This window comes from Ruminococcus sp. SR1/5 (assembly GCF_000209835.1).
Taxonomy (GTDB): domain Bacteria; phylum Bacillota; class Clostridia; order Lachnospirales; family Lachnospiraceae; genus Blautia_A; species Blautia_A fusiformis.
The window spans coordinates 881,634-938,658 of sequence record NC_021014.1 but is presented as its reverse complement, the minus strand read 5'-3'; the positions used below and the strand labels follow the sequence as shown (position 1 = coordinate 938,658).

The following is a 57,025-nucleotide window of genomic DNA, read 5'->3' as shown; positions in this document are numbered from 1 at the left end:
TATATGGGAATGCTGGGACAGACGGAAAACGGGGAAAAGATCAATGCAAAAAGCCTGTTTTACAGTGCATTGCGAACCCCTGCTTTTATAGGAACGGTTCTTGGAATTATTGTGGGACTGACACGAATGATCACCCGGCTTCTGGACAGTCCTTTTGGCAATTGTTATCTCAGTGTGGAGAATATTCTGACAGCGGCCATTACGCCGATTATTCTTATTGTAGTTGGGTACAGTATGGAATTTGCGCCGGAACTTATCAGCCCCTGCCTCAAAACCATATTGTTGAGAGTCCTTTTGCAGGCAGTGATGATTGCGGGAGTTCTCATGGCAGTAAAATATTTGGTAGGAAGTTCCAGGCTTCTGAACCTGGCGGTTATTACATATATGTCCTCGCCTGCTACATTCAGTATGCAGACTTTTCTGAGAAAGAAAGAGAGCAGTGCCTATGCACCCACAACAAATTCTCTGTATTGTGTGGTCTCAATCCTGGTTTATATCACACTGGCAGTGGCAGGATGATGGAACTGAAAGAAGGGATCAAATGACGACAACGACATTATGTTATATAGAAAACGATGATAAATTCCTGATGCTTCACAGAGTAAAAAACAGGATGATATGAATGAGGGCAAATGGATCGGCGTTGGCGGGCATGTGGAAAGTCAGGAAACTCCGGAAGAATGCCTTGTTCGTGAGGTGAAAGAGGAAACAGGGCTGACACTTACCTCCTATAAGTTCCGTGGCCTGGTGACATTTATAAACAGTGAATGCGAATCAGAACTTATGTGTGTGTTCACGGCCGATGAATATGCAGGAGAACTGATTGAATGTGATGAGGGAGAACTTTGCTGGGTTGACAAAGCCATGGTGCCGAATCTTCCGGCATGGGAGGGGGATCAGGTATTTCTTGATCTGCTCCTTTCAGGAGAAAAACGCTTTTTTTCTGTAAAATTGCGGTATGAAGGTGACAGACTTGTAGAGAAGAAAATTTATTTGTATTAATAGTAGATTGTTTCCATGTTTAATAAAATGATTGCACAGCAAACCGCAAGAAAAACTTCTTGATAATTTTCTGAAAAAACATGAAGCGGAATATCCGTTTCCGGAAGATGTGGAACTCATTTGTGACATTGACTATATGGGAGATGGAAAGCCCTGTCATTTCATGGATATTTACCGTCCCCGAAAAATTATGAAGGTTCTTCCCTCCTATATTTACGGGAAACACTGGAAAAAGAGTTCGTTTTATCCATATATAAATCCGGAAAACAAAGAAATTATCCGAAACCTGCCACCGTCATTTCTGGTCACAGCTTACGGAGATACTCTTCGAAATTACAGCAGACAGTATGCAAAAGCGATAAAAAAGCCGGTGTGATCTGTCATCTTGAAGATTATGAGGTGGACAAAAAACTTCCGCATGCTTTTAGTACAACTTTTCCTGAAATGGAGGAAAGTAAATGTGCAAATACGCAGATGGTGGAATTTCTTTTTAAATACTGATGAAATGCCAGGAAACCTTACTGGAGTCCGGATCCGGATTATTCTCCCTGCACAAGGATGCAATCGCCATATACAGTTAAGAACACAATTTTCTTGAAATCCTAACCATAGATGATTATAATAGGGAGAAGGTATGTCAATTTTGTGCTATTAGTGATATTTGGCATTGCATTGTATTTTAATATACAAAATGCCATTTTTCTTTACGATAAGTTCGCGAAAATCCGCAGGATATTAACTGTTTGAGGGTAATGATAACCGTTGTTGGCAAGTTGAAAAAATGTCCATTTTTGACCAAACGGGGTTTTGGGCATCATTTTATAGCAACTTTTTACACAAGAATTGGCTTACAAATATAAACATTTTTGATGTTTCACTGAATTTTATATCTTTAAATTCTTTGTGAAATATTACTAATTTTAGAAAGGGATAGAATGAGAAAATTAGCATTAAGTGATGAAATTTTGCTCAAAGTTGATAAAGCTGCCCGCTATATTGGCGGTGAAGTCAACTCCGTAATGAAAGATAAAAATGCGGTAGATATCCGTTTTGCAATGTGCTTCCCGGATGTCTACGAGATCGGCATGTCAAACCTGGGCATGATGATCCTCTATAACATGTTCAACCAGCGTGAGGATGTATGGTGTGAGCGTCTCTTTTCTCCATGGCCGGATCTGGATAAGGTGATGAGGGAGAAGAAGATTCCGTTGTTTGCACTGGAATCCCAGGAGCCCATCCGGGATTTTGATTTTCTCGGAATTACGATCGGGTACGAGATGTGCTACACCAATATCCTCCAGGTACTGGATCTCAGTGGTATTCCGCTGAAAAGCGCAGACCGTGGTGAGGATTTCCCTATTGTGATCGGTGGCGGTGCCTGTGCGTATAATCCGGAGCCGCTGGCACCTTTTTTGATATGTTTTATATCGGAGAAGGGGAAACGGTTTATGATGCACTTTTTGATGCATACAAGGCCAATAAAAAGGCTGGCGGCAGCAGGAAGGATTTCCTTCTGGCAGCAGCTAAGATTCCTGGAATTTATGTTCCGTCTCTCTATGAAGTTACCTATAAAGAAGATGGTACGATCGCATCCTTTGCACCGACGGCGGATGGTGTTCCTGAGAAGGTCCAGAAACAGCTGATCATTGATATGGAAAAGGAATATCGTGCTGTGGAGGCACCGGTCGTTCCTCACATTAAGGCAACACAGGATCGTGTAACTCTTGAGATCCAGAGAGGATGCATTCGAGGCTGTCGTTTCTGCCAGGCAGGTATGATCTATCGTCCGACCCGTGAACGTGATGTGGAGACTTTGAAGGAATCGGCGCGTATCATGCTGAAAAATACAGGACACGAAGAGATTTCCCTTAGTTCCTTAAGTTCCAGTGACTATTCCCAGTTGAAAGAACTGGTGAATTTCCTGATCGAGGAATTCCACGGAAAAGCAATCAACATTTCCCTGCCGTCTCTTCGAATTGATGCTTTTGCACTGGATGTTATGAGTAAAGTGCAGGATGTAAAGAAAAGCAGCCTGACTTTTGCTCCGGAGGCCGGTTCTCAGCGACTTCGTGACGTTATCAACAAAGGTCTGACAGAGGAAGTGATCCTCCATGGTGCGGGCGAAGCATTCAAGGGTGGCTGGAATCAGGTGAAGCTTTACTTTATGCTCGGTCTTCCCACAGAAACAGAAGACGATATGAAGGGGATTGCTCATCTGGCACAGAAGATCGCAGAGACCTATTATGAGGTGGTTCCGAAAGAACAGCGTAAAGGCAAGGTACAGATCAACGTCAGCACATCTTTCTTTGTGCCGAAGCCGTTTACCCCATTTCAGTGGGCACCAATGTATACAGAGCAGGATTTTGTGGAAAAAGCCAAGGTGGTTAAAAATGAAGTCCGCGCCCAGCTGAATCAGAGAAGTATCCGTTATAACTGGCATGAACCGGATGTAACAGCTCTGGAAGGATTTCTCGCACGCGGGGACAGACGATGCGCGGATGTGATCCTGAAGGCTTATGAAAAAGGTGCCCTTTACGATGCCTGGACAGAAAATTTTGATTATGATATCTGGAAGGAAGCTATGGCTGAATGCGGAGTGGATATGACATTCTACACACTTCGTGAAAGAAGCCTGGATGAGATCCTTCCATGGGATTTCATTGATACCGGTGTCAGCCGCAGATTCCTGGAGCGTGAATGGCAGCGTGCAAAAGAGGGTGTTGTGACGGAAAACTGCCGTCAGAAATGTTCCGCATGTGGAGCTATGAAATTTAAAGGAGGTGTCTGCCTTGAAGGTAAGAATTAAATTCAGCAAAGAGGGTCCTATGAAGTTTGTGGGACATCTGGATACCATGCGTTATTTCCAGAAAGCGCTTCGTCGTGCAGAGCTCCCGGTAGCGTTTTCCGGTGGATACAGCCCGCATATGATCATGTCTTTTGCGGTTCCGCTTGGAGTGGGGATGGAGAGTCTCGGAGATTATTTTGACCTGGAAATGGCAGAAGATATGCCTACTGCAGAGATCGCAGCCCGTCTGGAGGAACAGATGGCAGAGGGGATGCATATCGTTAGCGTCCGCAAGGTAGAGGATGGAAAAGCGGGTAAAGCGATGGCACTGGTGGCAGCAGCAGATTATCTTGTGGAATTCCGTCCGGGCAAAGAGCCTTCTATTGACTGGAAAAGCCGTGTGAAAGAATTTCTGGCACAGCCGGAGATCAAAGTGACCAAGCAGACCAAGCGCAGCGAAAAGGAAATCGATCTTCGTCCGAATATCTATAAAATGGAAGTAAGAGAGAATGGGTTCTTTTATATGCTGGCATCTGCAAGCTCTAATTATACGAAGCCGGAGATGGTAACAAACACCTTTTTCCACTGGATTGGAGAAGAACTTCCGGAATTTGCCTTCACAGTGAAACGTCTGGAAATGTATGCCGATAAAGGAGAAAATGCAAGCCCACGTTTTGTGACTCTGGAATCATTAGGTGAGGAAATTGAGTAAACTGATCATAACAAGAATGGATATCCATGGTGTGCCCTGTACAGTAGCGGCCCTTTCGGAGGAGGAACGGATCGTTGAGATCCGACTGGAATCCGATCAGGAAAAATCCATTCTTGGAAATATATATACCGGACAGGTCGAAAATATCGCATCCAATATCCAGGCGGCTTTTGTGCAGATCGAGCCTGGAAAGAGATGCTACTATTCTCTTGCAGAGGCACAGAGAGCTGTTTTTTCCGCAGGAAGAAAAGGAAACGGACCATTGCGGCCTGGAGATGAGCTCCTGGTACAGGTGAGCAGGGATGCCATGAAGGGAAAACTTCCGGCACTGACATCCAATCTGAATTTTACGGGAAGATATCTTGTTCTCACTACAGGAGATAAAAAGTTTGGTCTGTCTTCCAAGCTGGCACTGGAAGATCGCCATCGCCTCAGCGGATGGCTGAAAGAGGAAGCAGAGCGTCCGGATAAGGAATTCGGTATCATTGTCCGGACCAATGCCGCAGACGCTTCCAAAGAAGAGATCCTGAAGGAACTGGAGTGGCTGAAGGGCCGCTACCATAAAGCCGTAGTTCAGGGACGGAACCGTACCTGTTTCAGTCTTGTACTGGAGACAGAACCATTTTATGTGGCTGCTGTAAGAGATGCTTATGGCCGTGACCTGGATGAGATCATTACCGACGTGCCGGAAATCGGGGAAATGATCCGGGGATATCTGGAAGAGATCAGCCCGGAGCTTAAAGAAAAGCTTCGTTTTTATCAGGACAAACTTCTTCCGCTTTATAAGCTGTATCGTGTGGAAACTGCACTGGATGCGATCCAGAAAGAAAAAGTATGGCTGAACAGCGGCGGATTTCTGGTGATCCAGCAGACGGAGGCCTTTGTATCCATTGATGTAAATAGTGGAAAATACACCGGAAAGAAGAAAATGGAAGAAACCTTCCGCAAGATCAATCTGGAAGCGGCTGCGGAGATCGGCCGGCAGTTGCGGCTGCGTAATCTTTCAGGTATTATCCTGATCGATTTTATCAACATGGAAAATCCGGATCACAGAGATGAACTCTTTCATGTTTTACAGAAGCTTCTCAGAAAGGATCCGATAAAGAGCAGGGCCATTGATATCACACCATTGCATATCCTGGAAATGACCAGAAAGAAAGTAAGACGTCCGGTGATCGAGGACATTCGGGAGCTTACAAAAAATAATAAAAATATCAAAAAAACTATTGACATAACAGTATGTCACTGTTATGATAATCGAGTATGCCGCACAAAGAGGTTAAAGAGCTTCAGTTTCAGAACAGAAGCCACCGAATTTGGCGAGTAAATAATTAGGAGGTGCCACAGATGTACGCAATTATTGCAACAGGTGGTAAACAGTACAAGGTTGCCGAGGGTGACGTAATTAAAGTTGAAAAGCTCGGTGTAGAAGCTGGTGAAACCGTAACATTTGACAACGTGATCGCAGTCAGCAATGACGGATTAAAGGTTGGCGAGGATGTAAAAGATGCCAGTGTTACCGCTTCTGTAGTTGAAAACGGTAAGAATCGCAAGGTCATCGTTTACAAATACAAACGCAAAACTGGATATCACAAGAAAAACGGACATAGACAGCAGTACACCAAAGTTAAGATCGAAAAGATTAACGGTTAATCTGGTGTCATCATGATTACAATTAAAGTCAGAAAGAAAAACGGATCTTACGAAGAATTTATTTCGAAGGGACATGCCGGTTATGCAGAAGCCGGACAGGATATTGTCTGTGCTGCGGTATCTGCACTGATCATTACCACGGTGAATTCTCTTGAAAAATTCACAGATGATAAATTTGATGTGCAGGAAAAGGATGGATTTGTTTCCATTCATTTCAGAAATGATCTTTCTGAACGGGGGATGCTCCTTATGGATTCCTTACTTCTCGGTCTGACGGAAATTGCTGGTAGTTATAACAATCGATATTTGACAGTAAAAGTCAAGGAGGTGTAACAACAATGATGAAGATGAACCTTCAGTTATTCGCACATAAAAAGGGAGTTGGTTCTACAAAGAACGGTCGTGATTCCGAGTCTAAGAGATTAGGTGCGAAAAGAGCAGACGGACAGTTTGTAAAAGCCGGAAACATTCTTTACAGACAGCGCGGAACCAAGATTCACCCAGGTGAAAACGTAGGCTGCGGTAAAGACTATACTTTATTTGCACTTACAGACGGAGTCGTAAGATTCACAAGAAAAGGTCGCGATAAGAAACAGGTTTCTATCGTTCCTGTAGACGCAGAGTAATGAAATAGGTAAAAGGCTTCAAATCGATCCGGTTTGGAGCCTTTTTTGGAATAGAGGTGTAATATGTTTGCAGATAGAGCAAGGATCATTATCCGCTCCGGTAAAGGCGGCGACGGACATGTAAGCTTCCGACGTGAGCTGTATGTACCCAATGGCGGGCCGGATGGCGGCGATGGTGGCCGTGGCGGTGATGTGATTTTTGAGATCGACGAGGGCCAGAATACTCTCGGAGACTACAGACACAGAAGAAAATATAAAGCTGAGGATGGCCAGGAAGGCGGTAAAAAACGCTGCCATGGTGCAGACGGTAAGGATGTGGTCCTGAAGGTTCCGGAAGGTACGGTGATCATGGATGCGGAATCCGGCAAGGTCATCGCGGATATGTCCGGTGAGAATCGCAGACAGGTCGTATTAAAAGGCGGTCGTGGTGGAAAAGGCAATCAGCACTATGCAACAGCTACCATGCAGGTACCGAAATATGCCCAGCCTGGACAGCCGGCTCAGGAGCTTGAGGTTCTCCTTGAGCTTAAAGTGATCGCAGATGTCGGTCTGGTAGGATTTCCGAATGTTGGTAAATCTACTTTCCTTTCCCGTGTAACAAATGCACAGCCGAAGATCGCCAACTATCATTTTACAACATTGAGCCCTAATCTTGGAGTTGTAGATACTGATAACGGCGGCTTTGTTATCGCTGATATTCCGGGACTGATCGAGGGTGCATCAGAAGGTGTGGGACTTGGACATGAATTCCTCCGTCATATTGAGCGTACACGAGTTATCATCCACATTGTAGATGCCGCTTCCGTAGAAGGTCGTGATCCAGTGGAGGATATCCACAAGATCAATAAAGAACTGGAGGTCTACAATCCGGAAATTGCAGCAAGACCGCAGGTGATCGCAGCCAACAAGATTGACTGTATTTTTGATGATGGCGAAGAAAGCCCTATTGATCAACTGAAAGCAGAATTTGAGCCACAGGGTATTTCGGTTTATCCAATTTCAGCCGTTACCGGGCAGGGTGTCAGAGAACTCCTTTTCCATGTGAAAGAGCTTCTGGATAAGAGCCCGATGAAACCGGTAGTGTTTGAACAGGAATTCTTCCCGGAAGATGTTCTTGTAAATGAAAATCTTCCGTTTACTGTGGAGCGCAGCGAGGAAGATCCGGAAGTATTCCTTGTGGAAGGTCCTAAGATTGAAAAAATGCTTGGCTATACAAATCTGGATTCTGAGAAGGGATTTGCCTTCTTCCAGAAATTCCTGAAAGAGGGCGGTATCCTGGAGGAACTGGAAAAAGCCGGTATCCAGGAAGGCGATACGGTTCGTATGTATGGCTTTGATTTTGATTATTATAAATAAGAGGTATGACAATGACAAGTAAGCAGAGAGCATATTTAAAAGGCCTTGCCATGACAATGGATCCGATCCTTCAGCTTGGCAAGGGTGGTCTTACTCCTGAAAATACCGCTGCTGTTGAGGAAGCTCTTGCAGCAAGAGAGCTGATCAAGATCAGCGTTCTTCAGAACTGTCTGGAGGATCCACGTGAAATGGCACAGGTTCTTGCAGAGAGAACAAGATCTCAGGTAGTACAGGTGATCGGTAAAAAGATCGTTCTCTACAGAGAAGGTAAAAAGGACAAGAAAAAATCATTCTTCCGTAATCTCGGGAGGTTATAAATGAGCAAAGCAACAAAAAAATAGGAATCATGGGTGGTACTTTTGATCCCATTCATATGGGGCATTTGATCCTGGGAGAAAAAGCCTATGAACAGCTTGAGCTTGATAAAGTTTTGTTCATGCCCTGCGGAAATCCACCTCATAAACGGAACCGTAAGGGCAGAGCGACTGATGAACAGCGTGCGGAAATGGTCCGTCTTGCCATAGAGGATAATCCTCACTTTGAGCTGTCTCTGATCGAGATGCATGAGGAAGGCTATACGTATACTTACCGGACTCTGGAACAGCTGAATAAAGCGAATCCGGACACAGAGTATTATTTTATCATCGGTGCAGATTCGCTTTTTAATTTTGATACCTGGATGGAACCGGAACGCATTTGTCAGGAAGCAGTACTGGTAGTGGCAACCAGAGATCATACTCCATTGAAGGAACTTGATCAGCAGATGCAACTTCTGTCACAGAAGTATAACGGGAATTTTATTCGACTGGATACCATGAATATTGATGTTTCCAGTGAGCTGCTCCGTTCCTGGCATGAAAGCGGGCAGAGTCTCCGCTATTATGTTCCCAAGCCTGTGATTTCCTATATTGAGAAAAACGATATCTATAAAGGAAATGATTCAGATGGGAAAATATGATTTTATCAAGATAAAAAAGAAACTTTCCAAATATCTGGATGAGGCCAGATTTGAGCATACAATGGGGGTTATGTACACTTGTGCTGCGCTTGCCATGGTTTATGATTATGATCTGGAGGATGCACAGGCTGCAGGACTTCTTCATGACAGTGCAAAGTGTATTCCTAATAAAAAGAAACTGAAGCTGTGCAGCCAGCATGATATTCCGGTATCAGATTTTGAAAAGGATCATCCGTTTCTTCTTCATGCCAAACTGGGGGCTTATGTGGCCAGCAGTAAATATGATATTAAAGACGAAGAGATCCTGACAGCGATCACTTATCATACAACAGGAAGACCGGGAATGAGCCTTCTTGAGAAGATCGTATATATTTCAGACTATATTGAACCAATGCGTGACAAAGCTCCGAATCTTGCGAAGGTGCGAAAGATTGCTTTTGAAGATCTGGATGAGTGTATGTATGAGATTTTAAAGGATACACTGGAATATCTGGAGGAAAATCCCAAGGAAATCGACAGTACGACCAGGGATGCTTATGTTTATTATAAAGAACTCCATGACAGAAAAATGCAGGATGCAGCCAACAGACAGGAGGATTAAAATTCTATGAGTATCGAAAAAGAGATGGTCCGGATCGCCTGCAAGGCACTGGATGATAAAAAAGCAAAGGATATCAAGATCATTGATATCCATGAGGTTTCCGTGATCGCAGATTATTTTGTGATCGCAAGTGCTTCCAACCAGAATCAGGTACAGGCAATGGTTGACAATGCAGATGAAATGCTTGGCCGTGCCGGATATGAAGCAAAACAGATCGAGGGAACCAGAAACTCCAGCTGGGTCCTCATGGATTACGGTGATATGATCATCCATATCTTTGATGAGGAAAACAGACTTTTCTACGATCTTGAGAGGATCTGGAGAGACGGCAAGATTCTTGATGCGGAAGAATTTCTTGGTGAGAATGAGTAAAATTTGTTGTATTAGTTTACTGTAAAAATATTATGTGAACTAAATAAGAAGAAATCAAAAAGCAGAAGTTTTCTGTTGAAAAAGAAAAGAGAGATATCTTTGTGGGGCTGTACAGCTACCTTAAAGATATCTCTCTTTTTAGATCACATTACATTGGGTGGGATCTGTTGTTTATATTTTTATGAAAAGAAACGAAATACACCAAATACTTTGCCGAGGATCTGCAGATTACCGGTGATGATGATCGGTTCCATATTGTCGTTCTCCGGCTGAAGTCGATAATAACCATTTTCTTTGTAGAAAGTCTTAACTGTTGCAGAATCATCGATCAGAGCAACTACCATGTCGCCGTTTTCTGCTGTTGCCTGCTGCTTTACAAGAACCTGATCTCCATCAAAAATACCTGCATTGATCATACTGTCGCCTTTGACAGTCAGCATGAAACTTTGTTCATTGGGCATATATTCAGCCGGGATCGGAAAGTAAGCATCGATATTTTCCACTGCCAGGATCGGCTGTCCGGCAGCAACAGTGCCTACAAGAGGAACATTGACAACCTCGCGGCGGACCAGATTAAAATTATCATCAATGATCTCGATCGCACGGGGCTTGGTGGCATCTCTGCGGATATATCCGTTTTTTTCCAGAGCTTCCAGATGGGAGTGAACGGAAGATGTGGATTTCAGGTTTACTGCTTCACAGATTTCACGGACGGAGGGCGGAAAACCTCTGTTAAGGATCTCATTTTTCATATAATCCAGTATTTCCTGCTGCTTTTTACTGATTCTGCCATATGTCATGTGTACTTACCTCCCTGGGTTGATTTTATCTGCTGTCGACCATAATATGACAGCATCACGAAATTATATTTTGAATAGTATAACATACTTTTGAAAAAATGGCAAACGGATATTCGGAAAGTATGTTCGCACGTTTTAAAGCTTGTATTCATTTAAATAAAATGTTACAATAAAACGAACTTTAAGAGATGAACGATGTAAAGGAGGCATTCATTTGCCGGATAATAAAGTACATTCCGGAAAAACTCCGGGATTCTTAGCAAAGCTTCGTAAAATTTTTGGTCTGAACATTGGAACTGTAATGTTCGGAGCAATTTTTATCTATATGATCTTTAGTGTGATTCTTTATCTTACAGCTTCTCATATGGAATCTTATCAGGTTCCCTCCGGTCCGTTATCCATGAATGAGACATACACAGGGCTGGCGATCATGACAGAGAACGTAGTGCAGGCAGATGCGGGCGGTTACGTTACATATTACGCAAGGGAAGGTACCAAGATCAATGCCAACGGTGCTGTCTACAGCCTGAACAGTTCAAGATCTGCAGACAATGTAACCTCTCTGAGCAGAGAGGAGCTGGCGGATATACGCAGTAATATGCAAAGCTTTTCCAAAGGATTTGATCCCAGCAAATTCAACAGTGCCTATAGTTTTAAATATCAGCTCAATGGAAGCATCCTTCAGTATGCTTCAGACAGTTCGGGAGCTTCTTCTGCAAGCACGACGTCTGAAGATGGAGAGGAAGCCACAGTTACAACTATAGTTTCCAGTGATCCAAATATCCGCCGTGCGCAGACAGACGGGATCATCCTGTATTCTACAGATGGCTACGAAACCAAAACCGTTGATAATGTCACAGCTGCTGATTTTGATCAGAATTCCTATCAGGAAACGGATCTGAAAACAGATGGACAGATAAAGGCCGGAGATGATATTTATACGATCATTACAGATGAACGCTGGAGTCTTTTGATCCCTTTAAGTGAGAAGCAGGCTGCTAATCTGAAGGAGCGTACATCGATCCGCGTCAAGTTCCTGAAAGATGATCTGACGCAGACAGGAGACTTTTCAATCATGGAGATCGATGGGGCTAAATACGGTAAGATTGATTTTAATAAAGGACTGATCCGATATGCGTCAGACCGGTTTCTGGAAATAGAACTTGTCACGAACAATGTGACAGGTTTAAAGATCCCGTTATCTTCTATCGTAACGAAGGAGTTTTATGCAATACCTTCCAAATATCTTACGACGGATGATGAAACACAGCAATCCGGATTTATGCTTTCCGGCAGAAATAAAAAAGGCGACAGTACGACAACCTTTGTCAGTGCCGGTATCTATGGCCGTGATGAGATCACAGACAAAGAAACACAGGAAACAAGCTATATTTATTACGTAGACAAGAATAAATTTAAAGAAGGCGATGCTCTTGTTGAGCCGGATAGTGGAGAGAAGTTTATCATCGGAGATACAGAAGTTCTGGAGGGAGTTTTCTGTGTCAATCAGGGATATGCGGTATTCCGCCGGATCGAGATCCTGGATGAAAATGAGGAATATGCGGTTGTATCAAAGGAAACCTATAATGGGCTTGTCCGATATGACCGTATTGTGAAAAATGCAGATAAAGTAAGTGAACAGGATATACTTTACTGATTAAAGGAGGATTTATATCATGGTAGCGGAAAATTTGGCACAGGTGCAGAAAAATATTAATGAATCCTGCAATAAAATTAACAGAGATCCGAATGAAGTCACACTGATCGCAGTAAGCAAAACCAAACCGGTGGAGATGCTGAAGGAGGCTTATGATGCCGGAGCACGTGTCTTTGGAGAGAACAAAGTGCAGGAGATCGTGGATAAATATGATCAGATGCCTTCAGATGTCAAATGGCATATGATCGGACATCTTCAGCGTAATAAAGTAAAATATATTGTGGATAAAGTTGCAATGATCCATTCTGTAGATTCGCTTCGCCTGGCCGAGACGATTGAAAAAGAAGCAGCGAAAAAAGCGGTTATTGTTCCGATCCTTATAGAAGTAAATGTAGCGCAGGAAGAAAGTAAATTTGGTCTGAAACCGGAAGAAGTTTTACCGCTTATAGAACAGATCGCAGATTTTTCACACATTCGGATAAAGGGGCTCATGACAATTGCTCCCTATGTTGATAATGCAGAGGAAAATCGCGAAATTTTCCGTGAACTTAAGAAATTAAGTGTTGACATTGCTGCTAAAAACATTAATAATGTTACTATGAGTGTTCTGAGTATGGGAATGACCGGAGATTACATGGTTGCCGTGCAGGAGGGCGCTACGATGGTGCGTGTAGGCACTGGTATTTTTGGTGCAAGAAATTACGCATTATAAGACTAATAAGATTGGAGATTTAAAATGGGCGTTTTAGACAAGTTTTTAGATGCCATCAAACTGAACGACGATTATGACGATGACGAATTGTTAGATGATAGCCTTCTTGAGGATGAGGACGATTATGATGACGATTTCCTCGATGAAGATGATGATATGGAAGAGAAACCAAAGAAGAAATTTTTTGAGAAATTTTCCAAGAAAAAAAATGACGAGGAAGAGGATTTTCTGGATGATGAGCCGGAAGATGAAACGGTTAAGGCACCTGTTGCTAAGTCATCTGCAAAGACAGCTGCAGCCAAGGCCCCGGCAAGGCAGGAACGTATTTCCAGACCGGCACCTTCTTCCAAGATTACCCCAATGCGTACAAGCAAGCGTTCTTCCCAGGCTGCCAATATGGAAGTTTGTGTGATCAAGCCTACAACCATGGAGGAAGCAAGAGAAATTGCGGATACACTGGTCGATAATTCTACCGTGATCCTGAATCTTGAAGGAATCGATGTGGAGCTTGCACAGAGGATCATCGATTTTACTTCCGGTGCATGTTATTCACTTGGAGGAAGCCTTCAGCAGGTATCCAGCTATATTTTTGTACTTGGACCATATAATGTAGATATTACAGGTGATCTTCAGAATATCCTTGGCGGTTCTGTGCCGTCTGTTAGAGTGGGTTATTAACCTCATGGATAAAGAAGAACTTTTTGTTAAGAGAATCCGTGAACTGGCAAATCTGGCCTATCAGAGAGATATTACCACATTTACGGATTTTCTTAATTTAAATGAACGGAATATTTTAAACAGTCAGAATTTTCATAAGCTGGGTGTTACAGCGGAAGGTTTTGGCGGATATGAGAATGCAGAGCGTCAGATGGTAGCCTTTCACCCTGATGCTCTTGCTTTTACATGGGATTATCCCATTGATTGTATCCGGCTTGAGCCAAAAGCAGTGAAATTTTCAGAAGATCTGACACATCGGGATTATTTGGGAGCGATCCTGAATCTTGGGGTTGACAGGAGTGTTGTTGGGGATATTCTTATAGAAGATCATACTGCGAGCTTTTTCTGTCTGCGTCAGATGACAGATTTTTTCTGGAGAATCTGTGTCGTGTAAGACATACCACAGTTGTGGCGTCGAAGATAGAAGATCCGGGTGATCTTCCGAGGCCGGAACTGAAACCAGTTAGTGGAACCTGTGCGTCCGTACGCCTGGATTCTCTGATCGCACTGGCTTTTGGGACTTCCAGAAGCAGTATTGTGCATTGTATTGAAGAGGGGCTTGTTTTTGTAAATGGAAAACTGATCACATCCAATGGTTATGAGCCCAAAGAGGGAGACATCATATCCGTTCGGAAAAAGGGACGTTTTATTTATGATGGAGTATCCCGTCAGACAAAAAAAGGACGTCTTGGGGTACGGATTCTGCTTTATATCTGAACAGCTAGGAGGAAAACGCAATGACAGCATCAAAATTACTTGTAAAACGAGAAGGTGATTTTCATTATCCCATCTGTTTTGAAGAAGATTTTTCTAATCTGGCGCAGGTTATGAAGGAAGAAGGACTTGTTGACAGAAAAATCTGCATTGTAACAGATTCTAATGTGGGACCACTGTATGAAGAATCTGTAAAACAGGTTTTAAGTGAGGTAAGTTCCGATATTTCTGTGTTTACCTTTGAGGCAGGAGAAAAAACAAAAACCTTAATACCGTTTCGGCATTGTATCAGGCCCTGATCCAAAATGGTCTTGACCGAAAAAGTCTGCTTGTTGCATTAGGCGGTGGTGTGGTAGGCGACCTTACCGGATTTGGCGCGGCAACTTATCTCAGGGGGATTGACTTCATTCAGGTACCGACAACACTGCTTGCACAGGTAGACAGTAGCGTTGGCGGAAAAACCGGCGTAGATTTTCAGCAGTACAAAAACATGGTAGGAGCTTTTCACCAGCCACGTCTTGTATATATGAATCTAAGCACTCTTTCTTCGCTTCCGGCAGAACAGTTTGCCTGCGGAATGGGTGAGATTTTAAAAACAGGATTGATCTGTGATGGAGATTTTTTCCGTTATGTATGCTGTGAGCAGAAAGGAATCAAAAAGCTGGATATGGAACAGATTGCCAGAATGGTACGCAGATGCTGTGAGATCAAAGCAGGCGTTGTGGAGCGTGATCCTAAGGAACAGGGAGAGCGTGCGCTTCTTAACCTGGGACATACTGTGGGGCATGCAGTAGAAAAACTTAAGAATTTTACCCTGCTCCACGGACAGTGTGTGGGAGTCGGACTGGTAGCTGCGGCATATCTTTCCATGCAACGAGGACTTCTGACCAAAGAAGAATATCAGGAAATCTGCCAGGGATGTTCGGATTACGATCTTCCGGTGCATGTAGATGGTCTTATCCCGGAAGAAGTTCTTTCCGCAACAAAGAAAGACAAAAAAATGGAACAGGGACATATCAGGTTTATTCTGATGGATGGTATCGGAAAAAGCTTTATCGACAAAACAGTTACCGATGAAGAAATGCTTTCCTGTATTCAGGAGATAACTCTATGATCAGTCGTGTTAACCATCATCAGAAAATGTCTTTTAGTAAGTGTATGTCGGGGGACATTTTTTTGCTGATCTTACTCGTGGCTGCGGATCAGGGAGCAAAATGGCTGTCATATCTGTATCTGAAAGGACAACCATCGGTTTCGCTGATCCCCGGTGTACTTGAACTTCATTATCTCTATCCGGAAAACAGGGGAATTGCGTTTGGAATGTTTCAGGGAAGTGTACTCTTTTTTGCCATTGTGAGTGTACTGTTTCTGGGAGTGATCCTCTATGCATGGATCCGTATTCCGAAAGAGCGGTTTTATCTGCCGTTGCTCACCATTGCTACAGTACTTGCAGCTGGTGCACTGGGAAATTTTATTGATCGTTTTTTCAGAGGGTATGTGATCGATTTTATCTATTTCTCCCTGATCGATTTTCCGGTATTTAATCTTGCGGATGTTTATGTGGTTGTAAGTGGAATTTTTCTGATCCTGTTTGTATGCACGAAATACAGAGATGATGATTTTGCGTTTCTGAATATCAAACAGTGATCCGGGCAGAGATATAATGCATTTGTCTGTTCTTGTAGGAGATATAAATGGAAATATATGATTATACAGTAGAAAAAGAAGAATCAGGTATACGAATCGACCGCTATCTTGCTGAGAAAGACAGCGGTCTTTCCAGGTCTTTCCTTCAGAAACTTCTGAAAGAAGGACAGATTACCGTGGGAGAGAAGGCTGCCAAATCTAATTATAAGGTCCGTGAAAATGACAGGATCCATCTGGAGATCCCGGATTCCAGTGAGCCGGATATCGTTCCGGAGGATATTCCGTTGGATATTCTTTACGAGGATGAAGATGTACTGATCGTTAATAAGCCCAAAGGGATGGTTGTACATCCTGCAGCCGGGCATTATCAGGGAACACTGGTCAATGCAGTTATGGCACATTGTGGTGACAGCCTTTCCGGTATTAACGGAGTGATGCGGCCTGGAATTGTCCACAGAATTGATAAGGATACCACCGGGGCACTATTGGTATGCAAAAATGATATTGCTCACCGGGATCTGGCAGAACAGCTGAAATGTCACAGTATCCGTAGACGCTACCGGGCAGTTGTGCAGGGAAATCTGAAAGAGGATGAGGGAACAATAGAGGGACCTATTGGACGGCATCCGACAGATCGTAAAAAAATGGCCATCAATCATAAAAATGGTAAAGATGCAATAACACATTACAAAGTGCTGGAACGTTTTGGCGAGGCCACGTATGTGGAATGTCGTCTTGAAACAGGTCGTACCCACCAGATCCGTGTGCACATGGCCAGTATCGGACATCCGCTTCTTGGGGACACGGTGTATGGTTCATCCAGAAATCCCTATCATCTGGAGGGACAGGCACTTCATGCAATGATCCTTGGATTTGTTCATCCACGTACCGGGGAATATATGGAATTTACAGCCCCACTTCCGGAATATTTTGTTAAATTGCTGACAAAATTGCGAAAATAGCTGGAAAACTTGTGGAATATAGTGTATAATAACTATATTAAAGAGGAAGCGGAGTTAATATTTGCAAATTCGCTGAATCTGAGCAGAAAGGATGTGGCTGTTATGAGTAACAATACAACAAGTTCTATTATTACTATCGGTCGTAAATATGGCAGCGCCGGAAGACAGATTGGCCAGGAAGTTGCTAAATATTTTGGAATCAAATGTTATGATAAAGAGCTGCTGGAGCACGCAGCCAATGACAGTGGGATCTGCAAGGAGCTGTTTGAGCATCATGATGAGAAGCCAACAAACAGTTTTCTTTATTCTCTTGTAATGGATACTTATTCATTTGGGTATTCCTCAGCCGGATTTACAGACATGCCTATGAACCATAAGATTTTTCTTGCACAGTTTGAGGCAATCAAGAAGCTGGCTTCAGAAGGTCCCTGTGTAATGGTCGGCAGATGTGCGGATTATGCACTTGCAGATAATCCGGATTGTTTCAGTGTATTTGTTCATGCAAACCTTGACTGGCGTATCAACCGTATTGCTCAGAAATACAATAAAAATGCCAAAGAGGCCAAGGACATGATCAACAAAACAGACAAAAGCCGTTCCAGCTACTATAATTATTATACCAACAAGAAATGGGGATCTGCGGACAGCTATAATCTTTGTCTGGATAGCAGCAAGCTTGGCATTGATGGAACTGCGAAGGCAATTATCGAAGCCATTCACATTTATGACAGCCTGAAAAAATAAACATCAGATTTTTAGGCACCCTGCCATTTTATGGCGGGGTGTTTTCTGTATCAGCGCGATACCCTGAAGTCGGAATTTATCTTTGCAGGTTATTGGAAAATAATGTTTATGTTTTTTTTAGACACAAACCAGAGATGCTATGTTATAATCACCTGGTGGAGGAAATTACTATGAAAATTCGTTGGAACCATCGCTATGTGCAGTTAGGTGTGACTGCATTTCTGGTTATTGCTGCCAGTATTTTATTTTATTACGGGATTTTCCATATGAAATCTCTGATCACCGGAATTAAAACATTTTTCGGTATTATGGCGCCGATCATTTACGGAGCTGCCATAGCATATCTGCTAACCCCCATTGTTAATTTTCTGGAGAGGAAGATCATTTTTCCGATTTTTGAAAAAAAAGGAATAAAGCACTTCAGAAAAAGGGGAGGAAAGTAGTACGCTGGATCTGTGTAATCCTTTCTGTATTTCTTATGTTTCTGGTCATTTATGCCCTTGTCATGATGATCCTTCCTCAATTGATTCGAAGCATCATGAATATTATCTACAGTTTTCCTCATTACGTAAGTGTAGTGGAAAACTGGTTAAATTCCGTCGTGGAAAAGGGATGGAAACTGAATCCGGATATGATCAGCCAGATCAATCAGTATTCCAGCAGATTACAGGAGTATCTGACAAATACGATCCTTCCCCAGATGCAGTTTATGATGAAAAATATATCCGCAAGCTTTCTGGATCTTCTTGTTTTTCTGAAGAATTTCCTTATTGGAGCGATCGTATCTCTTTATATACTGGCGGATAAAGAGGGATTTGTTGCCAAGGCAAAAATGGCTGTTTATGCAGTTCTTCCAACCAAATGGGCAACCTTTCTTGTTCATTCCATGCGTTTTACGCATAAAACCTTTGGTGGATTTATCAGCGGAAAGATCCTGGATTCCGCAATTATCGGTGTATTGTGTTATGTTGGAACATCGATCATCGGAACCCCATATGCGATTCTGGTCAGTGTGATCGTCGGTGTTACAAATGTTATTCCGTTTTTCGGGCCATATCTGGGAGCAGTTCCGTGTTTTCTTCTTATTTTGCTGGTAGATCCCATTCAGAGCTTGTATTTCCTGATCTTTATTTTGATCCTTCAGCAGTTTGACGGAAATATCCTTGGACCAAAGATCCTGGGTGAGTCGACCGGACTGTCCAGCTTTATGGTTATTGTTGCAATCATGGTCGGTGGTGGTTTATTTGGAGTTCCGGGAATGATCGTTGGAGTTCCGGTATTTGCTGTGCTGAATGCTGCTGTATGGAAGCTGATCGGACGTAGTCTTGATGAAAAAGATATGTCTGCAGATGCTGAGTTTTATAGAGATATTGATTGTGTAGACCCCGTTTCCGGAAAGGTCCTGCCAATGCCGGTGAAAAAATCCGTATCAAAAGCACAGGAAGTTACAGTAAAAGCGGAAAAAACAGAATCTGGTCCGGGGCTTGGGATGAAATTAAACGAATGTTTACATTTTTAGTTAAATTTATTCAGGCGAAATATATAGGCTTTCGATTGAAGCAGAAAAACAGACGGAGACGGAGGAAGAACAGGTTATGAAATTTGTAATTCAGCGTGTAAATCATGCAGAAGTCAAAGTAGACGGAGAAATTGTCGGAAAAATCGGAAAAGGGTTTCTTGTTCTGATCGGCGTTGGCCGTGAGGACACCAAAGAGGATGCAGACTGGTATCTGAAAAAGCTTCTGGGACTTCGTATTTTTGAGGATGAAAATGGAAAGACCAATTTGTCCCTGGCGGATGTAAACGGGGAATTGCTTTTGGTTTCACAGTTTACCTTATATGCAAACTGCCGTAAGGGAAACCGTCCAAGCTTTATAGAAGCCGGTGCACCGGATGAAGCAAATAAATTATATGAATATATTATTTCGGAAGCCAGTAAACAGGTCCCGGTTGTGGAACACGGAATTTTTGGTGCAGATATGAAAGTATCTTTGGAAAATGACGGACCGTTTACCGTTATTTTTGATGAAAACCTCAGAGGGTAACGACAAATAATAATAAAAAGTGCTTCCATAAGGAGGCACTTTATTTACTTGAAAATTTATCAAAAACAGGCAATTTTGCAGGAAGTAGCTGTTTATACTACCTATCTATTTGAAAAACTCGGGTTTGTCGTATAGATATAGATGAGTGTAAAACCACTTCTTTTAACAGGTGTTTCAGGTATTTCCTGCAAATTATGTAAAATTTATATATTAAGGAGTTTTTATGGATAACAAAATTACTTACCACGAACAAAATGACATTGACAATACTTTAAAACTCCGTGAGGTTTTAAAAACGCTTCCGCCATTTTGCAGGGATTATTTCCGGGCTATCGATGCAACGACTACAACCAAGACCAGAATTTCCTATGCATATGATATTCGTATATTTTTTCAGTTTCTGTTAGATCAGAATCCAATGTTTAAAGACAAAAATATGTCGGATTTTACAATTGATGTTCTGGATCAGATCAAAGCTGTTGATCTTGAGGAATATGAAGAATTTCTCAAAGTTTATAAATCTGCCGACTCTTCCAAAACGGAAACAAATGGTGAACGTGGCGTCAAACGTAAAATTTCTGCTTTAAGAAGTTTTTATGCTTACTATTATAAACATGAAATGATCACCACCAACCCGTCTGTTCTGATCGATGTGCCCAAGATCCATGATAAGAATATTATCCGTCTGGATACAGATGAGGTTGCCATGCTGCTGGATTATATTGAGAACTGCGGAGATACGCTGACCGGGCAGAAACGGATGTACCATGAAAAAACGAAGGACAGAGATCTTGCTATTGTTACTCTCCTTCTTGGTACCGGGATCCGAGTATCGGAATGTGTCGGACTGGATGTTGAGGATGTAGATTTCAAAAACAATGGAATCAAAGTTACCCGAAAAGGCGGAAATGAAATGGTTGTATACTTTGGGCCTGAAGTAGAAAAAGCGTTGAAGAAATATCTGGAAGTCAGGGAGAATATTACGCCTCTGGCAGGCCATGAGCACGCTCTCTTCTATTCTACCCAACGCCGCCGGATCGGTGTTCAGGCTATCGAGAATCTGGTTAAAAAATATGCCAGGGAGATCACAACTACAAAAAAGATCACCCCGCATAAGCTTCGCAGCACCTATGGTACTGCCCTGTACCAGGAAACCGGTGATATTTACCTTGTAGCGGATGTTTTGGGTCATAAGGATGTCAATACTACTAAGAAGCATTATGCGGCTCTGGATGATGCCAGACGGCGTCAGGCGGCCAAGGCGGTACGTCTTCGCGAGGACTGATGAATAATGGGACTGCGGAGCAACTGATTCGTTTGACATGCATTGCATATAAATATAGAGGCAGTTAGTTCACATAATATAAATTATGTAAATCAACTGCCTCTATATATTTAATCAGATCAAGAAAATCTCAAATTCCCTGTAGGGTTCAAAAAACCTTAAGCAGTGATTATGGACATCTGTATTATATCCCTGACCCAAAATCAAAATCCGTACTTAACTTATTTATCAAAATCTGTCTCGAATACACCCTCCGGAGTACGCATGGTAAGAACACCCAGATTAAATTCACTGTCCATAATTGAGATATGATATTCAAAGATCACATCATCATCAAATTTGGAAAGCAGCACATAGCTTCCATTCTCTTTCCCATCGATCTGATCGCAGATGTCGTCGTAAACGTCCTCTCCGGAAATCTTTCGCGGGTATCCGCTTGCCTTGATCTTCTCTTCGATCGCTTTATATAATTCTTCCATACTTTATCCATATCCTTTCTGATATTAATTGGCTGATAAACCAGATATGTTTTTATCATACCAGATTTATCGGCAAAAATCAGCAAATATTTGGTTGTTTCTGATAAAGTTTCAGATAGAGATACCGATTATAGGATTTGCTGCATATGAAGGATTTTATTTTTTTCGTTAGAGGAATTCTTCCGGCAGAGTTACTTTGAAATCCTTTGCAAGGGCGCGGAAGTCATTCGGTGTGATAGTCTGCAGCTTCTGTGGAGCCATAGATAAGATCTTAACCAGGATCTCTGCGGATTTTTCAACGGTATGAAGAAGTCCGAAGGTCAGATCAAAATCCTCGCCTGAGCAGAACATACCATGATGCGCCCAGATAACCACATCATATTTTTTCATCAGTTCAGCGGTTTTGACAGCGATATCTCTTCCGCCTGGAACCATCCATCCGATAACTCCCACACCATTCGGAAATACTACCGGACACTCTGTTGCAGATTCCCAGAGTTCACGGGTGAATACTTTGTCATCCAGAGGAAGAACAAAGGTAAGTGCAATGGTATTGGTAGTATGTGCATGATAAATAACACGATGTCTTCCGTTGGTAAGTTTTTCTTTACTTCATGGTTCATCAGATGAGTTGGAAGCTCACTGGTCGGACGACCGCCTTCCACAAGACCCCAGCGGATACGGTAGTTGGTTCCTGTTTCGTCAAGCTCGATGATCGCAAGACATACTTCCGGGTCAACGATGATATTACGGAAGTATTTTCCACTTCCTGTTACCAGGAAAAACTCTCCTGCCAGTCCCGGAACCTCAACACCGATAGGGGTCCATTCTCCGGGGGCGTTCAGTCGTGGACGGATCATCTCTACTTCTTCTGCTTTCAGACGATAGCTTAAGTTTCCACCGTTTCTTTCATGCCACCCCTGCTTATATCCATCATCTGCCATTTTGATAAAGCCCTGTACGAATTTAGATTCAAGAATTTTCATAATATATTTCCTCCGTGTTTAAATGTGGTTTATTGTTGGGTTTGCGATTGCTTCAATATGCTTTCTTGTTGTTTGTGACTTTATTATATGCCCGATTGTGTGGATTTGTAAAGGGCTTTTTTGAAAAAATATCAATAAATCCACATGTAAAATGCAAAAAATCTTGTAAACATTCAATAAACCACATAAAAATAAACATAAAGCAACAAAAATCACGAGTGGTCAATAGTAATGACATGTACATTGAATGTGGTTTGATGTTGCTTTGTGATGTGGGATTTATAGTATGGTAGATAAACTTGGAACGCCGAAGAATTGTAAGAAAAGAAAAAACAGGAACATTTCCGTATTCTGTACCTTTGATACTCACCCGAAAATATTCCTGCTGGTTTAAAGAAGATTTTTATTTAATTTTTGCTGAAGCATACTGAGATAAGAAGTCTGTACAGTGTCCGACATGTGATATCCCAATATGGCAAGCAGATCTTCCATTTTGGATAAAATTTCTTTCCGCTCACTTTCCTGCTCTGCGATCACCTCAAGCTCCAGAAAGTCTCCAAGCCCCTCTACCTGATCCAGACAGGCGGTAAATCTGCCACATTTCATATACTTTCGCATTTTCATGACCGACGCTACCGGAGAAAAATCCAGATGGATGAGAATATTTTTAAGCACTTCTGCATCGGATACTTCTGTTTCCAGTTCCATTCGGGACATGGAGATTTTATCCAGTTTGGGCCCCTTAAAATTAATCTGAGTCTTAGAAATACCGGATCTGCAGTCTGTGCTTGTTCGGATACGCAGTGCTTCATCACGTTTTTTACATCATGATAGACACTGTTAAAATAGGTATCTTCTTCCTGGATCTGTGCTGTCTCCTGAAATCCCTGCTCTGTCAGAAATTTCAGGGTTTCCTTAAGATTCTTTAATGGAAGCTTGATCTCAATTTCAAACTGGGCCATGTGATTACTTTAGAATTTCTGCTTTTTTGTTCAGAAGTGCTTCGCAGGCTGCACATGCTGGGCAGTCACAGTATTTTGCACCGGAAGCTTTGATCTCCTCAGCATGAGCCAGGATCTTTTTTGCGTCATCTGCGCCAAATACCTGTGCGCCCATGTCAGAACCTGCAAAAGAGATCAGTCCGTCGATGGGCATGATATCTGCTTCCAGCTCTTTTACGTAAGCAGTTGCCGCATCTGCTTCTTTCTCAGTTCCTGCCGCATCCAGATAATTCTGTGCCGCTTCTTTTACTTCTTTGCATGCAGATGGTGCCTGAAGAAGATCCTGTGTTAATTCTTTAATTGTTTTTGCCATGATAATTTCTCCCTTCTGATCATAGCACTCCCAGAAATTACTGCATCAAGTTCAGCTGTGCAGAACATGAATGGTTGGAAGTGCTATAATAACAGATAAAATCTGCCTGTTATGTATTGATAACAATATCATACCACAACCCTGGATTATTTGCAGAAAATATTGAGACGTTTTTTATAAAGGCATGCAGGAACATCCGATTCCCAGTCCGTCCGGGCCAATATGGCAGGAAAGTCCAAGGGAAAGATCATCACACATCACATCCATTCCCGGAAAGCTTTCCCGGATCTGTGAGATCCAGTCTGCGGTAACTTCCGCAGTGCTGCTGGAGGCAGCCATAAGATATACTTTTCCGGCATCATATTCTTTTTTGAAAGTTGTTTCCAATTCTCTGTGCATAGCATCGATCATGGCTTTTCTTGATTTTTTCATGCCTCTGCATTTCTGGAAAACATCCAGCTTACCGGTTCCAAATTTCATAACCGGTTTGATATTGAGAAGATTTGCGGCCAGTGCTGTGGTGGTATTGATACGGCCTCCCTTTTTCAGATATTCCAGTGTGCTTAATCCGACATAGATCACGGTTTTTTCACGGGATGCTTCCAGAATATCCTTGATCTGCGGTGCTGTATATCCATCTTCCACCAGGTCTATCGCATCCAGAATGGAACGGTGAAGGGGTGTGGAAACACGCCCGTTATCTACTACAAACACTTTGTTTTCGTATTTTGGTTCTTGAGACAAGGCGGCAGCAGTCATGCAGGAACCGCTTAAACTACTGCTCAACGGAATATAGAGGATCTGATCATAAGATAAAAGCATTTCGTCCCACATTTCCATAACTTCCTGTGGGGAAGGCTGTGAAGTTGAAACATCTGCTCCTTCACGCAGCTTCTCATAAAATCCTGTTCTGGAAAAATCCAGGTCTTCATGAAACAGTTCTCCATTCAGATAAAAAGGCATGGGAAGGACATGAATATCCAGTTCCTCTGCTTCTTGTTTTAAAATGCCACTGTGGCTGTCAGCCATGATTCCAATTTTTTCATTTTCCATTTATCTCCTGCGTAATTTATGAATGTGTTTCGCAACGCGGTTCTTTTTTATAAAGAGCTACACTTTCTCGGAAGCGTTTTTTGTTCAGCTCCCGCATCTGGGAAACCTCGTTTTTCTTTACGAAACCATGACTTTCCATAAAGGTTCTTTGATCCAGCTGGTCCATATATATGGAATAATCCGTATCCTTCTCTGTTGAAATCTGTTTGAGAAACCCGGTACCGATTCCGTTTCTGCGGTAATCTTTGCTTACATAAAGAAAGAGGATATTTCCGGGAGTCGGTTTCTCCGGGGAAACAGTCAATTGTTTTTTCATATCCTGAAGTTTGTTAAAATGCTCCAGATTCTTCCGGCCTTCCTTAGTAAACTTCAGGCGCAGGAAATGATAGCCTTTTTTTAAACGGAAAACCGGGGCAAAATGGCCATGAGATTCTTTACCGGTAATGAGCACCCCAACTACCTGATCACGGTAGGTTGCCACGGTAACGCTATCTCTGTATATCATATAGGTGTAAAAGAAAAGTCTGGTCAGACGTTTTTCGGTATGTGTTTCCTCAAACTCCCAGCGGTCTTTATAATTTCTTCGGATAAATTCCCGGATCATTGAAAAATCTTCCTTTTCTGCTTTCCGGTAGGCAGGTGCTTTTTTTAATAACATAGTCCATATCTCCTGTATTTTTTCATAAATAACTATCCTATACTTTAAAAGATGATCTGCAACTTAACATCAACTGTTTCTCAACAATTGTTGAAGTTTATGAAAAAGTTTATATAAAATAAAAAACAACGGAAGAACCTCATGAAAAATAAGGTGTCCGCTGTTTTTGGGTTTTATGGATATGTGTAAAATATTTGTTTTACAGTATAACAGTAAAACGACAGCCGCTTCCGGGAATATTTTCCACGGAAACGGTTCCCATACACAGGTTCAGGATCTGTTTTACAAGGGCAAGTCCAAGACCGTTTCCCTCCTGTTTATGGGAACTGTCGCCCTGGTAAAATTTGTCAAAGATATGTTTCATGGAGTATTCACTGATCTGGGGGCCTTCGTTTTCTATGGAAAAACGGATCTTTTCTCCTTCCGGCATCATCCGGATATAGATCGTACCACCACAGGGACTGAATTTGATAGCATTGGAAAGCAGATTGTCCCATACATGACAGATGAGATTTTCGTTTCCAAGATACTCCACATCCATCATGTCCACATCAAATTCAATTTCTTTTTCTGACCATTTCGGTTCCATCATAACAATGGATTGTCGGATCTGCTCATCCAGACGGTACCAGTTCTGACGGGTCTGGATCGACTGGTGTTCGATTTTGGACAGCAGCAGGATATTTCCTGCCAGGTGGGAAAGCCTTCTGGTGTTAAAAAGGATTTTGTTGATGTACTGCTCCTGCTCTTCTGATATAGGCATGTCATCATCCTGCAGCAGAGTTGCATAACCCTCAATAGCACTGATGGGAGTTTTGAATTCGTGGGAAACATTGGAAACAAAGTCTGTCTGCAGAATCTCCGTTGCTTCCAGTTCCTGGACCATCAGGTTGAAATTAGAATAAATATCCCGGATTTCCTTCATTTGCTTTTCCGTTTCCAGTCGGACGGAAAAATCGCCTTCAGCAACCTGTTGCATGGCTTTTTTCAGCTTTAGTACAGGACCGAAATACCGGATACTGAGAAAGTTGTTAAGGACACCCCCTGCGGTCACGCTGGCCAGGATGATCCATACGATGTTCGGAACGTCTGAAATATGCAGCACATCCATAACAAGCCAGGATATCAGAGATACACAGACAAGCTCCAACATGATCATAAAGATAAAACGTAAACGAATGCTTAAATTTATGAAGAGTTTCTTTTTCATGTCTTTACCACCTTATATCCAACTCCACGGATCGTCACGATCTTAAAATCCGGATTATCGCGGAAGCGTTCCCGAAGCCTTCCGATGTGGACATCTACTGTGTGGGCATCGCTTGCGGAATCATATCCCCAGATATCATCCATAAGCTGTTGCCGGGTAAAGATTTTTCCCGGAAAGGAAACCATCTTATATAAGAGCATGAATTCTTTCTGAGGAAGTACCATACTTTCCGAGGAGGTGGATACTGTCAGGGAATCGCATTCCAGAATGGTATCTCCGATTCGCTGTTTCCGCTCATTGATCATCTGTGCTCTGCGGAGAAGTGCACCTACCCGCAAAACCAGTTCATTGATATTGACCGGTTTCACCATATAATCATCGCTACCGGACAGAAATCCCATACGCATATCATCAAAAGCATCTTTGGCAGTGACCATAAGTACAGGAATGGAATCTCCGGCATCTCTGAGTGAGCGGACCAGTTCATAGCCATCCATGTTGGGCATCATTATGTCCGAAATGATCAGATCGTAATAATCTTTTTCCAGGGCATCCAGCGCTTCCTGCCCGTCAGAGACCCCTTTTACTGTATAACCGTTTTTTAAGAGGACATGCCGGAAAAGCTGGCGGAGTTCCAGGTCATCTTCCGCAATGAGAATTTTAAACATTTTTACATCCCTATTCCTTGATCTTTTCAATGTCCATGTTTTCAGGCAGGATACAGCTTAAAACAATGGATATGATAAATACAACAGCAACTACATTTTGCGCAAAAAACGGACTATATGATCGACGGGAAAATATCCCAGATCCCGCTCTCACTTGCTGTGGTGAATCCGATTCCGACAGCAAGTGAAAGAGATAGGCGGCAGCAGTCCGATGTGAAACAAACTACTATTATAAGAAAAATTACGGAATAATCATAACATAGATTCGTTGTGGAAACCAGACGGATTTTGATGAATAAATGTAATAATAGATGAATTAGGTCATATTATGAATATTTATACACGAAAAAAAGAAATACCCTCTTGCATTTTCGAAACTTTTACTGTAGAATTATTAAACAGGTAAACACAAATGTATGCCATACCCGAACACTGATTACAAAGATGTAACCAATCTTAACTGTATCAGTGTTTTTTAATATACAATGGGGAAACGAGGAAAAATTATGGAAAAAAGCATGAAATGATGAGTCTGGAGGACTCCGAACAGCTGAAAGGTAGAATGAAATTCTTTGAAAAGGAACTGGTAGAGAATCATCACATCGATCCCAACCTTTATGTGGAATACGATGTAAAAAGAGGACTTCGTGATTCCGCAGGTAAAGGTGTTCTCACAGGTCTTACTGAGATTTCCGATGTTACCGGCTATAAGCTGGTCAATGGCAGACGTATTCCTGCAGACGGTGCATTGTATTACCGGGGAATCGATGTGCAGGATATCGTAAACGGACTGAAGGACAGACGTTTTGGTTTTGAGGAGACGATCTATCTTCTGATTTTCGGTAAGCTTCCCAGCAAGGAAGAGCTTTCCAGATTTCTTGAGCTTCTTTCTGACATGGAGGATCTGGGAGGACGTTTTGTCCGTGACGTTGTCATGAAGGGAACCAATGCCAATATTATGAATGCTATGGAGCGTTGCGTACTTGCTCTCTATACATATGATGATAACCCGGAAGATATTTCTGTGGAGAATGTACTCCGCCAGTCTCTGGAACTGATCGCTAAGCTTCCTGAAATCGCGGTTTACTCCTATCACGCATACCGTCATTTCCGTAAAGACGAGACACTTTTTATCCGCAATCCGCAGAAGGGGCTTTCACTTGCCGAGAATATCCTTCTGATGCTTCGTCCGGACGGCAATTATACAGAGCTTGAGGCCAAGGTCCTTGATATCGCACTTGTACTTCATGCAGAGCACGGCGGTGGTAATAACTCTACTTTTACCACACATGTAGTAACATCTTCCGGAACAGACAGCTACTCTTCTACCTCTGCATCCATCGGTTCACTGAAGGGACCGCGTCATGGTGGTGCCAACCTGAAGGTCCAGAACATGTTTACAGATCTGAAGGCCAATGTAAAGGACTGGGAAAGTGATGAGGAGATCACAGCATATCTACAGAAAATACTGAATAAAGAAGCATTTGATCATGCAGGTCTGATCTATGGTATGGGACATGCAGTTTATACACTCTCCGATCCGCGAGAAGTGATCCTGAAACGTTTTGCACAGGCTCTTGCAGAGGAAAAAGGAATGATGGATGAATTTAAGCTCTATGATAAGGTTGAGGGTATTGCCGGAAAACTGGTCATGGAACACAGAAAGCTGTTCAAAAATGTTTGCGCAAATGTTGACTTCTACAGTGGCTTCGTTTACTCAATGCTTGGTATTCCGGAAGAACTTTTTACTCCGATCTTTGCCATCGCACGTATGCCTGGCTGGAGTGCACATCGTCTGGAAGAGCTGATCAGTGCCAATAAGATCATCCGTCCTGCTTATAAGTATGTGGGGCATCATGCAGATTTTGTACCTTTTGATGAGAGATAATAAACAGAATGATAAAAGCAGTGGGGATTTCTGACCTATTTAAGTTGGAAATCTCTGCTGTTTTTTTGTTCTCCTAAATTACAGAAAAACAGGATCATAACTATACATAATATATATTATGTAAAATAAATATCTGTTTTCACAAAAAACAAGGCTCACCGCATAAGATATGATCGGATTGCCTTGTTTTTATGGAATCTTACTTTATTATTCTTTTCCTATCGGAAGCTCTTCAGCCAGTTTACAAGAGAATCATGCCAGATGTTGTCGTATACGGTCTTTTTCATCTGGTCATCTACGGGTCCGTTTCCTGCCATTTTTGCAAGGATAGCAGCCTGAAGTTCGCCTACTGTCATTTCTTCTGGTGTTTTGTGCGGATTTGGCGCAGTGACCGTTTCCGTTTCCTGTGGATTGGAGGATTCTGCTTCAGGAGTTGACGGAACATCCGCTGCGTTTGCTGTATTGTCAGAAGCTTTATCTGTATTTTCAGCGTTTGAAGCTTCTTTTTCCGGGGCAGCTTCTGTTACAGTGTTGTTTTCAGCCGCCTGCTCCTCTTCTGCCTCAGATGCAGCGTTTTCGTTCTCTTTTGCTGCGGCAGTTTCCGGAACATTAGTCTGAACCGGCTTATATTCCGGCATATCTCCTGCAGGAAGCCAGATCTCACCGCTGTTTGCTGCAACACGGACACGGATACGTCCACCCTGGGCGGAAACTTTCTGGCCGGTGAGTGCGCCTACGTATTCCGGAGCACTTCCTGTTGGAAGGTTCATCTCTGAATCACTGTCATCATTATTCACAGTAACGATCACTCGTATGCCTTCCAGATCTCTTGCAAAGGCAAACTGACGGTTTGTAAGAGCCAGTTCTGCGTAGGAACCGTAGCTTAATGCAGGAGTTCCCTGGCGGACCTTTCCGAGGGCTGCGATCAGTGCAGTACATGGGTTCTTTGTTGCAGCATCCGCATAATCGTTAAGATCAAGTGCTGGACGTAAGCTGGCATCGGAAAATTTTCTTTTTCCGTCAATACCGAATTCTGAGCCGTAATAAATGCTTGGAACGCCAGGTAAAGTATAAAGAAGTACATGTACAGGAGCAAAATGTGCTTTGTTCTGCAATTTGGTATGAATTCGCTCTACGTCATGGTTGTCCACGAAATTGTAGAGGTCCAGATCTCCCATATTCTGAAGATATTTTACTGTATGAGCAATTTCAAAATAGTTGTGGTCATTATGTCCGCTGTAAAGTGCCTTGTGAAGGGCATAGTTAGTTACACTGTGAAGAGTCTGTCCGTTTACCCAGCGGCTGTAATCTCCGTGAATGACCTCTCCCATAAGCCAGAAGTCTTTCTTAACCTCATCTGCGGTATGACGTAGAATACGCATGAAATCAAAATCCAGAACATCAGCGGCATCTAGGCGGATTCCATCAATATCAAATTCGGAAACCCAGAAACGGATCACATCACAGATATAGTTCTGTACTTCCGGATTGCGCTGGTTCAGCTTTACAAGAAGATTGTATCCACCCCAGTTTTCATAGGAAAAACCGTCATTATATTCAGTATTTCCGCCGAAATTTACATTACAGTACCAGTTAACGTAAGGGGAATGCTCATGGTTTTTCTGGATATCCTTAAAAGCGAAGAAATCACGGCCTGTATGGTTGAATACACCATCAAAGATCACGCGGATGCCTTTTTCATGGCAGGCTTTTACAAAATTGGTGAGATCTTTATTGGTTCCAAGACGGGAATCCAGTTTTTTGTAATCGGTTGTCTCATAGCCATGTCCGACACTTTCAAAAAGCGGCCCTATATATAAGGCAGTACATCCGATCTCTTTGATGTGGTCGATCCACGGCAGCAGTGTGTTCAGTCGATGTACAGGAGTTCCGTAATCATTTTCTTTTGGAGCGCCTGTAAGTCCAAGTGGATAAATATGGTAGAAGATTGCTTCGTTGTACCAGCTCATAATATTACACCTCTGTTCTAAAAATTTGCAATTTCCTGATAATTAGAGAAATTACACAAATATCTTCTCTATAATACCAGATTCCTATAATATAATCCAGAATAAATCAGCCAGTTTTTCAGCGAAAAATCCGGCATATTGCTAATTGCCGGATCTTACCTGATGGACATATGTTTATTCGTCAAATTCTGCAGTAACTATAAAGCCGCGTGGCGTATGCTCAATGCTTTTGATGATCCCCTCTTTGGATCTGATGCGGTCTGCGTTTCTGTAGCAGCCGGACATGGCTACTGCAGGCTCAATGATATAGCTGTAGTTCGTGGCAGAGAGAAATTCGGAGATCTTTACTTTATCTCCCACCTGTATCAGCCCTTGTCTTTCCATTTTAAATTTTTCTTCTCGCATAAACATGCCTTCTTTCTGTATAAATACGCAATGTGAATATATCTGTAAATACAATTAATTACATGTTTAAGATCTTTAAGAACCGGATGGGATCCGTACCAGAAGCTTCTGTCCGTCTTTTTCTACTGCTGTAAGAACGGGAATATGTTTTTTTCGCAGAGCATGAACGATGGGATACAGGGAAAACATGGCATTATCTGCAAAAACTGCTTCCGGTTTGCAGCTGAGGATTTCTTTAATCCTGTCTTTTATAAAGCTTTTCCATTCTGTCTTTTCCATGGAGAGTTCTCCGTAGATTCCGTTCAGAGTCAGCTCCGGTAATTGGGGAACCGGCAGATGTACGATCCTGGCAGAAGAAAGCTCCGGAAGCTTTTGAAGCAGCATGTCTGTTTCTTTATTTCCGCCAAGGCTTACGATCACAGCTTCTTCATGGAAGGCGGCAAGACTGCTCCTGCAGGCAAGAACAGAATCCTCAAGGGTTCCGCAGGTCATGAGAAATCCTCCTTTATGACAAAAGGCTGCACTTTTAAGACCGGTTACCAAAGATAACTCCTCGCCTTCCAGGCCAAGCCAGGAAGAAGGAAAACTGCATTTGTAATTCATGGAATATTCTTTTTCTGTGGCTGGATACAGTAACCGCCCCGGTTGGACGGAAAGATCACAAAAGCAATGTTGGTTTCCGAAAGGCGTTTTTGGCAGGGAATAAACTCCGGAAGTATAAGGATATTGGTATTTTCCGCCGGGGTATCGCCCGAAGCGAGGGAAGCAGCATGTTCTGTAAGAACTTCTTCCACCCGTCTGTCTGCACGTTCATTTCCAAGGTAACGCTCGAATTTATTTTCCAGGATCATGCCTGCCACACTGACTGCCTGGAAAAAGGCTTCGTCATTACTGCTTTTGGAATCCCATCCCGGATTAAAATTGCCGATCAGTGTGGCAAGTTCATTTTTTCGCCGGTATTATCATTGATATCCAGAGGCTGGACAAAGGATTCATCGAATTTCAGTGCCAGCTCCTCACCTAGGATTTCCGGTCCAAGCTTCTCCCAGAGAAGGCCGAAGGCCGCATATGGGACGCCATTATCGCGGATACGGCTGTCTTTCTGATGATGATCATACTGTCCTCTGCCAATATCAAAAACAAGACCTTCATAGTTTTCAGGAACCTGGTTTCCACGTGTGATGGTGATCTCGGGATTCAGATATAAAAGCAGAGCGGCAGAAAAAACATCGTCTGCGTGAAATTTCCCGCTGTGGGTGAATGCGGATGCATTTTTTTGTTTGATTTTTTCCAGTAAATGATTCATATGAAACGCTCCTGTGTGTTTATTCTGCTCTTCAGTATACCACAGAAATGAAGAATAAACAAAGTTTCCTACAGTTAAAAAGGGATCCGTCCTGAGGACAGATCCCTTTAAAAATTTACGTTCTTTTATGTTTTATGTACAAAATAGGACGTTCATATTCAATTTTATTATAATGCGCAGATAATTTTATCCTGATATGCTTCCGGAACTTCTTCTTTATCCAGAGACATACTGATAATAAAGGAAACTTTGAAGGTTTCACCGATGGCACTTAACTGATCCAGTGTTTCGGTTGCATCCTTTCCTTCAAGCTTGGCTGTTGTAAGGAAGCTGTCCAGATATACCTGCTCCAGATCATGATCCTGAGAGAGGATACCACAGATAAATCCTACAAACTCGTCCGCATTTTTAACCGGAAATCCGGAAACATCGATAAGGCGGACCTTGTTGTTCAGCTCATACATGTGCTTGGTGCTCTTGTCTAAGTAAACAATACTGCCGTTGGCGTCCTTAACAGCTCCGTTTACTTTGTCTAACAGTACTTTTGTTTTCCTTTGCCTTTCTTTCCTACGATCAGTTCAACCATCCTGTTTTCCTCCTTAGACACATATAATAATTTTGAATAAAATTGCTATTGATATGCTTCAAATTATAGTGCATTGTGAATAAAATTGCAAGGGCTTTTTGAAAAAAACTGGTAATTTTAATCAAGCTTTACTGCTCTCTTTCATTTTCCATTTGTGCTTTTGCTTTCCTTCCGATCCGGGCAGTGCTGTTCATGATACTGGCCCGGGTAACCTTGTCGTTTCCGTACTTCAGACGGATGGAATCCAGTGCTGCATCCAGTTTCTGCTGGCGTTCCTTCTTGTGAGTATCCTCAAAAAAGGACAGCTGTTCAAAGGAATCATCCGTAAGACCGGTCAGTGATACTCCCAGGAGCCGGAGTGGCTGTCTCATCCAGGACTCCTGAAAGAGGTTTTGGGCATTTCTGTAAATCTCTTCTGTGATATCGGTGGCATTTGGCAGTTTAGTCTGATGAGATTTGTTTCGAAAATCCAGGGTACGGAAGGTTACAGAAATGCAGGTGCATTTTTTCTTTTTGCGGCGCATGCGGGCGGCCAGAATATCGCATTGTTCCAGCAGAATCGGAAGTGCCTGCTCCAGTGAGACCAGATCATCGTTAAATGTAGTTTCCAGACTGAATCCTTTTGCTTCATCAGGTTTTGCTTTCACAGGGGAATCATCAAGGCCACGGGCATACTGACATAACTGCTGTCCTGCTTTTTCACCGAGAAGTGCCTGTATCTTTGTTTTTTTTTCATGAGCCAGATCTCCGATGGTTCTGATCCCTGCGTCCTGCAGTTTTTTTTCAGAGGATCTGCCAAGAAAAAGAAGCTCTCTCACTGGAAGAGGCCACATTTTTACAGGGATTTCTTCCGGAAATAAAGTATGCACTTTATCTGGCTTTTCGAAATCAGAGGCCATTTTTGCAAGAAGTTTATTGGTGGAGATGCCGATATTTACGGTAAAGCCGAGTTCTGTACGGATCTTATCCTTCAGCTCATGGGCAGTTGCCACCGGATCCGGGTAAATATAGGAGGTTCCGGTCATATCCAGAAAAACCTCATCAATGGAAAAGGATTCCATTACCGGTGCATAGGATCCACAGATTTTTTTGAAGGCTCTGGAACATTTATCGTATAATTCAAAGTCAGATGGAACGGCCACAAGATTCGGACATTTGCGAAAAGCCATAGCCATAGGCTCTCCTGTCTGGATTCCGTACTTTTTTGCAGGAATGGACTTGGCGACAACGATGCCGGTACGTTTACTGGGGTCTCCGCCAATACAGGAAGGGATGTCTCTCAGATCCGGAAGTCCCATCTTTACTCTTTTTGCTGCTTCCCAGGAAAGAAAAGCACTGTTTACGTCAACATGAAAAATCAATCGTTCCATATAGGGTTCTTCTTTCAATTGTATAAAGTGTGTCTGTTATATCTATTTACAGATTTTTGCAGACAGCTGATCAAAAAGGTTCCGATATTCCTCTTCCACCTGTGAAAAAGGGTATTGCCGGTATTGGATCGGAACATGGACAACCGGTTTTGGAGTGTCCGGTGTTTCATTCAGAAGATATTTCAGGTCATACCAGAGCAGGTCATTGTCGATCTCCTTCAGCTTCTGCTCTTCTATGGCAGAAAGTCCGGATCCCAGATATTTCTGATAGATAATGTTTAAAAGAGCTTCCTCCTGTTTCCGATACTCAGGAAGACTTTTCTTAAATGGTCTTGGAACATCGGACATATAACATTCGCTGGCATCGTGAAGAAGGGACGCCAGTATAAGACGGCCGGAATAGCCACGTGCTTCGGCTTCTTTGGCACAGAGGATGCAGTGTTGCCCTACAGAGAAAAAAGTCCTTACATGACCATTTCCGCGGCATAGAAGAGAAAGTGCGTGTGCAATGTCCTCAATGCAGATCAACTCTTCGTCCGGATGTGTCGGATCAAAATGTTTTCCAGTGTATGTGGTAATGCAGTCGCCCATAAAATGTTACGCCTTTCTTTAAGCTTATGAATAAATATGATTATTTATTATAAACACCCAGAGAAAGTGTGTCTATATGATCGCGAAATAAATTTCGGGAACTGTTACAGAAAAAACAAAAGAAATACATGGCTGTTTTACAAATATGAGTGATTCTGTGCTATAATACAAAAAAACGACAGGGAGATCATCAGCGATGAAACATATGGAAGAAATGAAGATTGCCGGATTAGCCATGGCATTATGTATCGTGATGCTGGGAATCTATATCGTCGTCCCAAAGGATGGAACGGTTTCTCATCTTACTGCTATTCCGGATAATAATGCGGCGGAGCCTGTTACAGATTCTACATCAGAGGGAACTGCTGATGCGGATTTTCCAATCTATACAGAGGACAGCTACAGCAGTGAGCCCGAGAGTTCTGACGATACTGGGGACGGAGATTCCTACACGGAAGAGCCGACTTATGATCCAGGTGATAATTCTTACGACGGCAATACGGATAGTGAAGTCAATGGAGCAGATACATCTTCAGATGGAACCGGTGAAGACGCAGGCAATTCTGAAGATCCGGACAGTGGCTCAGGTGAAGTGGTCGATGACAATGATTCCAGTGGTACTTCGGATACGGATCTTGATAGCAGTGAGACCGAAGATACCGGCAGTGATGGCACCAATGATACAGTAGAAATTAACTGAATGAATAAAAAAGCAGATCTGCGAAATAAAATTTCAAACAGATCTGCTTTTTTGTATGGAATCCTGTCAGTTGATGTTCTGGAGCAAGGATGTCATTTCCTGATAAAGAACATCCTTTGAGGATGCACCCATGACGATGGAAATAAATGGCTTCCCATAAGCATTCTGGCTTAAAAGTGCCAGACAGTTACCGGCTTTATCGGTTGTTCCTGTTTTTCCTCCAAGGATAGTGACATCCTTAGGAGTTGCTGCCTCTCCGGTAAGATAATGATCTGTAGCGGGTAAGGTAGCACTTGCATCGGAGCCATCGGAATGCTTATAGCTAACTGTATAAGATGCCATTTGTGTGATGTCTGTAAACTCCGGATAATTCAAGGCTTCTTTCAGCATCAGATAAATGTCATAAGGCGTTGTATAATGATTTTCGTCCTGAAGACCATGGGGATTGGTAAAGTGAGTTCCTGTACAGCCAAGTTCTGCAGCAAAGCTGTTCATCATCTCTACAAATTTATCTGTTGATCCACCTATATGTTCCGCAATGGCAGATGCTGCATCATTGGCAGAATAAACAAGAAGACAATGAAGAAGCTGATCCATGGTAACCTGATCTCCCGCCTGGAAACCAGCTACCTGAGAACCGGATTCCAGGGTAACATTCTCCTGTGAGATCGTTACTGTATCGTCCATGTTTCCATATTTCAGTGCAAGCATAGCTGTCATGATCTTTGTGATGCTGGCAGGATAAACCTTGTTGTAGGCACCTTTTGCATAGAGTACCTTTTTATCACTGAGATTCAGAAGCACACCGGACTGGCTGTCATCCAGACTGACAGAATCCAGAGCAACATCTTTTGTAACAACACAGAGATCATGGGCGAAACCTGCCGCGCGCTGCTCTTCTTTGGAAGTCAGAGTATTATCAAATTCGGAGAATGCATTGAAAGAATTTGCAGGAGTGGAAAAATCTCCGCCCTTCAGCATGTAAACACCAAAACCGCCAGCTGTGCATAGTACGATCAGCAGAAGAAGGAGAAAAATGGTGTTGCGGATCCTTTTACGACGCATCCGTTTCATCCGGGTATTTTGAGCTTTACGTCTGGCAGAAACAGTTCTGTCAGACGGCATGGAAGTTGTTTTTGTCCCCTTGGAAGCTGTATGTGCAGCCCGGGAAGCCTGACCTCTGGAAGGATTGCCAGAACGTATATGATTTTTTACAGGTTCTTTACGTGTCATAAGTATTCCTCTTTCCGAAAGTAGGTATCCGATTTCTGACCTTTTTTCTGTAATTCTTTATTATATGCACTGCTCTGCAGTCCTACATTGAGAACAAGTCCCATACCCATAAACAGACTGATCAGAGAAGTAAGACCATAGCTTACAAAAGGAAGCGGAGTACCTGTGTTTGGTGCAAGGCCGGTAGCAACACAGATGTTGATGAAGCTCTGTATGGAAACAATGCTTCCAACACCGCAGCATATGATCTTACCGGCAAGATCCTTGGCCCGCAGGCTCATACGGATACATTCAAAGGTGATCAGAAACAGCAGCAGTACGATCAGAGTACAGCCGATAAATCCGTACTGCTCTCCAGCCACCGCAAAAATAAAGTCGGTCTGATTCTCAGAAACAAAGTTTCCATCATTTACGGATGTAACACTGGTGTCATTACTGAAAGCACGTCCCACAAGCTCTCCGGAGGCGATGGCTGTTTTTGAGTTGTTCTGCTGTTCAATATCATCTGCGTATTCTTCGTTCTCCGGATACAGGAATGACATGATACGGTTTCTCTGGTAATCCTGTATCAGTTTCTGATCCGGCTGCACGATAATGGACAGAAAGATGATGGCCAGAGGAATCGCGATCAAGGCTACACCTCCGATGATCTTATAACTAAGTCCTGCGATGTAGATCAGAATACAGAACAGGACTGTTACGGTGATGGTGTTTTTCATATCCGGCTGTACATAGATCAGCATCAGTGGGATGACCAGAAGGACAGCTGATTGTATCAGAGTCTTTAAGGTATTCAGATCTTCCTCATGATCCATAAAAAATTTGGCAAAAAACAGGATAATGATGATCTTTGAAAGCTCGGTAGGCTGGAAACGGATAAAACCTAAATCCACCCATCTGGCAGCACCATTGGCGCTGGATCCGAAGAACCGGACAGCCAGAAGCATAACGATATTAAATCCATACATGATCCATTGAAAATTCAGCAGCCAGGAATAATCCATCAGTGAAAGGATCAGCATAAAGACCACACCGATGATCACACCCAGAAGCTGACGTGTGCGAAGGTAGTCGGCAGCTGTTCCTACAAGCTGAATTCCAATAAAGCTGATCGCCAGGAGAAAGATCACCAGTCGAAAATTGTAAAACCGCAGCTTATACTGTTTAATCATAAATTATGCATCTCTTTTCTTAAGTACGGGTATGACTGCATGCAGAACAGGTGGTTCCTGTGTGATCTGTATGGTCACCCCTGGTTCATCAATTACAACGTATTTTTTTACGGCATGTATCAGATCGTTCCGTAAAAGCTTCATCATCTGTGGAGAACAGTCTATGCGTTCCGATACAAGAAGAAGCTTCATCCTGTCGCGTGCATAGCCTGCAGAGTGGTTTTTTCCGGAGAAAAATCCCATAATCATTCCTCCTGTGATGAAAAATGTCAGACAGCAAAGAGTCTGTTATTTTCGAAAAATGCTGCCAAGACGGTGGAATACACCATTTTTCCGACGGACAGTAACATAAGGGACTTCTTCGCCCATAAGCCTCCGGCAGATATTGCGATACTCTTCTTCTGCCTGAGAATTTTTTCCGGATAAAGGTTCTCCCTGATTTGTGGAGATCACGATCTGTTCATCATCCAGGATCGCACCGATCAGATCTACAGCCAGGATTTCCAACACATCTTCTACGGACATCATATCACCTCTGGCGATCATTTCCGGTCGAAGCCGGTTGATGATCAGCCGGATATCCCGGAGCCCTCCGGACTCCAGCAACCCGATGATACGGTCTGCATCCCGGATCGCGGAAACTTCCGGTGTGGTCACGACCAGTGCACGGTCCGCTCCGGCTACTGCATTTTTGAATCCCTGTTCAATTCCTGCCGGACAATCCAGAAGGACATAATCGAATTCTTCCCGGAGATCATCGGTAAGCTTGATCATCTGTTCCGGAGATACGGCAGTTTTGTCCTTGGTCTGGGCAGACGGAAGAAGATACAGTTCTGAATGCCGACGATCCCGGATCAGTGCCTGTTTCAGGCGGCAGCTCCCATTGATCACATCAACCAGATTGTAAACAATACGGTTCTCCAGTCCCATGACAACATCCAGATTTCGGAGTCCGATATCGGTATCTACAACTGCAACCCTTTTTCCCATGGCAGCCAGTCCGGTCCCGATATTTGCCACGGTGGTGGTTTTTCCAACACCGCCTTTTCCAGATGTAATGACAATGACTTCACTCATGTTTTCTGATTCCTCCTATAAAATGTTCCACACTTCTGGTATCCTCATAAAGTTTGTTTAGTCATTCGATACATTACTGGTATCGCTTGCTGCATAGCCAGTGAGAATGGTGCTTTCATCTGCAAGTCCGAAAATGTATTTAAAGATATCATTAGCTGCAAGGCAGGCATTACCGGATGCATATCCGTTTGCGATTCGAACAGATATTGCGTACTTGGGATCAGAAACAGGCGCATATCCGATAAAAAGTGCATTGTTCGGATGATAATAGTCAATCTCGGCAGTACCGGTTTTTCCTGCTGCTTCAACTCCAAGTCCGTTAAACTGATCATGAGTCTGCACCACACGATACATACCGTCATGGATGTCATCCCAGATATTGCTGGAAAGATCCAGCTGTCCAGTTGTTTCGGAAGGATATTCCTTTATAAGTTTTCCTTTGGAATCCGTCACACGGTCCAGAAGGGAAAGTTTATAGATCGTACCGGAAGTGGCGATCGTTGACGCATAACGTGCAAGCTGGCTGGTCGTAAACGCATTGGTACCCTGTCCAATATAGGAAGGGACGGCGTTCTTGTCAGAAACCTGCGGAGAAGCCTCGGAAATTTCAATGCCGGTTTTCTGATCCAATCCCATGAGGGAAGCATATTTCTGAAGTATTCCAAGACTTCTGGCTTCAGAAAAATTACCTTCGGAATCTTTACCAAGTTCGAAACCAATCGTAGTGAAAAATACGTTACAGGACTGCTCAATGGCTTCACGGATATCGAGAGAACCGTGGCCCTGTTTATTCCAGCAGTTGATCGGAGGTGTTACAAGGTCAAAGCTTCCTGTACATTCAATATATGTGCCATCATCTATTACGCCCTCAGACATGCCGGCAACAGTAGATAAGATCTTTAAGGTAGATCCTGGAGCCGTCTTCTGCTGTGTTGCCTTGTTGAAGAACGGGCTGGAAAGATCTGTGGAAAGCTTTGCATAATAATCGGTGTCCATATTGTTGGTCAGACGATTATTATCATATCCCGGATAGGAAACACATGCGAGAACATTTCCGGTTGTAGTATCTGTGATCACCGCAGATGCAGAGCACGGAGCCAACGCAAGCTGGGCCGGTGTGATCTCAAGATTTGCGATCTTGCGATACATGAAGGTGTAGGCATCAAGACCACCGGAGGCCATTGTCTGATACAGTTCGTCTTCTTTTGAAAGAACGCCCTGTTCATAGAGAACAAGACACAGCTCTTCTCCACTGATGGTGTCTTCCTGAAGCATATATTTATACAGAAGCTTTGAAAAGCCTGTATCTGTCTTCAGGTAATCAATGATATAGGCGGTAAGAGCCTGATAGATCTCTTCAGAATCCAGATATTCTCCGGAGGTTGAGATCTGGGAAATATCGATCCAGTTCTGACTGGCAGCATAGTTCAGATAATCCTTCAGACTGATACTCTGGTCATTTTTCCAGGCTTTGTATGTTTCATCTGAGGTATCAATGGAATCACTTTTCAGTACCTTCAGGGTATTGGTAAGAAGATCATCACAGATATAGGTAAGATATTCCTGCATCTGCGTATCTTCATCCTTATAGGCTGGAGGATTGTCACCTGTCAGCCTGTTACTTATTGTATCAAAAACCTGTTGCTGTTTTTGCTGAAATTTGGCGTATAAATTTTTTCTGTATCGGAAGCATCTGCATCGCTGAATTTATTGATATCGATCACACTGTTTGCAATCAGTGCATTGTATACATCATAGATTGGGATGGTGATCTTACTTGCATCTTTCTCTGCTTCATAATCAAAGCTTTTATTTGGTGTCAGTTTAGAGAGGACAATACCGGCAACACGCTGTTCCAGGATCTGGTAAATACTCTTCTGCCAGTCGGAATCAATGGTCAGATAAACATCGTTTCCGGCCACAGGATCAACAGTTTTGGAATTGTCGATATCAAGGACTTTACCAAGATTATCAACTGTGACCGTTTCTTCTCCATCTTTTCCCTGAAGTTCAAGCTCCATATACTGTTCGATCCCGGCTTTTCCAACAACCGCATCATTGGAATAATCAGGATTATCCTTACGAAGGGTTTCCAGTTCTTCAGAAGAGGCCTGGCCTGTGTAACCGAGGATCGGCGCCATACTCTCATCGTCCACATATTTTCTGGTGGAATCTTCTACAATGTCAATACCCTGGAGAGCGGCCTGATTTTCTTTTATGGCTGCCACAGATTTTTCACTGACATTTGTTGCAATGGTCACCGGCATATATTTCTTGAAACTGTTGGTGTTCAGCTGATAGCGCATGATCGCAATTTCGAGGATTTCCTGTTTGGTAAGCTCTTCCGGAAGAGAATGTGCGGCAAGTTCTTCCGGGGTGTAGGCATCTTTTCCGTAAAGAACGATAGAAAATCCGCTGCTTCCGGTAAGATGATCCATGATCTGAGCTGCGGTTGCGTTTTTCTGCTCATCACTGAGATCATCAATCTGTGCTTCTCCGTAAATATCCGCACGGAAACGGTTAAGAGTAAATCCTTCATCTACATCAAAAGCATAGTCGCCATGATCATTGACGGTAATATGAAAATTATCAGATAAGCTGTCCCCGTTTTTGGAAAGGATCTGTAATACCTGGTAGGCGATACCGTTCAGAGTCAGATTCTTTTCTCTGGTGCTGTTGTATGTACCGCTATCTTCGAATGTGACAGAATATGCAAGTACATTGGAGGCGACAACTGTGCCGTTACGGTCATAAATATTACCACGGGTGCTTTTGATCACGCGTGTTTTGGTAGTACGTGTCTGAAATTTACTGATGTAATCCTCTCCCTGTATGATCTGCAGACTGAAAAGCTGCCGGACCAGGACAGATGACAGAAAAATAAATACGATCACAAGAACTGTAGTACGTTTCAAACGGATTTTTTTAATGATTTTTTTTATTTTAATTCCCAAATAGACTCACTTTCTTTCCTTACAGTATCCATTAAGTGGTAGTTGATCCAGTAAAATACCCGGTATACGATGATGGTGAGAAAAACCGTATATACAATCTCGGGGATAATGATCCTGTATATGTAGGTCCAGAATCCAAGACGGCCTCTGAGCAGAAACTGGAGGCCATACACAGCCAGATTATAAAGAAGATCTGTTCCTGCTACAAGAAAAGCGGAACTTTCAGATCATCATCATAAAAACTACGGAATGCATAGCCGCTGATAAAACCTATATACATATAGATCAGTGCATAAAATCCAAACAATGATCCATAAAAGAGATCGACAAAAAGCCCGGAAAAAATCCAGTCCACAGACCGACTTTTCTTCCACGCATAAGTCCCATGGATACACACAGAATCAAAAGCAGATTTGGAGTGATGGATCCAATGGAAATACGGTCCATTACTGTGCACTGAAGGAGAAAACAGACAATGATAGTGATAAATAATATAATCCTATTTTTCATTGGACGCATCCTCCGATTTGTCTATCGCGTCCTGTTTATTGGTGGTGATCACAAATACATCTTTCAGATGACCGAAATCAACCGGTGTAACGATCGTACCTGTTTTTGTCAGGTTATTGGGATCCTGCTGGATCTCACTGACATAACCAATAAACAGTCCTTCCACATATTTTTCACTGATGTTCGAGGTGACAATACGTTCTCCGACTGTTACCTTGTTATCCTGATCGTAAAGCTGCTCAAAGCTTAATTTGCCTTCATCGATCAGTTTCAGATCTCCAGTGACAACGCAGTTGTCGGAAGTACTGACTGCCATGGCACTGACATTGCTGCTGTCATCGATGATGGAACGGACAGTAGCCCAGGAAGGTCCCACTTCTGTAACGATACCCACAAGACCCTTTCCGGCGATCACGTTGTTATCAACCCGGATCCCGTTATTACTGCCTTTGTTGATCATAAAGGTATCATACCAGTTTCCGGGATCTTTGGAGATTATCCTTGCGGCAACCTTGGGATAGTCGGTATATTCCTGATCAAGATCGTAAAGTTCCTTCAGGCGTGTGAGCTCTGTCTGGTCCTGGATCAGGATGTTATTCTGTTCCGTAAGACTGTTGATCTGACTTTTCAGCTCTTCGTTTTCCTGAAGCACGTCCTGTTTATCACGAAGATTGTTTTTTACATTTCCAAATATATCGCTGACACCGGCGATCCCCTTTTCAAAGGGAACGATAAGAAAACCGGCTGCTTCCTGAAGTGGTGCGGAAGAGGTTCCGGAGGCTGCTGTAGCTACAATGCAGCTTCCACAGAAAAGTGTCATGATTACCAGAAGATGTTTACTTTTTAAATTAAAATGAAAACGCACTTTTTTTCGGATGTTTTTCATTATATATGCCCCTTTACAGTTTTTTCTGCTTTACCGGCTGGGCCCATTTGCGCAGGTTTCTGTCGCGGATGATCTTTTCCAGGCCGTATGCTGCAGAAGTTTCATACAGATCAGAAAGATTAAAGGCAAATCCTGTATAGCTAGCCAGATAGTTATCTATATAAGGAAGCCGTGTACTGCCGCCGGTCAGATAAATGCCCTCTTTTGCGATATGATAAGCGATCTGTGGCGGGGTACGTTCCAGAAAAGATTTCATCTCTGCTGCGATCTGGTTCACACAGTTGGCGATCCCTTCATTAACAACGTAGGCAGAAATAACTTCTTCTCGTGGAAGTCCGGAAATACTGTCGATTCCGACTACTTTTCGGGCTTCTTTTTTCTGATCATTCAGTCTTCCCATAACTACTTTCAGACGTTTTGCAGTTCGTGTTCCAATCTGAAGATTATAATGTTTTCGGATCTCGCTGCAGATAGATTCGTTCATCTGTCTGCCTCCGATGGGGATCTTACGGCTGATGATGATCTTGCCGTCGGTTATGATGGAAAACTCTGTACTCTGTGCACCGATGTTTACGATCATGCTGCCCTGATTCTTTTCAGGGTCGATTCCCATGGCAATGGCATCTGCAATAGGGGCCTCCACCATAAAAACACGGTTTTTCCGCAGCCAGTGACCATTGACCAGATGATAATATGCCCTCTTTTCGATAGCAGTCATATCAAGTGGTACGGAGAAATACATGTCTGCTCCGAGACCGGATGTATGATCGATTTTTTTTATCATGCTGTAAAGGACGATCTCCTGCAATTCCAGATTTGCCAGCATACCGAAAGCCATAGGAGAATTTACGGAAATATCTGCAGGTGATTTTTCAAACATTTCATAAGCTTCGTTCCCTATGGCAAGGATCCGGCGTCCTCTGTAGGCTACCATGTTCTTTTCTATGTAACTTTTGTTTCTGAAAAATGAATAGACTTTTACAGAGCTGCTTCCAAGGTCTACTCCGTAATTATTTCTAAAAAGCATAAATCTGTCCCTTCACTTAAGTATATTCATCAAAAATCCCTTTTTCGCGGAAACTGACATACCTGTGATCACCGATGATGATATGATCCAGAAGATGGATGCCGAGGAGTTCACCGCAATGGTAGATCCGTTCCGTAACATCCAGATCAGCCTGACTGGGGGAGGGATCACCACCCGGATGATTGTGGACCAGGATCAGGTTCACCGCCCGATACTTTACAGCTTCTACAAAGACTTCTCTTGGTGTGATCAGTGTGGCATTGACTGTACCGCGGCTTAAAAGCTGTTCCCCCGACAAATGGTTATGTCCGTCCAGCATCATGCAGTAAAGCAATTCCTGCTCTTCATGCCGGAGCCGCTCCATATAATATTTCGCAATGGTTACCGGATGGTGAAAAGACAATTCCGGTTTTGCAGCTGCGGTTGCCATACGCTTGGAAAGTTCCCCGATACATTTCAGCTGTATGGCTTTTACCTTACCGATCCCATGGATCTTCATCAGTTCCTGCATGGAAATATGAAACAGTCCAAGCAGGCCACTGTATCCGGTCTGTTTCGATAAATTCAGGATTTTATTTGCCAGAGTCAGGGAACTGGATCCCTGTACGCCACAGCGCAGGATCACGGCAAGAAGCTCTCGATCGCTTAAGGACTGTTCTCCCTCCCGCAGACATTTTTCATACGGACGCTGATAATCTGGCATTTCCATTATAGTATCTTTCATATGATTTCCCTTTTCGCTCTCGAAGAAGGGGATGCAAAATTGCAGAAGTTATTTTAGCATAAAAAAGCAGGGATGTACACTCTATCCCGGAAATTTCCACTTTTTTCACATTTTGTTTACAGGCAGGGCATAAACAGAAGCGACTGCTTCTGCCACCTTGATCCCGTCCATCGCTGCGGATGTAATGCCTCCGGCGTAACCGGCGCCCTCTCCGCAGGGGTAGATCCCTTCTATATTGGAAGTGAGCTTTTCGGTTCCCGAACGATCCGTACAGGAGAAGAGGTACGGCTTTCTACTCCTTCCAGCAATGCATCCGGTCGGTCAAAACCGGAAAGCTTTTTTCCAAAAGCATGGATTCCTGCTTCAATGGAATCGCCGATCTCTTTCGGGAAAATACTGCGGACATCGGTAAGTGTATAAGCTCCTTTGATACAGGGGATCACATCTCCAAGCCTGGTACTTTTCTGATGGGTACAGTAATCTTTGAAAAGCTGTACCGGAATTTTTCCTTTTCCGGCTTCCCAGGCAGCGCGCTCCAGTTTTCGCTGCAGAGCGATTCCGCCGAGAACTCCCTCTTCAGGAAAATCAGAAGGGTTTACCGTAACGATGATAGCACTGTTGGCATTATGGCTGTCACGTGCCTGATAGCTCATACCATTCACTGCAAGCATACCTTCTTCAGAAGATGCATTTACAACATATCCGCCGGGACACATACAGAAAGAATAAACGCCACGTCCGTTTTCCAGTGTATGGGTAACCTTGTAGCTGGATGCACCCAGACGGTCGTTTTCCGGTTCCCCGTAAAGATCCTGGTTGATCATAGTCTGCGGATGTTCCACACGTACCCCCACTGCAAAAGATTTCGGCTCCATGTTAATATTGTGTTTTCCAGCATGGCAAACGTATCTCTGGCGCTGTGGCCGGGAGCAAGAATGCAGATTTCTGCCGGTATTTCCTCTTTTGCATTGACAATGACTGCAGTAAGCTTCCGGTCACGGATCATCAGATCAGTTACTGTGGAACGAAAACGGAATTCCCCGCCCATTTCTTCAATCTGATGACGCATAAACTGAACGATACCTACAAGCTGATCTGTGCCAAGATGAGGCTTTTGCTGGTAAAGGATCTCAGAGGGAGCTCCTGCCTCCACAAATCGGGAAAGAACTTCCCTTCCTCTTCCAAAAGTATCTTTTACCAGAGTATTCAGCTTTCCATCGGAAAAAGTCCCTGCACCGCCCTCTCCGAACTGTACATTGGAATCCGGATCCAGGATGCCGTTTTTCCAGAAATTTTCCACGGTTTCCTGGCGTTTGTCTGCTTCTTCTCCCCGTTCCAGTACCAGTGGACAGTACCCGGCTTTGGCCAGGTACCAGGCACAGAATAATCCTGCAGGTCCGCTTCCGATCACTATAGGACGATGGGACAGAGTTTCAGAGCCAGATGAGGGGAAATGATATTTTTTCTCGGAGGTTAACATAATATTTTTATCGTGAATCTTTTTGAGAACACGGGATTCGTTATCCAGTTTAATATCTACAGTGTAGACAAATTTTTTGTCCTCTTTGTGCCGGGCATCCAGAGATTGTTTTCGGATCTCATAGGTGAACGGCTGATTTCCAAGACGAAGCATTTTTGCTATTTTTCGGTGAAGCTGCTCTTCTGTATGAGTGATGGGAAGCTTCAGCTGTGTGATCCGGATCATTTTTCTTCCTCCTTTGCTGCCCAGATACCGGCGGCAGCTCCGCTTGACCACGCCCACTGCAGGTTATAACCTCCGCAGGTACCGTCAATGTCAAGGAGCTCTCCGGCAAAATAAAGACCTTTATGAAGCCTGGACTCCATGGTTTTGCTGTGAACTTCAGACGTATCCACTCCACCGGAACAAACCTGTGCCTGTTCAAAGGAAAGGCCGTTTTTTTACCGGGAGACGAAAATCGGTGATCCCGCGGATAAGATCCTTCTGTGCACATAAAACACGGATCAGTTTTTCAGGAAAAAGTCCGATGAGAAGTTCTTTTTCTGTTTTGTAAGGACAGGCTGCTTTTCTGTGCTCCAGGTATTCTTTCAGCTCTTTCCGGTTCAGTTCCGGAAAAAAATTTATGGAAAGCTCCACATTTTTGTTTTCATGGACGGCACGGATAGCATAGCGGGAAATCTGGAATACCGGGATCCCGGATACACCGTAATCGGTAAGCTGCAGCTCTCCTTGCTGGGAGACTGTCGGTGTGTCGTCTATATAAAGTGTTATCTTCCCTTCTGTCCGTACACCACTCCAGCCGGAAAAAGAATTTCCCTTACATTTCAGAGCTGTCAGTGCGGGAAGGGGTTCAATCAGATGATGTCCGAGACTTTTTGCAATTTCATATCCGCTTTCGCAGGAACCTGCAACGGAAGACGCACGGGAACCATTTGCAAGGATCACCGCATCACCACTGTAGGTCCATCCGTCCGTATGGATCTTCCATTGTCCGTCTGCAAAAGACACGCCGGTAACGGTCTGATTGGTTTTCAGCTTTACCTTCAGGCTGCGTGCCTTCATGACAAGAACATCTACCACACTCTGTGCCTGGTTGCTTCGGGGATAGATCCATCCGCTGCGGTCTGTGGTACAGATTCCCAGTTCCTGAAAGAATTTCAGAGTTTTTTCCACAGGAAACTGTGCTAGGGCATCCATGGCAAATTCAGGATGAGATCCCCGGTAAGCGTTTTCATCCTGATTCAGGTTCGTCATATTACAACGGCCGTTTCCCGTAGCACAGATTTTTCTGCCGGGACGGTCATTTTGTTCCAGAACCGTAACTGCAGCTCCGTATACAGCAGCCTGAATAGCTGCCATAAGACCGGAAGCACCGGCTCCTATGACAAAGATCTGTTTTTTAAGTCCGGTCCTTCGGATTTTTTCATAATCTCACAAGTTCCTTATCAACCATATACTGAAGAGATTTCAGGATTCCCAGCTTTGCATGCTCCCAGGTGAGACCACCCTGGAAATAAACTGCATAAGGCGGTTTCATAGGACCATCGGCAGAAAGCTCGATGGAAGAACCCTGGATGAAAGCACCTGCTGCCATGATCACCTGGCTGTCATATCCCGGCATATCCCACGGCTCCGGTGTTACAAAGCTGTCTACCGGTGCAGCAGCCTGGATACCCTGGCAGAATGCTACAAGACCCTCCGGTGTTCCGAGAGTGACTGCCTGGATGATATCCTGACGTGGCTCTGTGCTGTTGGGAACTACCGGGAAACCAAGCTTTTCGTAAATGTTCGCTGCAAAAACAGCGCCCTTTAAAGCTCCTTTGGTGATCATCGGTGCAAGGAAAAATCCCTGATACAGAGAACGGTTTACACCAAGAGTTGCACCGACTTCCATGCCCAGTCCCGGGCAGGTCATACGGTAGGAAGCATTTTCCACACAGTCTTTTCTTCCTGCGATATAACCACCGATAGGAGCAAGGCCGCCACCTGGATTTTTGATCAGGGAGCCGACCATGATATCTGCACCTACATCACTGGGCTCGATGGTATCTACGAATTCTCCGTAGCAGTTATCTACCATGCAGATCACATCCGGCTTGATCTTTTTTACAAAAGAGATCAGCTCACCGATCTGTTTTACGGAGAAAGAAGGACGGGTCTGATAGCCTTTGGAACGCTGGATGGTTACCAGCTTTGTTTTTTCATTGACTGCTTTTCTGATGTTTTCATAATCAAAGGTACCATCCTCGAGAAGATCCACCTGACGATATTTTACGCCATATTCCGCAAGGGAACCATTGGACGGGCGGATACCGATCACTTCTTCCAGGGTATCGTAAGGCTTTCCTACAGGGGAAAGAAGCTCGTCACCGGGGCGCAGGTTTCCGAAGAGAGCAATGGCAAGTGCATGAGTTCCACAGGTGATCTGCGGGCGTACCAGGCAGGCTTCTGTGTGGAAGGTATCGGCATAGACCTGCTCCAGAGTCTCGCGGCCAAGGTCGTTGTAGCCATAACCGGAAGAAGCTCCGAAACAAGCCTCACTGACACGGTTCTTCTGCATGGCGCGGATAACCTTCATCTGGTTGTATTCTGCAGTCTTATCAAATTTCTCAAAACGTTCTTTCAGGGAATCTTCCACAGATTTACCGAAATCGTAAACTGCAGAAGAGATTCCAAGCTGTGCATATAATTCTTTCATGATCATTTTTCCTTTTTATTTTATTTGGCAGGAAGGATTCCCTTTTCCCTGCATACAGAAAGCATGTAGGAAAGGATCCTGCTGTCATCGTAATCAAAGTTATCTTTATCTACCCAGGTTACTTCGTCTTCTCTGCGGAACCAGGTAAGCTGGCGTTTGGCGAAATGTCTGGTGTCACGTTTCAGGATGCGAACGGCTTCCTCGTAAGGGTATTCTCCGTCCATCCAGTCCAGGATTTCTTTATAGCCCAGTCCCTGCATCGAAACCATTCCTCTGTGGCAGCCCATTTCCCGGAGCTTTTTTACTTCTTCTACAAGCCCGTTTTTCAACATCTCATCCACTCTTGTGTCTATGCGTTCGTAGAGAAGGGGACGGGGTGCGTTCAGGACAAAGTATGCCAGGGCATAGGGGCTGGTATGTTCTTTCTGCTCTTCATTATGTTCGGAGATCCTGGTACCGTTCTGTTTATAAAATTCCAGGGCGCGTATCACTCGCTTGACATTGTTCTCATGGATGTCCTGGGCTGACTTGGGATCAACCTGTGCAAGCATATCATGAAGAAATGAAGGGCCTTTTTGTTCTGCCAGCTCTTCCAGCTCCCTGCGGTAATGGTCATCCTGGTTGGAACTGGTAAAATCAATATCTCTGGTTACGGCCTGAATATAAAATCCCGTGCCGCCTACCAGGATCGGGATCCGGCCTTTATCATAAATTTTTTCCATGGCTTCTTTTGCCATCTGCTGGAAAAGGACAATATTAAAATCTTCTGTGGGCTCCAACACATCCACCAGATGATGAGGGACGCCATCCATTTCTTCCGGTGTGATCTTGGCGGAACCAATATCCATATGGCGGTAAACCTGCATGGAATCTGCGGAGATGATCTCTCCGTTTACTGCTTTTGCAAGGGCAATGGAAAGTTTTGTTTTTCCCACGGCAGTAGGTCCGGTAAGGACGATAAGAGGTTTTTTCATAGATTTTCTCCGTTTATGATAGGTATCTTACACGATACGTTTAAATTTTTTCTAATCTCTGTCTTACTCATGGCAATGATGGTTGGCCTTCCATGAGGACAGTTATAAGGATTTTCCAGTGTCAGAAGTTCATCGATCAGCTTGTCGGCTTCCTGGGGTGACATGGAATGATTGCCTTTTACAGCAGCTTTGCAGGCCATAGTTGCAAGCCTTGCGGTAAACAGTTCAAATGCATCTTTGGAGCCGTCTGCAGTGAGATGGTCCAGCATTTCCAGAAACAGCTCTTCCTCTGTCATTCCCAGAAGACTGGATGGCACCGCACTGATACTGTACTCTCTTCCCCCAAAAGGTTCGATCTCAAAACCGAAATCCCGAAAATATTTTTCGTTTGCTTTTAACAGGTTTTCTTCCTCAAGGCTGAGTGAAACGATCAGCGGAGGGCTTACGTACTGAGACTGGATGTTCTGAGACTGGAACAGCTTTACGAACCGCTCATAATATACTTTTTCATGGGCCGCATGCTGGTCAATGATATAAAAATTATCTTCGAACTGTACCAGCCAGTAGGTGTCAAACAGCTGTCCGATCAGCCTGTGGCGGCTTCTGGATTCCGGGGCAAGAAGCCGTTCTTCGAAAAGTTCCAGCTGTTTTGGCGTTTCCTGTTCCAGGGATTTGATCGGCTCGTTGTTTATCTCAGGAGATGTCGATTCGGCAGGTTTTTCAGATATCACTTCTGGATCCGCTGTTTCTACAGCGGAAGTCTCTTTTTTCCGTCCTTCAGTGTGCCGGAAAACATTTCCTCTTCTTCTTTTGTAAAGGGCTGAGATCTATATACGGGATTTTCCCGCAGAGAACCCATATGCCTGTATTTATCTGTAAAAGAATCTGAAGAACTGTGAGCTGTTTCAGCTGAGCCATAGGAGGCTGTACTATTTGTCAACTTATTATAAGGTATCGATGAAACCGGCGCTGTACGTACTTCAGAAGCTGTCGGTGCAATATGGGAAGCTATATTCGCCGTCCGGTTCTGGTGTCCGTACATCTCCTGCCGTCTTTTTACCTCGAAAGGTTCCGGAACATTTCCTGGCTTCATCTGCTCGTTGTGAGATGTCGGTTCGTCTTTTCCCACAGATACCTGCGGGATTAGTTCTCTGTGAGTCAGTACCTTACGAACAGTTTCATAGATAGCCGTATAAACTTCGGTTTCTCTGGCAAAACGCACTTCTCTTTTTGCCGGATGTACATTAACGTCCAGGTCATTACCATCCATTTCGATCCGAAGGGAAACAAATGGAAATTTATGCTGCATGACCAGTCCTTTATACCCATCCTCAATAGCCTTGGTAATGATCTTGTTTTTACATACCGGCCATTGATATAATAATTCTCAAAAGTGCGGTTTCCTCTGGAAATCTCCGGTTTTCCCACAAAGCCTTCGATCTTCATAAAATCATTTTCATAGGAGACTTCCAGAAGTGCTTTGGCGATCTCCCGTCCGTAAACGCTGTAGATCACATCCTTTACGCTGTAATTTCCGGAACTGGAAAGTTTCACCTGACGATTCTGGATATATTTAAAGGAAATTTCCGGATGGGAAAGCGCCAGCTGTTCCATCAGCGTATTGATGTAACCGGCTTCTGTCATGTCGGATTTCAGAAATTTGCTTCTTGCAGGTGTGTTGTAAAAAAGGTTCCGGATCAGGAAGGTGGTTCCCTCCGGTGCGCCCATCTCCTCCAAAGACTGTTCTTTTCCACCTTCGATCACATAGCGGGTACCGCTGATCCCGGAAGGAGTCTTTGTGATCAGCTCCACCTGGGAGACGGCGGCAATACTGGAAAGTGCTTCACCACGGAAGCCAAGAGAGGCAATGTGGGTCAGGTCTTCTACTTTTTCAATTTTACTTGTGGCATGGCGGAGAAAAGCAAGCGGAACCTGCTCTGCATCCATTCCGGAGCCATTGTCCGTGATACGGATCAGCTTTTTTCCGCCGTCTGTGATCTCTACAGTAATAGCGGTAGCACCTGCGTCAATGGCATTTTCCACAAGCTCTTTTACAACAGAGGAGGGGCGCTCTACGACCTCTCCTGCTGCGATCTTATCAATGGTATTCTGGTCTAAAACTGCAATTTTTTTCAAGGGTCTCACCACCGGTTCTTAATTTTGTTCTGCAGGTTATAGAGAATGTTCAAAGCTTCCATTGGTGTCAGATTCCCGATCTCCAGGTTTTTGATCTCTTCAATGATATCATTGTCCTGTACCGTGTCAAACAGTGACATCTGTGCCATATCTAACTGATCATAGGTGATCTTCTGCTTTTTCTTTGGAGCAGTTAGATCTTTTACAGCTGCAGTGATATCTGCATCACTGAGCTCCTCTACCAGTTCCTTGGCACGCTGGATCACGGAATCCGGAACACCGGCAAGCTTGGCTACCTGGATACCATAGCTTTTATCTGCTCCGCCTTTTACGATCTTACGCAGGAATACGATATCGTCGCCTTTTTCCTTGACAGCGATACAGTAGTTGTTGACACCGGAAAGCTTGCCTTCCAGTTCGGTAAGCTCGTGATAATGGGTCGCAAATAAGGTCTTGGCGCCGCAGAGTTTGGTGTTGCTGATGTGTTCGATCACTGCCCAGGCAATGGAAAGGCCGTCAAAGGTACTAGTTCCACGTCCGATCTCATCCAGGATCAGAAGACTTCGGGAAGTGGCATTACGAAGAATGTTGGCAACCTCTGTCATCTCCACCATAAAGGTACTCTGTCCGCTTGCAAGGTCATCGGATGCTCCCACACGGGTGAAGATCCGGTCAACCACACCGATATTCGCACTGTCCGCAGGAACAAAGCTTCCGATCTGTGCCATCAGTACGATCAATGCTGTCTGGCGCATGTATGTGGATTTTCCGGCCATGTTCGGTCCTGTGATAATGGAGATACGTTTTTTGTGGTTGTCAAGATACGTATCATTTGGAATGAACATATCGTTTTCAATCATCTGTTCCACAACCGGGTGGCGGCCATTTCGGATATCAATGAGGCCGGTCTCATTGATCTTGGGCCGGACAAAGTTATTCCTCTGTGCAACCAGTGCAAGGGAAGCAAAAACATCCAGAGCAGCTACTGCCTTTGCAGTACGCTGGATACGGACAACCTCAGCTCCAACCTGATCACGGATATCTGAAAACAGTTCAAATTCTAATGCATAAAGCTTATCTTCTGCTCCAAGGATCAGATCCTCCAGATCCTTCAGCTCCTGGGTGATGTAACGCTCTGCGTTGGTAAGGGTCTGTTTGCGGATATAGTCCTCCGGCACGAGATCCTTGAAGGTGTTGGTAACTTCCAGGGAATAGCCGAATACACGGTTATATTTGATCTTCAGGCTCTTAATACCGGTACGTTCCCGCTCTCTTGCTTCCAATTCAGATAACCACTTCTTTCCATCTGTCCGGGAGCGGCGGAATTTATCCACATCTTCGTTATAACCTTCCCGAATGATACCGCCGTCCTTTTGGGCAAGGGGCGGATCATCAGCAATGGAATTACGGATCAGATCGGTAATGTCTGACAATGGATCCATGTCTTCGTTGATCTGCATAAGCAGCGGAGATTTAAATTCTGCAAGGATCTGCTTTATATAAGGCAGCATTTCCAGGGAAGAGGCAAAGGAAACCAGATCTCTTGGGTTGGCAGATTTATAGCTGATACGGCTTATCAGACGTTCCAGATCGTAGATCGGATTTAAGTATTCCCGGATCTCATCACGATCCATAGGTTTTGCGTTCAGTTCTTCCAGGGCACCAAGTCTCTTTTCGATTTCCTCTGCATCGATCAGAGGCTGCTCCACATAAGAACGAAGGGTTCTTGCACCCATGGCAGTTTTGGTTTTATCCAGAACCCAGAGAAGAGAACCTCTTTTCTGCTTTTCGCGCATGGTTTCCACAAGCTCCAGGTTACGACGGCTGGAGCTGTCGATGAGCATATATTTTTCAGCAGAGTAAGGGCGGATGCTTGCCATATGGGAAAGTGCTGTTTTCTGTGTTTCCTTCAGATACAGGAACAGTGCACCGGAAGCAATGATCCCGCTGTCATAATCTCCGATCCCGAGACCTTCCAGATTTCCGACGTGAAAATGCTCTTTCAGGGTTTTCTGGCACAGCTGGTCGTCAAAGTACCAGGGATCCAGAGCAAATACACAGATTCCAAGACGCCCCTTCAGATCCGCTACATCCACACCGCTTAAAAGAAAGGCGTCATTGCAGATGATCTCTGCAGGTGTAAATTTATTGATCTCATCCAGAAGCTTCTGAGGTTTATCCAGTTCTGTGAGAAAACAGTCACCGGTTGTGATATCTGCAATTGCACAGCCAAAATGCTCTCCAATGGAGACGATGGACATCAGATAATTGTTTTTGGACTCGTCCAGTGACATGGTATCCAGAGTAGTTCCCGGCGTGACAATGCGGACAACCTCTCGTTTAACAAGACCCTTGGCTTTTTTCGGATCTTCTACCTGTTCGCAGATGGCAACCTTATAGCCCTTTTCGATCAGCCGGTTGATATAAGTTTCCGCAGCATGAAAAGGAACGCCACACATGGGCGCTCTCTCTTCCAATCCGCAGTCTTTTCCTGTAAGTGTGATCTCCAGTTCCTTGGATGCAGTCAGCGCATCATCAAAGAACATTTCATAAAAATCGCCCAGACGGTAAAAAAGGATACAGTCGCTGTACTCTTCTTTGGTCTTTACGTATTCTTTCATCATCGGTGATAATACACTAATATCCTCCGGAAACCCAGTGTTTATGCGGCTTTTAGAAGTCCCAAATGTTGATTTGACCACATTATTACGATAGTTTTTTCCCTCGTTAGTGTTTTTGTCTATACTCAAGTATTTAAACCTCTCTTTAAAATTTTATCTCCATTTGCAAAATCAGGTTTCTGTTCCGTATTTTTGAATATACAGTTCGTATTCGTCATCTATATGTTCTTCTTCAATGTGTGTATAATAATTAGTCATTTTTTCATCAGAGTGTCCAGCTATTTTCTTTACTGTAGCGGCATCCATTCCCGATTGAATGCATCTTGTTACAAAAGTATGACGGAAAATATGAGGATGAACATCCATTAAATTCGGATCTCTGTTCTCTTTTTCTGCCAGAGCAATTTCATGTTTATTAACAATCCCAACAATCCGCCTGCATTCTGTTTGAGCTGATGATGGAAGATAACTTCTTCCTGAAGATGTTGTAAAAATCAGACCGGGATATTTTTTAAAAGTATATTTGATTTTCCCCAGTTTTTCCCCAGTTTTTCTTTATCACGATCCTGTTTTTCCTTCCAGCTCATAAAAGCAGCAATCACTGCATCCGTTAATGGAACCTTTCTATTGCTGGCACTTTTCTTTGGTGTTGTAATCTGAATAGTAGAATACCTTTCAGGAAGTTCATTTCCTTTCGAATCATAATATTTTGTAACTCTGTTTAAGGTTTTATATACACGAAGCTTTTCATGCTTAAAGTCAAGATCACACCATTCTAGGGCAAGTGCTTCCCCTATACGTAATCCTGTATGAAGAAGAATAAAAAAGAGTTCATAATACCGGGTATTCTTGCAGCTCTCAAGGAAACGATGAGTGTCATATATACTAAGACATTTTTCATCTTCTTGTTCCTGCATTATCTTCTCATCAGGTATTTCACCCGGTTCTTCTTTAGGCAGTTTAATATCGGCTACGGGATCTATGGGTATCATTTTTCCACT

General features: G+C 43.6%; 64 protein-coding genes and 6 pseudogenes (1 of these 70 running past the window's edge). 31 read left to right on the top strand and 39 right to left on the bottom strand.

Annotated elements, in window-relative coordinates:
• The 15 genes and pseudogenes from CK1_RS04880 to rsfS form a co-directional block, all read left to right on the top strand.
• Positions 1-519, top strand: partial view of an AEC family transporter gene (locus tag CK1_RS04880; protein ID WP_015525174.1) — the 3' portion only. It extends 408 nt beyond the left edge of the window; the window shows 519 of its 927 coding nt (coding positions 409-927); the start codon falls outside the window, past its left edge; the stop codon is at positions 517-519.
• A gap of 99 nt (positions 520-618) precedes the next feature.
• Positions 619-1,002: an NUDIX hydrolase gene (locus tag CK1_RS04875; RefSeq protein WP_015525173.1), complete on the top strand. Its 384-nt coding sequence runs from the start codon at positions 619-621 to the stop codon at positions 1,000-1,002.
• Positions 1,003-1,111: 109 nt separating this feature from the next.
• Positions 1,112-1,378, top strand: a complete 267-nt coding sequence (locus CK1_RS04870) for a hypothetical protein (RefSeq protein WP_306288774.1) — start codon at positions 1,112-1,114, stop codon at positions 1,376-1,378.
• A gap of 559 nt (positions 1,379-1,937) precedes the next feature.
• A pseudogene (locus CK1_RS18035) lies at positions 1,938-2,471 on the top strand (B12-binding domain-containing radical SAM protein); the annotation flags it as partial.
• Complete coding sequence (locus CK1_RS04860) at positions 2,420-3,808, top strand: TIGR03960 family B12-binding radical SAM protein (RefSeq protein ID WP_306288773.1); 1,389 nt, start codon at positions 2,420-2,422, stop codon at positions 3,806-3,808. The pseudogene CK1_RS18035 and the gene CK1_RS04860, both read left to right, overlap by 52 nt.
• Complete coding sequence (locus CK1_RS04855) at positions 3,783-4,499, top strand: TIGR03936 family radical SAM-associated protein (protein ID WP_334292737.1); 717 nt, start codon at positions 3,783-3,785, stop codon at positions 4,497-4,499. Before CK1_RS04860 ends, CK1_RS04855 begins: the two co-directional genes overlap by 26 nt.
• On the top strand, positions 4,492-5,826 hold the full coding sequence (locus tag CK1_RS04850) for a ribonuclease E/G (RefSeq protein WP_353611127.1): 1,335 nt from the start codon (positions 4,492-4,494) through the stop codon (positions 5,824-5,826). Before CK1_RS04855 ends, CK1_RS04850 begins: the two co-directional genes overlap by 8 nt.
• Before the next feature lie 20 nt (positions 5,827-5,846).
• Complete coding sequence (gene rplU, locus CK1_RS04845) at positions 5,847-6,152, top strand: 50S ribosomal protein L21 (RefSeq protein ID WP_015525170.1); 306 nt, start codon at positions 5,847-5,849, stop codon at positions 6,150-6,152.
• A gap of 12 nt (positions 6,153-6,164) precedes the next feature.
• Entirely contained in the window at positions 6,165-6,485 is a 321-nt protein-coding gene (locus tag CK1_RS04840) for a ribosomal-processing cysteine protease Prp (protein WP_015525169.1), read from the top strand.
• Positions 6,486-6,490: 5 nt separating this feature from the next.
• The gene (gene rpmA, locus CK1_RS04835; RefSeq protein ID WP_015525168.1) at positions 6,491-6,778 is read left to right on the top strand and encodes a 50S ribosomal protein L27; all 288 of its coding nucleotides are present in this window, start codon (positions 6,491-6,493) and stop codon (positions 6,776-6,778) included.
• A gap of 63 nt (positions 6,779-6,841) precedes the next feature.
• A complete protein-coding gene (obgE, locus tag CK1_RS04830) occupies positions 6,842-8,134 on the top strand; it encodes a GTPase ObgE (RefSeq protein WP_015525167.1) in 1,293 nt (430 codons plus the stop codon).
• Positions 8,135-8,145: 11 nt separating this feature from the next.
• Entirely contained in the window at positions 8,146-8,451 is a 306-nt protein-coding gene (gene yhbY / locus CK1_RS04825) for a ribosome assembly RNA-binding protein YhbY (protein WP_015525166.1), read from the top strand.
• Positions 8,448-9,092 carry a nicotinate-nucleotide adenylyltransferase gene (gene nadD / locus CK1_RS04820; RefSeq protein WP_306289070.1) on the top strand — a complete coding sequence of 215 codons (645 nt, stop codon included), beginning with the start codon at positions 8,448-8,450 and terminating at the stop codon, positions 9,090-9,092. The genes yhbY and nadD overlap by 4 nt, the downstream gene beginning before the upstream one ends.
• A complete protein-coding gene (gene yqeK, locus CK1_RS04815; RefSeq protein WP_015525164.1) occupies positions 9,079-9,693 on the top strand; it encodes a bis(5'-nucleosyl)-tetraphosphatase (symmetrical) YqeK in 615 nt (204 codons plus the stop codon). Before nadD ends, yqeK begins: the two co-directional genes overlap by 14 nt.
• 6 nt (positions 9,694-9,699) lie before the next feature.
• The gene (rsfS, locus tag CK1_RS04810) at positions 9,700-10,065 is read left to right on the top strand and encodes a ribosome silencing factor (protein WP_015525163.1); all 366 of its coding nucleotides are present in this window, start codon (positions 9,700-9,702) and stop codon (positions 10,063-10,065) included.
• 179 nt (positions 10,066-10,244) lie between these two features.
• Here rsfS and lexA read toward each other — a convergent pair whose 3' ends face one another.
• Positions 10,245-10,865 (bottom strand): transcriptional repressor LexA, encoded by a 621-nt coding sequence (gene lexA / locus CK1_RS04805; RefSeq protein ID WP_015525162.1) that lies wholly within the window; start codon positions 10,863-10,865, stop codon positions 10,245-10,247.
• Between the two features lie 214 nt (positions 10,866-11,079).
• Here lexA and CK1_RS04800 point away from each other — a divergent pair, with 214 nt between their 5' ends.
• From CK1_RS04800 to CK1_RS04745, 14 genes are all read left to right on the top strand, one after another.
• Positions 11,080-12,522, top strand: a complete 1,443-nt coding sequence (locus CK1_RS04800; RefSeq protein ID WP_114001608.1) for a biotin/lipoyl attachment domain-containing protein — start codon at positions 11,080-11,082, stop codon at positions 12,520-12,522.
• 19 nt (positions 12,523-12,541) lie between these two features.
• Positions 12,542-13,234 carry a YggS family pyridoxal phosphate-dependent enzyme gene (locus tag CK1_RS04795; RefSeq protein ID WP_015525161.1) on the top strand — a complete coding sequence of 231 codons (693 nt, stop codon included), beginning with the start codon at positions 12,542-12,544 and terminating at the stop codon, positions 13,232-13,234.
• Positions 13,235-13,258: 24 nt separating this feature from the next.
• Positions 13,259-13,912, top strand: coding sequence for a cell division protein SepF (locus tag CK1_RS04790; protein ID WP_015525160.1), 654 nt, complete (start codon positions 13,259-13,261; stop codon positions 13,910-13,912).
• Positions 13,913-13,916: 4 nt separating this feature from the next.
• Positions 13,917-14,345, top strand: coding sequence for a YlmH/Sll1252 family protein (locus tag CK1_RS18030; protein WP_015525159.1), 429 nt, complete (start codon positions 13,917-13,919; stop codon positions 14,343-14,345).
• A 14-nt stretch (positions 14,346-14,359) separates the two neighbouring features.
• Complete coding sequence (locus CK1_RS18025; RefSeq protein WP_353611126.1) at positions 14,360-14,668, top strand: S4 domain-containing protein; 309 nt, start codon at positions 14,360-14,362, stop codon at positions 14,666-14,668.
• A gap of 20 nt (positions 14,669-14,688) precedes the next feature.
• The gene (locus CK1_RS18020; protein ID WP_015525158.1) at positions 14,689-14,964 is read left to right on the top strand and encodes a 3-dehydroquinate synthetase; all 276 of its coding nucleotides are present in this window, start codon (positions 14,689-14,691) and stop codon (positions 14,962-14,964) included.
• A complete protein-coding gene (aroB, locus tag CK1_RS04780) occupies positions 14,949-15,779 on the top strand; it encodes a 3-dehydroquinate synthase (protein ID WP_353611125.1) in 831 nt (276 codons plus the stop codon). Before CK1_RS18020 ends, aroB begins: the two co-directional genes overlap by 16 nt.
• 62 nt (positions 15,780-15,841) lie before the next feature.
• Positions 15,842-16,312, top strand: a complete 471-nt coding sequence (lspA, locus tag CK1_RS04775; protein WP_242872557.1) for a signal peptidase II — start codon at positions 15,842-15,844, stop codon at positions 16,310-16,312.
• A gap of 47 nt (positions 16,313-16,359) precedes the next feature.
• The gene (locus CK1_RS04770) at positions 16,360-17,274 is read left to right on the top strand and encodes an RluA family pseudouridine synthase (RefSeq protein ID WP_015525156.1); all 915 of its coding nucleotides are present in this window, start codon (positions 16,360-16,362) and stop codon (positions 17,272-17,274) included.
• 102 nt (positions 17,275-17,376) lie between these two features.
• Positions 17,377-18,018 (top strand): cytidylate kinase-like family protein, encoded by a 642-nt coding sequence (locus CK1_RS04765; RefSeq protein ID WP_022427272.1) that lies wholly within the window; start codon positions 17,377-17,379, stop codon positions 18,016-18,018.
• A gap of 170 nt (positions 18,019-18,188) precedes the next feature.
• The gene (locus CK1_RS04760; protein ID WP_015525155.1) at positions 18,189-18,461 is read left to right on the top strand and encodes a hypothetical protein; all 273 of its coding nucleotides are present in this window, start codon (positions 18,189-18,191) and stop codon (positions 18,459-18,461) included.
• 35 nt (positions 18,462-18,496) lie between these two features.
• The gene (locus CK1_RS04755) at positions 18,497-19,537 is read left to right on the top strand and encodes an AI-2E family transporter (protein WP_306288772.1); all 1,041 of its coding nucleotides are present in this window, start codon (positions 18,497-18,499) and stop codon (positions 19,535-19,537) included.
• A 76-nt stretch (positions 19,538-19,613) separates the two neighbouring features.
• Positions 19,614-20,063, top strand: a complete 450-nt coding sequence (dtd, locus tag CK1_RS04750) for a D-aminoacyl-tRNA deacylase (RefSeq protein ID WP_015525153.1) — start codon at positions 19,614-19,616, stop codon at positions 20,061-20,063.
• 223 nt (positions 20,064-20,286) lie between these two features.
• The gene (locus tag CK1_RS04745; protein ID WP_015525152.1) at positions 20,287-21,348 is read left to right on the top strand and encodes a tyrosine-type recombinase/integrase; all 1,062 of its coding nucleotides are present in this window, start codon (positions 20,287-20,289) and stop codon (positions 21,346-21,348) included.
• Between the two features lie 221 nt (positions 21,349-21,569).
• Here the strand turns inward: CK1_RS04745 and CK1_RS04740 are convergent, their stop codons facing one another.
• The 8 genes and pseudogenes from CK1_RS04740 to CK1_RS04705 all read right to left on the bottom strand — a co-directional run bounded on the left by CK1_RS04740 (position 21,570) and on the right by CK1_RS04705 (position 27,716).
• The gene (locus CK1_RS04740) at positions 21,570-21,827 is read right to left on the bottom strand and encodes a hypothetical protein (protein WP_015525151.1); all 258 of its coding nucleotides are present in this window, start codon (positions 21,825-21,827) and stop codon (positions 21,570-21,572) included.
• Positions 21,828-21,995: 168 nt separating this feature from the next.
• Positions 21,996-22,813: pseudogene (gene rhaD, locus CK1_RS04735) on the bottom strand (rhamnulose-1-phosphate aldolase).
• A gap of 390 nt (positions 22,814-23,203) precedes the next feature.
• Positions 23,204-23,623 (bottom strand): annotated as a pseudogene (gene cyaB, locus CK1_RS04730) (class IV adenylate cyclase); the annotation flags it as partial.
• A gap of 156 nt (positions 23,624-23,779) precedes the next feature.
• The gene (locus tag CK1_RS04725; RefSeq protein ID WP_015525145.1) at positions 23,780-24,127 is read right to left on the bottom strand and encodes a hypothetical protein; all 348 of its coding nucleotides are present in this window, start codon (positions 24,125-24,127) and stop codon (positions 23,780-23,782) included.
• A gap of 174 nt (positions 24,128-24,301) precedes the next feature.
• The gene (locus CK1_RS04720; protein WP_015525144.1) at positions 24,302-25,180 is read right to left on the bottom strand and encodes a DegV family protein; all 879 of its coding nucleotides are present in this window, start codon (positions 25,178-25,180) and stop codon (positions 24,302-24,304) included.
• 16 nt (positions 25,181-25,196) lie between these two features.
• Positions 25,197-25,838, bottom strand: coding sequence for a GNAT family N-acetyltransferase (locus CK1_RS04715; protein ID WP_015525143.1), 642 nt, complete (start codon positions 25,836-25,838; stop codon positions 25,197-25,199).
• A gap of 199 nt (positions 25,839-26,037) precedes the next feature.
• Complete coding sequence (locus CK1_RS04710) at positions 26,038-27,048, bottom strand: HAMP domain-containing sensor histidine kinase (RefSeq protein ID WP_015525142.1); 1,011 nt, start codon at positions 27,046-27,048, stop codon at positions 26,038-26,040.
• On the bottom strand, positions 27,045-27,716 hold the full coding sequence (locus CK1_RS04705) for a response regulator transcription factor (RefSeq protein WP_015525141.1): 672 nt from the start codon (positions 27,714-27,716) through the stop codon (positions 27,045-27,047). The genes CK1_RS04710 and CK1_RS04705 overlap by 4 nt, the downstream gene beginning before the upstream one ends.
• 523 nt (positions 27,717-28,239) lie before the next feature.
• On the opposite strand from CK1_RS04705, the gene CK1_RS04695 reads away from it, so the two are divergent.
• Positions 28,240-29,604, top strand: coding sequence for a citrate/2-methylcitrate synthase (locus tag CK1_RS04695; protein WP_015525140.1), 1,365 nt, complete (start codon positions 28,240-28,242; stop codon positions 29,602-29,604).
• A 218-nt stretch (positions 29,605-29,822) separates the two neighbouring features.
• On the opposite strand, the gene CK1_RS04690 is transcribed toward CK1_RS04695, so the two are convergent.
• The 8 genes and pseudogenes from CK1_RS04690 to CK1_RS04665 form a co-directional block, all read right to left on the bottom strand.
• A complete protein-coding gene (locus CK1_RS04690; RefSeq protein WP_015525139.1) occupies positions 29,823-31,574 on the bottom strand; it encodes an alpha-amylase family glycosyl hydrolase in 1,752 nt (583 codons plus the stop codon).
• A 174-nt stretch (positions 31,575-31,748) separates the two neighbouring features.
• The gene (locus CK1_RS04685) at positions 31,749-31,979 is read right to left on the bottom strand and encodes a hypothetical protein (RefSeq protein WP_015525138.1); all 231 of its coding nucleotides are present in this window, start codon (positions 31,977-31,979) and stop codon (positions 31,749-31,751) included.
• Between the two features lie 75 nt (positions 31,980-32,054).
• Positions 32,055-32,471, bottom strand: a complete 417-nt coding sequence (locus tag CK1_RS18015; RefSeq protein WP_353611273.1) for a hypothetical protein — start codon at positions 32,469-32,471, stop codon at positions 32,055-32,057.
• A 12-nt stretch (positions 32,472-32,483) separates the two neighbouring features.
• Positions 32,484-32,582: pseudogene (locus CK1_RS18010) on the bottom strand (MYG1 family protein); the annotation flags it as partial.
• Positions 32,579-33,285 (bottom strand): annotated as a pseudogene (locus CK1_RS18005) (MYG1 family protein). The pseudogenes CK1_RS18005 and CK1_RS18010, both read right to left, overlap by 4 nt.
• A 167-nt stretch (positions 33,286-33,452) precedes the next feature.
• The gene (locus CK1_RS04675; protein WP_015525134.1) at positions 33,453-33,749 is read right to left on the bottom strand and encodes a hypothetical protein; all 297 of its coding nucleotides are present in this window, start codon (positions 33,747-33,749) and stop codon (positions 33,453-33,455) included.
• Positions 33,750-33,999: 250 nt separating this feature from the next.
• Positions 34,000-35,241 (bottom strand): DNA polymerase Y family protein, encoded by a 1,242-nt coding sequence (locus CK1_RS04670; RefSeq protein ID WP_015525132.1) that lies wholly within the window; start codon positions 35,239-35,241, stop codon positions 34,000-34,002.
• Positions 35,242-35,283: 42 nt separating this feature from the next.
• Positions 35,284-35,832, bottom strand: coding sequence for a hypothetical protein (locus tag CK1_RS04665; RefSeq protein WP_015525131.1), 549 nt, complete (start codon positions 35,830-35,832; stop codon positions 35,284-35,286).
• Between the two features lie 196 nt (positions 35,833-36,028).
• Here CK1_RS04665 and CK1_RS04660 point away from each other — a divergent pair, with 196 nt between their 5' ends.
• Positions 36,029-36,532, top strand: coding sequence for a hypothetical protein (locus tag CK1_RS04660; RefSeq protein WP_015525130.1), 504 nt, complete (start codon positions 36,029-36,031; stop codon positions 36,530-36,532).
• A 66-nt stretch (positions 36,533-36,598) separates the two neighbouring features.
• On the opposite strand, the gene CK1_RS04655 is transcribed toward CK1_RS04660, so the two are convergent.
• The 22 genes and pseudogenes from CK1_RS04655 to CK1_RS04565 form a co-directional block, all read right to left on the bottom strand.
• Positions 36,599-37,765 carry a D-alanyl-D-alanine carboxypeptidase family protein gene (locus tag CK1_RS04655; RefSeq protein ID WP_015525129.1) on the bottom strand — a complete coding sequence of 389 codons (1,167 nt, stop codon included), beginning with the start codon at positions 37,763-37,765 and terminating at the stop codon, positions 36,599-36,601.
• Positions 37,762-38,937, bottom strand: coding sequence for an FtsW/RodA/SpoVE family cell cycle protein (locus CK1_RS04650; protein ID WP_015525128.1), 1,176 nt, complete (start codon positions 38,935-38,937; stop codon positions 37,762-37,764). The genes CK1_RS04655 and CK1_RS04650 overlap by 4 nt, the downstream gene beginning before the upstream one ends.
• Before the next feature lie 3 nt (positions 38,938-38,940).
• Positions 38,941-39,180, bottom strand: coding sequence for a cell division topological specificity factor MinE (gene minE / locus CK1_RS04645; RefSeq protein WP_015525127.1), 240 nt, complete (start codon positions 39,178-39,180; stop codon positions 38,941-38,943).
• A 45-nt stretch (positions 39,181-39,225) separates the two neighbouring features.
• The gene (gene minD, locus CK1_RS04640) at positions 39,226-40,014 is read right to left on the bottom strand and encodes a septum site-determining protein MinD (protein WP_015525126.1); all 789 of its coding nucleotides are present in this window, start codon (positions 40,012-40,014) and stop codon (positions 39,226-39,228) included.
• A gap of 57 nt (positions 40,015-40,071) precedes the next feature.
• Entirely contained in the window at positions 40,072-41,583 is a 1,512-nt protein-coding gene (locus CK1_RS04635; protein WP_015525125.1) for a penicillin-binding transpeptidase domain-containing protein, read from the bottom strand.
• A 53-nt stretch (positions 41,584-41,636) separates the two neighbouring features.
• Positions 41,637-42,968, bottom strand: coding sequence for a penicillin-binding protein 2 (locus tag CK1_RS04630; protein ID WP_306288771.1), 1,332 nt, complete (start codon positions 42,966-42,968; stop codon positions 41,637-41,639).
• Positions 42,969-43,253: 285 nt separating this feature from the next.
• Positions 43,254-43,478, bottom strand: a complete 225-nt coding sequence (mreD, locus tag CK1_RS18000; protein ID WP_015525124.1) for a rod shape-determining protein MreD — start codon at positions 43,476-43,478, stop codon at positions 43,254-43,256.
• Positions 43,468-44,364: a rod shape-determining protein MreC gene (mreC, locus tag CK1_RS04620; protein ID WP_015525123.1), complete on the bottom strand. Its 897-nt coding sequence runs from the start codon at positions 44,362-44,364 to the stop codon at positions 43,468-43,470. The genes mreD and mreC overlap by 11 nt, the downstream gene beginning before the upstream one ends.
• Before the next feature lie 13 nt (positions 44,365-44,377).
• Positions 44,378-45,391 (bottom strand): rod shape-determining protein, encoded by a 1,014-nt coding sequence (locus CK1_RS04615; RefSeq protein ID WP_015525122.1) that lies wholly within the window; start codon positions 45,389-45,391, stop codon positions 44,378-44,380.
• 16 nt (positions 45,392-45,407) lie between these two features.
• A complete protein-coding gene (radC, locus tag CK1_RS04610; protein WP_015525121.1) occupies positions 45,408-46,115 on the bottom strand; it encodes a RadC family protein in 708 nt (235 codons plus the stop codon).
• Positions 46,116-46,345: 230 nt separating this feature from the next.
• Positions 46,346-46,990 carry an NAD(P)/FAD-dependent oxidoreductase gene (locus tag CK1_RS17995; protein ID WP_353611124.1) on the bottom strand — a complete coding sequence of 215 codons (645 nt, stop codon included), beginning with the start codon at positions 46,988-46,990 and terminating at the stop codon, positions 46,346-46,348.
• Complete coding sequence (locus CK1_RS17990) at positions 46,936-47,820, bottom strand: NAD(P)/FAD-dependent oxidoreductase (RefSeq protein WP_015525118.1); 885 nt, start codon at positions 47,818-47,820, stop codon at positions 46,936-46,938. Before CK1_RS17990 ends, CK1_RS17995 begins: the two co-directional genes overlap by 55 nt.
• A complete protein-coding gene (locus tag CK1_RS17985) occupies positions 47,817-47,990 on the bottom strand; it encodes an NAD(P)/FAD-dependent oxidoreductase (protein ID WP_353611123.1) in 174 nt (57 codons plus the stop codon). The genes CK1_RS17990 and CK1_RS17985 overlap by 4 nt, the downstream gene beginning before the upstream one ends.
• A 25-nt stretch (positions 47,991-48,015) precedes the next feature.
• Positions 48,016-48,954: an aminoacetone oxidase family FAD-binding enzyme gene (locus CK1_RS04600; protein WP_015525117.1), complete on the bottom strand. Its 939-nt coding sequence runs from the start codon at positions 48,952-48,954 to the stop codon at positions 48,016-48,018.
• Between the two features lie 64 nt (positions 48,955-49,018).
• The gene (locus tag CK1_RS04595; RefSeq protein ID WP_015525116.1) at positions 49,019-50,293 is read right to left on the bottom strand and encodes a methionine gamma-lyase family protein; all 1,275 of its coding nucleotides are present in this window, start codon (positions 50,291-50,293) and stop codon (positions 49,019-49,021) included.
• A 20-nt stretch (positions 50,294-50,313) separates the two neighbouring features.
• Positions 50,314-51,267, bottom strand: a complete 954-nt coding sequence (gene miaA, locus CK1_RS04590; RefSeq protein ID WP_015525115.1) for a tRNA (adenosine(37)-N6)-dimethylallyltransferase MiaA — start codon at positions 51,265-51,267, stop codon at positions 50,314-50,316.
• A complete protein-coding gene (locus tag CK1_RS04585; protein ID WP_306288770.1) occupies positions 51,264-51,998 on the bottom strand; it encodes a DNA mismatch repair MutL family protein in 735 nt (244 codons plus the stop codon). The genes miaA and CK1_RS04585 overlap by 4 nt, the downstream gene beginning before the upstream one ends.
• 17 nt (positions 51,999-52,015) lie before the next feature.
• Positions 52,016-52,396, bottom strand: a complete 381-nt coding sequence (locus CK1_RS17980) for a hypothetical protein (protein ID WP_353611272.1) — start codon at positions 52,394-52,396, stop codon at positions 52,016-52,018.
• A gap of 90 nt (positions 52,397-52,486) precedes the next feature.
• A pseudogene (mutL, locus tag CK1_RS04580) lies at positions 52,487-53,412 on the bottom strand (DNA mismatch repair endonuclease MutL); the annotation flags it as partial.
• Positions 53,409-56,027 (bottom strand): DNA mismatch repair protein MutS, encoded by a 2,619-nt coding sequence (mutS, locus tag CK1_RS04575; RefSeq protein ID WP_015525114.1) that lies wholly within the window; start codon positions 56,025-56,027, stop codon positions 53,409-53,411. The gene mutS and the pseudogene mutL, both read right to left, overlap by 4 nt.
• 168 nt (positions 56,028-56,195) lie before the next feature.
• Positions 56,196-56,423: a tyrosine-type recombinase/integrase gene (locus CK1_RS04570; protein ID WP_306289068.1), complete on the bottom strand. Its 228-nt coding sequence runs from the start codon at positions 56,421-56,423 to the stop codon at positions 56,196-56,198.
• Between the two features lie 95 nt (positions 56,424-56,518).
• Positions 56,519-57,025 (bottom strand): site-specific integrase (locus tag CK1_RS04565; protein WP_306288769.1); only part of this gene is annotated, 507 nt, incomplete at its 5' end.

What these genes read in the sequence shown, in the direction of transcription:
- CK1_RS04875 (WP_015525173.1), top strand. Translation starts at nt 619, where the DNA reads ATGAATGAGGGCAAATGGATCGGCGTTGGCGGGCATGTGGAAAGTCAG.
- CK1_RS04860 (WP_306288773.1), top strand. Translation starts at nt 2,420, where the DNA reads ATGTTTTATATCGGAGAAGGGGAAACGGTTTATGATGCACTTTTTGAT.
- rplU (WP_015525170.1), top strand. Translation starts at nt 5,847, where the DNA reads ATGTACGCAATTATTGCAACAGGTGGTAAACAGTACAAGGTTGCCGAG.
- CK1_RS04840 (WP_015525169.1), top strand. Translation starts at nt 6,165, where the DNA reads ATGATTACAATTAAAGTCAGAAAGAAAAACGGATCTTACGAAGAATTT.
- rpmA (WP_015525168.1), top strand. Translation starts at nt 6,491, where the DNA reads ATGATGAAGATGAACCTTCAGTTATTCGCACATAAAAAGGGAGTTGGT.
- obgE (WP_015525167.1), top strand. Translation starts at nt 6,842, where the DNA reads ATGTTTGCAGATAGAGCAAGGATCATTATCCGCTCCGGTAAAGGCGGC.
- yhbY (WP_015525166.1), top strand. Translation starts at nt 8,146, where the DNA reads ATGACAAGTAAGCAGAGAGCATATTTAAAAGGCCTTGCCATGACAATG.
- yqeK (WP_015525164.1), top strand. Translation starts at nt 9,079, where the DNA reads ATGGGAAAATATGATTTTATCAAGATAAAAAAGAAACTTTCCAAATAT.
- rsfS (WP_015525163.1), top strand. Translation starts at nt 9,700, where the DNA reads ATGAGTATCGAAAAAGAGATGGTCCGGATCGCCTGCAAGGCACTGGAT.
- lexA (WP_015525162.1), bottom strand. Translation starts at nt 10,865, where the DNA reads ATGACATATGGCAGAATCAGTAAAAAGCAGCAGGAAATACTGGATTAT.
- CK1_RS04795 (WP_015525161.1), top strand. Translation starts at nt 12,542, where the DNA reads ATGGTAGCGGAAAATTTGGCACAGGTGCAGAAAAATATTAATGAATCC.
- CK1_RS04790 (WP_015525160.1), top strand. Translation starts at nt 13,259, where the DNA reads ATGGGCGTTTTAGACAAGTTTTTAGATGCCATCAAACTGAACGACGAT.
- CK1_RS18030 (WP_015525159.1), top strand. Translation starts at nt 13,917, where the DNA reads ATGGATAAAGAAGAACTTTTTGTTAAGAGAATCCGTGAACTGGCAAAT.
- CK1_RS18020 (WP_015525158.1), top strand. Translation starts at nt 14,689, where the DNA reads ATGACAGCATCAAAATTACTTGTAAAACGAGAAGGTGATTTTCATTAT.
- CK1_RS04770 (WP_015525156.1), top strand. Translation starts at nt 16,360, where the DNA reads ATGGAAATATATGATTATACAGTAGAAAAAGAAGAATCAGGTATACGA.
- CK1_RS04765 (WP_022427272.1), top strand. Translation starts at nt 17,377, where the DNA reads ATGAGTAACAATACAACAAGTTCTATTATTACTATCGGTCGTAAATAT.
- CK1_RS04760 (WP_015525155.1), top strand. Translation starts at nt 18,189, where the DNA reads ATGAAAATTCGTTGGAACCATCGCTATGTGCAGTTAGGTGTGACTGCA.
- CK1_RS04755 (WP_306288772.1), top strand. Translation starts at nt 18,497, where the DNA reads ATGTTTCTGGTCATTTATGCCCTTGTCATGATGATCCTTCCTCAATTG.
- dtd (WP_015525153.1), top strand. Translation starts at nt 19,614, where the DNA reads ATGAAATTTGTAATTCAGCGTGTAAATCATGCAGAAGTCAAAGTAGAC.
- CK1_RS04745 (WP_015525152.1), top strand. Translation starts at nt 20,287, where the DNA reads ATGGATAACAAAATTACTTACCACGAACAAAATGACATTGACAATACT.
- CK1_RS04740 (WP_015525151.1), bottom strand. Translation starts at nt 21,827, where the DNA reads ATGGAAGAATTATATAAAGCGATCGAAGAGAAGATCAAGGCAAGCGGA.
- CK1_RS04725 (WP_015525145.1), bottom strand. Translation starts at nt 24,127, where the DNA reads ATGGCAAAAACAATTAAAGAATTAACACAGGATCTTCTTCAGGCACCA.
- CK1_RS04720 (WP_015525144.1), bottom strand. Translation starts at nt 25,180, where the DNA reads ATGGAAAATGAAAAAATTGGAATCATGGCTGACAGCCACAGTGGCATT.
- CK1_RS04715 (WP_015525143.1), bottom strand. Translation starts at nt 25,838, where the DNA reads ATGTTATTAAAAAAAGCACCTGCCTACCGGAAAGCAGAAAAGGAAGAT.
- CK1_RS04710 (WP_015525142.1), bottom strand. Translation starts at nt 27,048, where the DNA reads ATGAAAAAGAAACTCTTCATAAATTTAAGCATTCGTTTACGTTTTATC.
- CK1_RS04705 (WP_015525141.1), bottom strand. Translation starts at nt 27,716, where the DNA reads ATGTTTAAAATTCTCATTGCGGAAGATGACCTGGAACTCCGCCAGCTT.
- CK1_RS04695 (WP_015525140.1), top strand. Translation starts at nt 28,240, where the DNA reads ATGATGAGTCTGGAGGACTCCGAACAGCTGAAAGGTAGAATGAAATTC.
- CK1_RS04690 (WP_015525139.1), bottom strand. Translation starts at nt 31,574, where the DNA reads ATGAGCTGGTACAACGAAGCAATCTTCTACCATATTTATCCACTTGGA.
- CK1_RS04685 (WP_015525138.1), bottom strand. Translation starts at nt 31,979, where the DNA reads ATGCGAGAAGAAAAATTTAAAATGGAAAGACAAGGGCTGATACAGGTG.
- CK1_RS18015 (WP_353611273.1), bottom strand. Translation starts at nt 32,471, where the DNA reads ATGACCTGCGGAACCCTTGAGGATTCTGTTCTTGCCTGCAGGAGCAGT.
- CK1_RS04675 (WP_015525134.1), bottom strand. Translation starts at nt 33,749, where the DNA reads ATGTATGAGCTGAACAACAAGGTCCGCCTTATCGATGTTTCCGGATTT.
- CK1_RS04670 (WP_015525132.1), bottom strand. Translation starts at nt 35,241, where the DNA reads ATGGAACGATTGATTTTTCATGTTGACGTAAACAGTGCTTTTCTTTCC.
- CK1_RS04665 (WP_015525131.1), bottom strand. Translation starts at nt 35,832, where the DNA reads ATGGGCGACTGCATTACCACATACACTGGAAAACATTTTGATCCGACA.
- CK1_RS04660 (WP_015525130.1), top strand. Translation starts at nt 36,029, where the DNA reads ATGAAACATATGGAAGAAATGAAGATTGCCGGATTAGCCATGGCATTA.
- CK1_RS04655 (WP_015525129.1), bottom strand. Translation starts at nt 37,765, where the DNA reads ATGACACGTAAAGAACCTGTAAAAAATCATATACGTTCTGGCAATCCT.
- CK1_RS04650 (WP_015525128.1), bottom strand. Translation starts at nt 38,937, where the DNA reads ATGATTAAACAGTATAAGCTGCGGTTTTACAATTTTCGACTGGTGATC.
- minE (WP_015525127.1), bottom strand. Translation starts at nt 39,180, where the DNA reads ATGGGATTTTTCTCCGGAAAAAACCACTCTGCAGGCTATGCACGCGAC.
- minD (WP_015525126.1), bottom strand. Translation starts at nt 40,014, where the DNA reads ATGAGTGAAGTCATTGTCATTACATCTGGAAAAGGCGGTGTTGGAAAA.
- CK1_RS04635 (WP_015525125.1), bottom strand. Translation starts at nt 41,583, where the DNA reads ATGCAGGAATATCTTACCTATATCTGTGATGATCTTCTTACCAATACC.
- mreD (WP_015525124.1), bottom strand. Translation starts at nt 43,478, where the DNA reads ATGAAAAATAGGATTATATTATTTATCACTATCATTGTCTGTTTTCTC.
- mreC (WP_015525123.1), bottom strand. Translation starts at nt 44,364, where the DNA reads ATGAAAAACATCCGAAAAAAAGTGCGTTTTCATTTTAATTTAAAAAGT.
- CK1_RS04615 (WP_015525122.1), bottom strand. Translation starts at nt 45,391, where the DNA reads ATGCTTTTTAGAAATAATTACGGAGTAGACCTTGGAAGCAGCTCTGTA.
- radC (WP_015525121.1), bottom strand. Translation starts at nt 46,115, where the DNA reads ATGAAAGATACTATAATGGAAATGCCAGATTATCAGCGTCCGTATGAA.
- CK1_RS17995 (WP_353611124.1), bottom strand. Translation starts at nt 46,990, where the DNA reads ATGGAGCCGAAATCTTTTGCAGTGGGGGTACGTGTGGAACATCCGCAG.
- CK1_RS17990 (WP_015525118.1), bottom strand. Translation starts at nt 47,820, where the DNA reads ATGATCCGGATCACACAGCTGAAGCTTCCCATCACTCATACAGAAGAG.
- CK1_RS04600 (WP_015525117.1), bottom strand. Translation starts at nt 48,954, where the DNA reads ATGGCAGCTATTCAGGCTGCTGTATACGGAGCTGCAGTTACGGTTCTG.
- CK1_RS04595 (WP_015525116.1), bottom strand. Translation starts at nt 50,293, where the DNA reads ATGAAAGAATTATATGCACAGCTTGGAATCTCTTCTGCAGTTTACGAT.
- miaA (WP_015525115.1), bottom strand. Translation starts at nt 51,267, where the DNA reads ATGAAAAAACCTCTTATCGTCCTTACCGGACCTACTGCCGTGGGAAAA.
- mutS (WP_015525114.1), bottom strand. Translation starts at nt 56,027, where the DNA reads ATGATGAAAGAATACGTAAAGACCAAAGAAGAGTACAGCGACTGTATC.